The organism is Chitinibacter tainanensis DSM 15459 (assembly GCF_000429785.1).
Taxonomy (GTDB): Bacteria; Pseudomonadota; Gammaproteobacteria; order Burkholderiales; family Chitinibacteraceae; genus Chitinibacter; species Chitinibacter tainanensis.
The window spans coordinates 1-57,127 of record NZ_AUCN01000001.1; the positions used below are offsets into that span (position 1 = coordinate 1).

The 57,127-nt window shown below is 57.8% G+C and carries 55 protein-coding genes (1 of these 55 cut by a window edge); 15 read left to right on the forward strand and 40 right to left on the reverse strand.

Features of this window, described 5'->3' with window-relative positions:
- Positions 1-246: 246 nt before the first annotated feature.
- The 9 genes from G482_RS0100010 to G482_RS16660 form a co-directional block, all read right to left on the reverse strand.
- Positions 247-1,758, reverse strand: a complete 1,512-nt coding sequence (locus G482_RS0100010; protein WP_028448292.1) for an ATP-binding protein — start codon at positions 1,756-1,758, stop codon at positions 247-249.
- A gap of 34 nt (positions 1,759-1,792) precedes the next feature.
- On the reverse strand, positions 1,793-2,332 hold the full coding sequence (locus G482_RS0100015) for a heme NO-binding domain-containing protein (protein ID WP_028448293.1): 540 nt from the start codon (positions 2,330-2,332) through the stop codon (positions 1,793-1,795).
- A 21-nt stretch (positions 2,333-2,353) separates the two neighbouring features.
- The gene (locus tag G482_RS0100020) at positions 2,354-3,118 is read right to left on the reverse strand and encodes an HD-GYP domain-containing protein (protein ID WP_028448294.1); all 765 of its coding nucleotides are present in this window, start codon (positions 3,116-3,118) and stop codon (positions 2,354-2,356) included.
- An 18-nt stretch (positions 3,119-3,136) separates the two neighbouring features.
- Entirely contained in the window at positions 3,137-4,873 is a 1,737-nt protein-coding gene (locus G482_RS16655; protein ID WP_084414394.1) for a PAS domain-containing sensor histidine kinase, read from the reverse strand.
- A 35-nt stretch (positions 4,874-4,908) separates the two neighbouring features.
- A complete protein-coding gene (locus tag G482_RS0100030) occupies positions 4,909-5,298 on the reverse strand; it encodes a response regulator transcription factor (RefSeq protein WP_028448295.1) in 390 nt (129 codons plus the stop codon).
- Positions 5,299-5,339: 41 nt separating this feature from the next.
- Entirely contained in the window at positions 5,340-6,404 is a 1,065-nt protein-coding gene (locus G482_RS0100035) for an ATP-binding protein (protein WP_034618488.1), read from the reverse strand.
- A gap of 154 nt (positions 6,405-6,558) precedes the next feature.
- Positions 6,559-7,326 (reverse strand): GNAT family N-acetyltransferase, encoded by a 768-nt coding sequence (locus G482_RS0100040; RefSeq protein ID WP_051258603.1) that lies wholly within the window; start codon positions 7,324-7,326, stop codon positions 6,559-6,561.
- Positions 7,301-7,738, reverse strand: a complete 438-nt coding sequence (locus tag G482_RS0100045) for a rhodanese-like domain-containing protein (protein ID WP_028448298.1) — start codon at positions 7,736-7,738, stop codon at positions 7,301-7,303. The genes G482_RS0100040 and G482_RS0100045 overlap by 26 nt, the downstream gene beginning before the upstream one ends.
- Positions 7,735-8,280: a GNAT family N-acetyltransferase gene (locus tag G482_RS16660; protein ID WP_051258604.1), complete on the reverse strand. Its 546-nt coding sequence runs from the start codon at positions 8,278-8,280 to the stop codon at positions 7,735-7,737. The genes G482_RS0100045 and G482_RS16660 overlap by 4 nt, the downstream gene beginning before the upstream one ends.
- Positions 8,281-8,387: 107 nt before the next feature.
- On the opposite strand from G482_RS16660, the gene pdxR reads away from it, so the two are divergent.
- Both pdxR and G482_RS0100060 read left to right on the forward strand, forming a co-directional pair.
- Entirely contained in the window at positions 8,388-9,836 is a 1,449-nt protein-coding gene (pdxR, locus tag G482_RS0100055) for a MocR-like pyridoxine biosynthesis transcription factor PdxR (protein ID WP_028448299.1), read from the forward strand.
- A gap of 120 nt (positions 9,837-9,956) precedes the next feature.
- Positions 9,957-11,417, forward strand: a complete 1,461-nt coding sequence (locus G482_RS0100060) for an alanine/glycine:cation symporter family protein (protein WP_028448300.1) — start codon at positions 9,957-9,959, stop codon at positions 11,415-11,417.
- Positions 11,418-11,481: 64 nt separating this feature from the next.
- Here the strand turns inward: G482_RS0100060 and G482_RS16665 are convergent, their stop codons facing one another.
- Together G482_RS16665 and G482_RS20205 are read right to left on the reverse strand one after the other, a co-directional pair.
- A complete protein-coding gene (locus tag G482_RS16665) occupies positions 11,482-12,264 on the reverse strand; it encodes a substrate-binding periplasmic protein (RefSeq protein WP_034618489.1) in 783 nt (260 codons plus the stop codon).
- A 163-nt stretch (positions 12,265-12,427) separates the two neighbouring features.
- Complete coding sequence (locus G482_RS20205) at positions 12,428-14,008, reverse strand: carbohydrate-binding protein (RefSeq protein WP_051258605.1); 1,581 nt, start codon at positions 14,006-14,008, stop codon at positions 12,428-12,430.
- Positions 14,009-14,140: 132 nt separating this feature from the next.
- Here G482_RS20205 and G482_RS0100080 point away from each other — a divergent pair, with 132 nt between their 5' ends.
- Positions 14,141-15,079 carry a helix-turn-helix transcriptional regulator gene (locus tag G482_RS0100080; RefSeq protein ID WP_028448301.1) on the forward strand — a complete coding sequence of 313 codons (939 nt, stop codon included), beginning with the start codon at positions 14,141-14,143 and terminating at the stop codon, positions 15,077-15,079.
- Here the strand turns inward: G482_RS0100080 and G482_RS16680 are convergent, their stop codons facing one another.
- The 3 genes from G482_RS16680 to eco all read right to left on the reverse strand — a co-directional run bounded on the left by G482_RS16680 (position 15,080) and on the right by eco (position 17,710).
- Positions 15,080-16,573 (reverse strand): sensor domain-containing diguanylate cyclase, encoded by a 1,494-nt coding sequence (locus G482_RS16680; protein WP_051258618.1) that lies wholly within the window; start codon positions 16,571-16,573, stop codon positions 15,080-15,082. It lies immediately after the preceding gene.
- Between the two features lie 103 nt (positions 16,574-16,676).
- Positions 16,677-17,036 (reverse strand): DUF2750 domain-containing protein, encoded by a 360-nt coding sequence (locus G482_RS0100090; RefSeq protein ID WP_028448302.1) that lies wholly within the window; start codon positions 17,034-17,036, stop codon positions 16,677-16,679.
- Between the two features lie 200 nt (positions 17,037-17,236).
- Positions 17,237-17,710 carry a serine protease inhibitor ecotin gene (gene eco, locus G482_RS0100095; RefSeq protein WP_028448303.1) on the reverse strand — a complete coding sequence of 158 codons (474 nt, stop codon included), beginning with the start codon at positions 17,708-17,710 and terminating at the stop codon, positions 17,237-17,239.
- Positions 17,711-17,941: 231 nt separating this feature from the next.
- Here eco and G482_RS20880 point away from each other — a divergent pair, with 231 nt between their 5' ends.
- The 3 genes from G482_RS20880 (at position 17,942) to G482_RS0100110 (ending at position 23,149) form a co-directional block, all read left to right on the forward strand.
- Entirely contained in the window at positions 17,942-20,350 is a 2,409-nt protein-coding gene (locus G482_RS20880; protein WP_051258607.1) for a methyl-accepting chemotaxis protein, read from the forward strand.
- 303 nt (positions 20,351-20,653) lie between these two features.
- Positions 20,654-22,690 carry a S8 family serine peptidase gene (locus G482_RS20770; RefSeq protein ID WP_051258608.1) on the forward strand — a complete coding sequence of 679 codons (2,037 nt, stop codon included), beginning with the start codon at positions 20,654-20,656 and terminating at the stop codon, positions 22,688-22,690.
- Between the two features lie 90 nt (positions 22,691-22,780).
- On the forward strand, positions 22,781-23,149 hold the full coding sequence (locus G482_RS0100110; protein WP_034618490.1) for a hypothetical protein: 369 nt from the start codon (positions 22,781-22,783) through the stop codon (positions 23,147-23,149).
- A gap of 59 nt (positions 23,150-23,208) precedes the next feature.
- Here G482_RS0100110 and G482_RS16695 read toward each other — a convergent pair whose 3' ends face one another.
- From G482_RS16695 to G482_RS19300, 5 genes are all read right to left on the reverse strand, one after another.
- Positions 23,209-24,153 carry a DMT family transporter gene (locus G482_RS16695; protein WP_084414400.1) on the reverse strand — a complete coding sequence of 315 codons (945 nt, stop codon included), beginning with the start codon at positions 24,151-24,153 and terminating at the stop codon, positions 23,209-23,211.
- A 98-nt stretch (positions 24,154-24,251) separates the two neighbouring features.
- Positions 24,252-25,157, reverse strand: coding sequence for an HD-GYP domain-containing protein (locus tag G482_RS0100120; RefSeq protein WP_084414401.1), 906 nt, complete (start codon positions 25,155-25,157; stop codon positions 24,252-24,254).
- 42 nt (positions 25,158-25,199) lie between these two features.
- A complete protein-coding gene (locus tag G482_RS0100125) occupies positions 25,200-26,150 on the reverse strand; it encodes a M14 family metallopeptidase (RefSeq protein ID WP_028448306.1) in 951 nt (316 codons plus the stop codon).
- Positions 26,151-26,365: 215 nt separating this feature from the next.
- Positions 26,366-27,193, reverse strand: coding sequence for an undecaprenyl-diphosphate phosphatase (locus G482_RS0100130; RefSeq protein ID WP_028448307.1), 828 nt, complete (start codon positions 27,191-27,193; stop codon positions 26,366-26,368).
- A gap of 305 nt (positions 27,194-27,498) precedes the next feature.
- Positions 27,499-27,933: a DciA family protein gene (locus G482_RS19300; protein WP_051258609.1), complete on the reverse strand. Its 435-nt coding sequence runs from the start codon at positions 27,931-27,933 to the stop codon at positions 27,499-27,501.
- Between the two features lie 12 nt (positions 27,934-27,945).
- Between G482_RS19300 and G482_RS0100140 the strand changes: the two genes are divergently transcribed.
- Together G482_RS0100140 and secA are read left to right on the forward strand one after the other, a co-directional pair.
- Positions 27,946-28,836, forward strand: coding sequence for a M23 family metallopeptidase (locus G482_RS0100140; RefSeq protein ID WP_028448308.1), 891 nt, complete (start codon positions 27,946-27,948; stop codon positions 28,834-28,836).
- Between the two features lie 111 nt (positions 28,837-28,947).
- Positions 28,948-31,689 (forward strand): preprotein translocase subunit SecA, encoded by a 2,742-nt coding sequence (gene secA, locus G482_RS0100145; protein WP_028448309.1) that lies wholly within the window; start codon positions 28,948-28,950, stop codon positions 31,687-31,689.
- Positions 31,690-31,963: 274 nt separating this feature from the next.
- Here the strand turns inward: secA and G482_RS0100150 are convergent, their stop codons facing one another.
- Both G482_RS0100150 and G482_RS0100155 read right to left on the reverse strand, forming a co-directional pair.
- The gene (locus G482_RS0100150) at positions 31,964-32,905 is read right to left on the reverse strand and encodes a TraB/GumN family protein (RefSeq protein WP_028448310.1); all 942 of its coding nucleotides are present in this window, start codon (positions 32,903-32,905) and stop codon (positions 31,964-31,966) included.
- Positions 32,896-33,834, reverse strand: coding sequence for a methylenetetrahydrofolate reductase (locus tag G482_RS0100155; RefSeq protein WP_034618491.1), 939 nt, complete (start codon positions 33,832-33,834; stop codon positions 32,896-32,898). Before G482_RS0100155 ends, G482_RS0100150 begins: the two co-directional genes overlap by 10 nt.
- A 277-nt stretch (positions 33,835-34,111) precedes the next feature.
- Between G482_RS0100155 and G482_RS0100160 the strand changes: the two genes are divergently transcribed.
- A complete protein-coding gene (locus G482_RS0100160; protein ID WP_034618492.1) occupies positions 34,112-34,858 on the forward strand; it encodes a basic amino acid ABC transporter substrate-binding protein in 747 nt (248 codons plus the stop codon).
- A gap of 49 nt (positions 34,859-34,907) precedes the next feature.
- Here the strand turns inward: G482_RS0100160 and G482_RS0100165 are convergent, their stop codons facing one another.
- A complete protein-coding gene (locus tag G482_RS0100165) occupies positions 34,908-35,246 on the reverse strand; it encodes an antibiotic biosynthesis monooxygenase family protein (protein ID WP_028448313.1) in 339 nt (112 codons plus the stop codon).
- Positions 35,247-35,558: 312 nt separating this feature from the next.
- On the opposite strand from G482_RS0100165, the gene G482_RS0100170 reads away from it, so the two are divergent.
- Positions 35,559-36,770 (forward strand): MFS transporter, encoded by a 1,212-nt coding sequence (locus tag G482_RS0100170; RefSeq protein ID WP_028448314.1) that lies wholly within the window; start codon positions 35,559-35,561, stop codon positions 36,768-36,770.
- A 67-nt stretch (positions 36,771-36,837) separates the two neighbouring features.
- On the opposite strand, the gene G482_RS16705 is transcribed toward G482_RS0100170, so the two are convergent.
- Complete coding sequence (locus G482_RS16705; RefSeq protein WP_156905311.1) at positions 36,838-38,916, reverse strand: DEAD/DEAH box helicase; 2,079 nt, start codon at positions 38,914-38,916, stop codon at positions 36,838-36,840.
- Between the two features lie 183 nt (positions 38,917-39,099).
- On the reverse strand, positions 39,100-39,681 hold the full coding sequence (locus G482_RS0100180) for an NADPH-dependent FMN reductase (protein ID WP_051258619.1): 582 nt from the start codon (positions 39,679-39,681) through the stop codon (positions 39,100-39,102).
- Positions 39,682-39,746: 65 nt separating this feature from the next.
- Between G482_RS0100180 and G482_RS0100185 the strand changes: the two genes are divergently transcribed.
- Together G482_RS0100185 and G482_RS0100190 are read left to right on the forward strand one after the other, a co-directional pair.
- Positions 39,747-40,310, forward strand: coding sequence for a YaeQ family protein (locus tag G482_RS0100185; RefSeq protein WP_028448316.1), 564 nt, complete (start codon positions 39,747-39,749; stop codon positions 40,308-40,310).
- 72 nt (positions 40,311-40,382) lie between these two features.
- The gene (locus G482_RS0100190; protein WP_028448317.1) at positions 40,383-40,784 is read left to right on the forward strand and encodes an FKBP-type peptidyl-prolyl cis-trans isomerase; all 402 of its coding nucleotides are present in this window, start codon (positions 40,383-40,385) and stop codon (positions 40,782-40,784) included.
- 39 nt (positions 40,785-40,823) lie between these two features.
- On the opposite strand, the gene G482_RS0100195 is transcribed toward G482_RS0100190, so the two are convergent.
- On the reverse strand, positions 40,824-41,975 hold the full coding sequence (locus G482_RS0100195; protein ID WP_028448318.1) for a glycerate kinase: 1,152 nt from the start codon (positions 41,973-41,975) through the stop codon (positions 40,824-40,826).
- Between the two features lie 123 nt (positions 41,976-42,098).
- Positions 42,099-42,512, reverse strand: a complete 414-nt coding sequence (locus G482_RS0100200) for a carbohydrate-binding protein (protein ID WP_028448319.1) — start codon at positions 42,510-42,512, stop codon at positions 42,099-42,101.
- Positions 42,513-42,733: 221 nt separating this feature from the next.
- Between G482_RS0100200 and G482_RS16710 the strand changes: the two genes are divergently transcribed.
- Entirely contained in the window at positions 42,734-44,071 is a 1,338-nt protein-coding gene (locus tag G482_RS16710; RefSeq protein ID WP_169721040.1) for an HD-GYP domain-containing protein, read from the forward strand.
- 40 nt (positions 44,072-44,111) lie between these two features.
- Here G482_RS16710 and G482_RS0100210 read toward each other — a convergent pair whose 3' ends face one another.
- From G482_RS0100210 to glnK, 3 genes are all read right to left on the reverse strand, one after another.
- On the reverse strand, positions 44,112-45,716 hold the full coding sequence (locus G482_RS0100210) for a methyl-accepting chemotaxis protein (protein WP_028448320.1): 1,605 nt from the start codon (positions 45,714-45,716) through the stop codon (positions 44,112-44,114).
- Between the two features lie 126 nt (positions 45,717-45,842).
- Positions 45,843-47,363 (reverse strand): ammonium transporter, encoded by a 1,521-nt coding sequence (amt, locus tag G482_RS0100215; RefSeq protein WP_211227540.1) that lies wholly within the window; start codon positions 47,361-47,363, stop codon positions 45,843-45,845.
- 24 nt (positions 47,364-47,387) lie between these two features.
- Positions 47,388-47,726: a P-II family nitrogen regulator gene (gene glnK, locus G482_RS0100220; protein ID WP_028448322.1), complete on the reverse strand. Its 339-nt coding sequence runs from the start codon at positions 47,724-47,726 to the stop codon at positions 47,388-47,390.
- 245 nt (positions 47,727-47,971) lie between these two features.
- Between glnK and G482_RS0100225 the strand changes: the two genes are divergently transcribed.
- Together G482_RS0100225 and G482_RS0100230 are read left to right on the forward strand one after the other, a co-directional pair.
- Positions 47,972-48,232 carry an accessory factor UbiK family protein gene (locus G482_RS0100225; RefSeq protein ID WP_028448323.1) on the forward strand — a complete coding sequence of 87 codons (261 nt, stop codon included), beginning with the start codon at positions 47,972-47,974 and terminating at the stop codon, positions 48,230-48,232.
- A gap of 99 nt (positions 48,233-48,331) precedes the next feature.
- On the forward strand, positions 48,332-48,811 hold the full coding sequence (locus G482_RS0100230) for a GNAT family N-acetyltransferase (RefSeq protein WP_028448324.1): 480 nt from the start codon (positions 48,332-48,334) through the stop codon (positions 48,809-48,811).
- Between the two features lie 136 nt (positions 48,812-48,947).
- Here the strand turns inward: G482_RS0100230 and G482_RS0100235 are convergent, their stop codons facing one another.
- The 11 genes from G482_RS0100235 to G482_RS0100285 all read right to left on the reverse strand — a co-directional run.
- Complete coding sequence (locus tag G482_RS0100235) at positions 48,948-49,376, reverse strand: F0F1 ATP synthase subunit epsilon (RefSeq protein WP_028448325.1); 429 nt, start codon at positions 49,374-49,376, stop codon at positions 48,948-48,950.
- 11 nt (positions 49,377-49,387) lie between these two features.
- Positions 49,388-50,767 carry a F0F1 ATP synthase subunit beta gene (atpD, locus tag G482_RS0100240; protein ID WP_028448326.1) on the reverse strand — a complete coding sequence of 460 codons (1,380 nt, stop codon included), beginning with the start codon at positions 50,765-50,767 and terminating at the stop codon, positions 49,388-49,390.
- Positions 50,768-50,802: 35 nt separating this feature from the next.
- A complete protein-coding gene (atpG, locus tag G482_RS0100245) occupies positions 50,803-51,681 on the reverse strand; it encodes a F0F1 ATP synthase subunit gamma (RefSeq protein ID WP_028448327.1) in 879 nt (292 codons plus the stop codon).
- A 28-nt stretch (positions 51,682-51,709) separates the two neighbouring features.
- Entirely contained in the window at positions 51,710-53,251 is a 1,542-nt protein-coding gene (atpA, locus tag G482_RS0100250) for a F0F1 ATP synthase subunit alpha (protein ID WP_028448328.1), read from the reverse strand.
- Between the two features lie 8 nt (positions 53,252-53,259).
- A complete protein-coding gene (locus tag G482_RS0100255) occupies positions 53,260-53,796 on the reverse strand; it encodes a F0F1 ATP synthase subunit delta (protein ID WP_028448329.1) in 537 nt (178 codons plus the stop codon).
- A gap of 7 nt (positions 53,797-53,803) precedes the next feature.
- Positions 53,804-54,274, reverse strand: coding sequence for a F0F1 ATP synthase subunit B (locus tag G482_RS0100260; protein ID WP_028448330.1), 471 nt, complete (start codon positions 54,272-54,274; stop codon positions 53,804-53,806).
- Between the two features lie 33 nt (positions 54,275-54,307).
- Positions 54,308-54,592, reverse strand: a complete 285-nt coding sequence (gene atpE / locus G482_RS0100265; protein WP_028448331.1) for a F0F1 ATP synthase subunit C — start codon at positions 54,590-54,592, stop codon at positions 54,308-54,310.
- 97 nt (positions 54,593-54,689) lie between these two features.
- Entirely contained in the window at positions 54,690-55,487 is a 798-nt protein-coding gene (gene atpB, locus G482_RS0100270; RefSeq protein WP_028448332.1) for a F0F1 ATP synthase subunit A, read from the reverse strand.
- Between the two features lie 3 nt (positions 55,488-55,490).
- Complete coding sequence (locus G482_RS0100275) at positions 55,491-55,862, reverse strand: ATP synthase subunit I (protein WP_034618493.1); 372 nt, start codon at positions 55,860-55,862, stop codon at positions 55,491-55,493.
- A 200-nt stretch (positions 55,863-56,062) separates the two neighbouring features.
- Positions 56,063-56,908 (reverse strand): ParB/RepB/Spo0J family partition protein, encoded by an 846-nt coding sequence (locus tag G482_RS0100280; RefSeq protein ID WP_028448334.1) that lies wholly within the window; start codon positions 56,906-56,908, stop codon positions 56,063-56,065.
- Between the two features lie 78 nt (positions 56,909-56,986).
- On the reverse strand, positions 56,987-57,127 hold the end of the coding sequence (locus tag G482_RS0100285) for a ParA family protein (protein ID WP_028448335.1). The gene runs 645 nt beyond the window's last position; only the last 141 of its 786 coding nucleotides appear in the window; its start codon lies beyond the right edge, outside the window; its stop codon occupies positions 56,987-56,989.

Consider the following 57,127-nt stretch of genomic DNA (forward strand, 5'->3'; position numbering starts at 1 on the left):
CAGAGAGGCCGAACTATACCCACCCATCGAAAACACGTCAACACCAATCCAACGAAAAAGCGCCCACAAGTCGATAAGCGATTGATTTGCAAAGAACCAAACATCAAAGAAAATCGCGCCAAACCAAGAAGAGCTATCAAACCCCACGCCCAGCAACATCGCAGCACCAGCGCAAAAGCAGCCGAAACCCAGCCTAGAAACACCACAGCCCGCTGACGCGGGCTGTGGTTGCTCTAGAAGTGAACTTTAGTAGCAGTGTTCGGTGGGGCAAGCGCTCACCGCCGAACTACTTTGTGGCAGCCAGATACTCACCGTCACCCCTGCGGCGGGGCGACTATCTAGGGCAATGTCACCCGCATGCAGCCGGACAATATCTTTACTCATGGCCAGCCCCAGCCCTGTACCCGGTTGATGACCAGAATGATCGGCGCGATAGAAACGCTCGAAGGCATGCTCGAGCTGCTCCGGCTTCATGCCGATGCCGTGGTCACGAATACTCAGTAATACTCCGGCGGCGTCACCCCGCATTTGCGGCCGCAGCTGTAGATCAACTTGCTTGTGTTCGGGGCTAAATTTGATGACATTACTAAATAGGCTAGAAAACAGTTTCAGCATGACATGCCGATCTACCTGGACCAAACATTGCTCAACCTGATAGTCACGCGTCACCAGAAAATCATCAGCCCCAGCAAAGCTAGAGCTAACCGCCATTTCGAGTAGCTCCCGCAAATCATGGTTAGCGAGTTTAAGCTTGTCGCGGGTCAGCTCATCCAGCTTACTCAGGCTGAGCAAATCTTCGATCAATTCGGTCATATTGACCGACTGCCGATTGATGGTGGCCAACATATCTTGCTGCATAGCTGCGGGCACGGGGCGACTTACCAATAACTCGGAAAACCCCCGAATACTCGCGAGCGGCGTGCGCAATTCATGCGCGGCCATGGTTAGGAATTCGGTTTTTAGCCGATTGGCTTCAACCTCGGCAGTGATATCCCGCAAATACAGCACCACCCCACCCTCTTCATCGGCCGTGGCGCCTTGCAACTCGATCACCCGGCGATAAGGCACATTAAAAGACAGGTGCAGCGGCAAATGGGTATCGAGCATTTGCGCCAGCGAGGGACAAGCTGGCACCTGAGCGGTTTGTAACCAGACTTCAAAATCACGCCGTTGCAAATGATCAAGCTGCTCGGTCGAAAGCCCCAGCAAGCGCTGAAAGCTTGGGTTAGCATAATTCAGCACCCCATCGGCGCCAAAGTAGGCCAAACCATCTGGGCTTAAGCGCATCACGGTATCGAGCTGCTTGGATTTATTACGCAAACGACTGGCGAGTCGATTGGCATCGGCCAAGGACATTTGGTTGGTTCGGTGCATCAGCAGCATATCGCCACTGGCATCGTGGAAAGCAAAATCCCCCATCCCCAGGCCCGCCGCCTGCATTTCCTCGCTTGAGGTGAGTACTGGCGAAAGTAAGAGTAATAAGCCTTCTGCCCGGACCAGAATGTTGCCACGTAAGCGTAACGCTCCCTGCTGACGCGCTTGCACAACCAAGGCAACATCATGCTGAGCGGCTAATTCCTGCACAGTTGCCACTTTGGGGCGCACGATCGCAAAGCAATCTTCAAAGTATTGCCCCGCAGCCAAGCTCGGAAAAGCCTTGCAGAGCGATACCCCAGCCTTGTATATCTGACCCTCTGGATTAAGCGCCAGATAAAAAGGGAAAGCTTGCGCCAATTCAGCTTCAGTAAGGTGAATCATGCCCGTCTCCGCGTAACCCGCGTTTGGCTCAGCTTCAAGCTTCCTGAATCCGAAAAACTCCAGCAAACCCTGCCCGGCTTGGTAATTGCTCAATCGCGATAGGCTGGTCAAATCGCTTAGCCAGCCCTTTGACCAAGCCCACCACCATCGGTGCTAACCCTTCCCGCTGCGACTGATAAAGCAATACATAGCGGCCCGGCCCTTCATCTTCGACTGAAAATACCGGCGCAACCATTTGGGCAAAGACAGTTTCGATGCGGCTGTGCATCTGGTCTAGATTGCCCAGAAATTCGCGCAGACTAGTCCCCGCTGTTTGCAGCAAATCGGCATAGCCCTCTTCGGCGGTATACATAATCCAATATTCGCCAAATGCTTCCAGCACCTGCTCGGGGCTCATGCCCATTTCTTGCGATACGGCACCGACCAGCTTGTAAGTCATTTGATCGGGGTAGGCACTGATCGCCACAAAGCCATCATCAGCAATACCGGCCTGCTTGCAGACGCGTGCCCAGCCGGTCGGGCCCAAATGTTGTTCCACCAACTGCTCGACTGCGCGGTTCACCAATCCATACATGATGTGCTCCTCCAAATTTGTTTAGAGCCCAACCAGCTGCAACCAGAGGTGCGCAGGATCGGGAATACAACGTTCAGGGCATTGCGAGGCCAAGCACAGCTCACGCGCATGAATCAACTGTGTGAGATGTTCAGCCACATACTGCACCAGGCGTGGGCTATGCCCGCTAAAGACCGCCGCCACCGGTTGTAATTGGGCGGGGCCTTGGCCCTGAGTGAGCAAATCATCCAGCTGCAGCACCAGCGCGGTCATCTGCGCTGCTTCGTGCACCGGCTCACCCTCGGCCGTATGCTGAATACCTTGCGCTAAGAGCGCCATTTGCAAAACAATCAGCTCACTCATTTGCACTTCGGGCACCGAGCTGGCGGCCAGCAAAAAGGGCACGGCCTGTTGCACGGCCCCATCGCCCGTGCGCAAAATCGCCGCCAGCATGGCCGCACGACACAACTGCTCACAGGATTTGCGATCAAGCCCGGCAAAGTGCGCGAGCAATCCGGCCAGCACACCAATACGATAGCCACGACGTTGCTCAAACGGCTGCAACTCTTCGGCCAGCGTGGCCCAGCGCAGTAACACATCGATCTGCCCGGCATGCATCTGCTGCATCATTTCTTCGCGCTGGCGCAGCGCCACCTGCATATCGGACATCACTTTATACAGCTGGGCATAAGCCATGCTTTCGCGGTCACTCGGCGGCGGAGCACTCGACCAACGTGATATCGGATCGGGCAAGGCCTCAGTGACTTCGATTTCTTCTTCAATCTGCCAATCAAATTGGTAATCCATGCTTACCTCCTCGCTGGGCTAGATAGGCAACAAGGGGAGCCACAATGAGACGGTTGTCCCCTGCCCCCACGTGCTATGGAGTTTGATTTCGCCGGAATGCAGCTCGATGATCTCTTTCACCAGCGACATCCCTAGCCCAGTACCGGGGATAGACCCGGAATCATCGGCTCGGTAAAACCGTTCAAACACGCGCGCCAATTGCTCTTCGGTCATGCCAATACCCTGATCCGCCACATGTAGTGCCACCCAACCTGCACGGCTGAAATCAAAACTGAGGGTAATTTCGCCGCCTTGCGGGGAATACTTCAGCGCATTAGACAGGACATTCAACAGCGCCTGCTGAAGCTTGGCGACATCGGCATTGACCATGGCCTTGGGTAGCTCGGCCGGTAGAATTTTGGCGCTGTAATCATTTTGATTAATAGCTTTGACACTGTCTTGCAGCACTTCAGCCAGATCAAGCGGCTGCAGATGAATATCTTTGCCGCCACGTGCTTCGATGCGAGCCAGATCCAATAGCTCGTTCAATAGCCCAGTCATCCGGCGGGATTGCCGCAAAATCGTATCCAGGATATCGCGCACAGTTTCTGGCGGAAAATCACGCAAGCGCAGCAACTCGGCAAAGCCCATGATCGATGCCATGGGTGTACGCAGCTCATGCGCGGCGGTAGAAAGAAACTCGCTTTTGATCATCTCCACCTGATGCTGCTGGGTAATATCGCGCAACTGCAGTACGGTGGCAGTTGTTTCACTACCGGCATTAAACAGCGTAATTTCCAGATAGCGATTAGGTTTACCTTGCAGTTCGAGCACCGGCAGGTTGTTCAAGAGCATGGGGGCAAAATCAAATTCAAAACCAAAGTCGTCCGGCTTTTGCTGCAACTTTTGTACCCAACGGCATAACTCAAAGCGCGGGGATTTATCGGTTAGCAGCACATTGAGCATGGATTCGGCCTCGGGCAACCCGACCCCGGTGAGATCCCCAATCGTGATATTGACCAGTTTTTCAAATGGCGGATTGGCATAGGTCAGGTTGCCGGAGAGATCAAAGGTGGCAAAACAATCGGGCGTGAGGGTGAAAATCACTTCCTGCCGGAATGCAAAATCCATCATCATTTTTTCGCGGCGTTTCACCTCGGTCACATCCGAAATAATGCCATTCACCCGCACGCCACCATCACCCGGTTCCCGCACCGGGTGGAAATGATTGCAATGCCAGCGCACCTGGCCATCGGGCAACACCACGCGGTATTCCAGCTCAGCCCCTTGGCCGCTAGCAGCCCCATCAAATGCCGCTTTAACTGCTGGGTAATCTTCGGGGTGCACTAATTTGAGCCAGCCCTGCGGGCTGTGCAGCATATCGGGCTGATCCAGCCCCAGCCACTGCCGCGCTAAGGGGCTGAGAAAAATAAACTCATCCATCGCCGCATTGGCCGAATAGAGCAAATACTCTTTCTCGCCCAACACACCGGAAAGCACGTGATCCAGATCAGCCATTTCCTCGTCGCACCAAGCTTGCTGCAACAGCAGATCGGTTTCACTCGAGCGTAAGTGCTGCGCCAAGTCCAGCATGGTTTGCGCCACTAAAGTGCCGGGTTCATCCAGATTGCTGGGCAGGGTGGGTAATGGCGCCTCGGTATTTTTTGCGGCTAGCCAAGCCTGCATTTGCCGCGCCAGCACCGTTAAGGCTTCTGGCGTGGCGAGTGCAGTATGCGCAAGCGGTGTACTGCCGCCTACCGACATGGATCGAGTCATAGTGGACTCCTTGGCCGGCGCAACCGGCAACTCAATCAAGCGCCCGCGGCGGCGCGCTCTTGCAATAGTTTCTCGATGGTATCGATCAACTCTAAGGGGCTAAACGGCTTGGTCAGGTAGCCATCTGCGCCAGCTTGGCGGCCAGCCTCGAAATCAGATTGCTGCCCCCGCGCAGTTAGCATAATGATGGGGATATGGCGTAATTCCGGGTCGGATTTAATCCGGGCACAAGCCTGCAAGCCGTCGATCTCACCGGGCATCATCACATCCATCAAGATCAACGATGGCCGCACAGCCTGCGCCATTTTGACCCCGAGCAAGCCATGATCCGCTTCATGCACTTCGTAATTCCCAAACTGCATGGTCATATTAATCAGCTTGCGAATATCGCTTTGATCTTCCACTACCAGAATTGAGGTTTTCATCATGCACCTCTGCACTTGGTTAATCGGCTATTTCACTATAGCTACGGGGTTTTCATCCGCCGCGCCATCAGCTGACTAATGTCATGGGCGTAACGCTCGATCTGCGCGGCATTCACCTCGGCTTCTTTGCGTGGCGCACCAGTCGGCAGCTCTAGGGTGATGCCGCCGCTTTCTTCATCCAGCCGCACATGCCCGCCATAGCGTTGCACCACCGCCTTCGCCAGCGCCAAGCCCAGCCCCAAACCAGCGGGGCGCGCCGCCGAGCCGGCTTGGGTGCCATGAAAAGGCATAAATACGCGGTCACGCATATGTGCCGGCACTGGACGGCCGCTACTCGAAAACACCAGCGTGGCGAATTCGCCGTATTGCCGCGCTTTGATCAGAATTTCGCCGCCTTCAACACTGCGTGCCAACATGTCTTCCAGCACCGAGGTCACGGTTTCTTGCAACCAAGTTTGGCTGCCATACACTGGTGGCAATTCGGTGTGATCCAGCCCGCTTAAAGCAAAATTAACTTTGCGCCCAGCGGCTTGCTGGCGAGTTTGCTCCAGCGCCGTTTTGACCAGATCGGGCAGCATCACCCGCTCGATCGCCCCCAATGGCTCACCGGCATGCAGTTGCGCCAGGCCCGTAATCTGTTTCAGGCATTGCCGTACTTCGGTAAATAAATCCAGTGCTTGCTGATGCAGGGCGGCATCGGGGCTAGCGCTGGCTTGCGCCAGCGTGTCGAGCAAGGCTTTGGTGGGCGTGATGCAGCCGTCGTACACCAAAGTAAGGAGATTATCGACGGTGGACTGATAAAAATGCTGGGCCGCCACATCGCGCAATAGCAGCACCAAATCATCCCCCACCGGGCTGCGCAGCAAGGTAGCGGCCAGGCTTTCCTGCCCCGGCACTTCCAGCTGAAACTGGCTGGGCAATTCGATATAGCCGGCGCGCACGCCGGTGAGCTGCTTGCCGACGGCATCCTGCTGCAAAATTTGCCCCATCAGCAAACCCAGCATGCGCTTGGCGGCTGGGTTGGCAAAGCGGGCTTTGCCTTCCGGAGATAAAATCAGCACACCATCGCTCAAGCTATTAAATAGCAAGCTCATTCCGGTATTCATGATTCACCTCCCGCGTGCTGGGGCCTTGGTTTGAATCTATATCAGCATTTACTTATAAACAAAGCCATCCGGCCAACACGTAAGGTTTAGCTGACAAGCGGTTTGACTGCCGCCAAAGCGGCACTACGCCGGCGGCGGTCATTCTGATTGCTAGCTAATCGGCTGCCATTGCGCAATGGCTTTCTATCGCCACCAGCTCGGCCAAGCGCATTTTTTGCCGACCATCGGTCGTAAAGTTATCGTCAGCCAACCAGCGCTGATACGCGCGCCAACGGGCCGGCCATTCACAATCAATAATCGAAAACCACGCGGTATCGCGGCTGCGGCCTTTGTTCACCGTGGCCTGCCGAAAGGTGCCCTCATACTGAAAGCCCAGCCGCTCGGCAGCGCGACGGGAGGGCTGATTAAGCGCATTGCATTTCCATTCATAGCGCCGATAGCCCAGCGCAAAGGCCTGCTGCATCAGCAACACCATGGCAGCGGTGGCCAGCCGCGTACGCTGCAGGGCCGGCGAAAAATGCAGCCAGCCCACCTCGATCGACCCCGCTTGCGGGTCGATGCGCAAATAGCTGGCCAAGCCCAGCGCCTGCCCGCTGGCCGCAGCGACAATCGCGTAATACTGTGGGTCACGCGCTTGCGCGCGGCGTGTGAGCTCTGCCGTGAATTCGGCCAGCGTGGCATAGGGGCCGGCGCTGAAGTAAGTCCACATAGCGCCGCTATCGGCGCTGAATGCCTGCCACAAATCGGCGGCATGTCGCGCCGCATCCAGCGGCTCTAGCCGGCAGCCCCAGCCGGCCAGTACTTGCCGCGGCGGAAACTGCGCCCCTTGCCAGTTGGGCACCAATGGGCCCAAGGGCTGGCCAAATTCATTGAGATACACCCCAGTAGTATTTAGCTCAACACTCACAGCGGATACCCTCATCAAGCAATACCCCCGGCTCAGTCCCTGTGGCAACGGCATAGCCATCCTGTTGCCACCAATGAATGCCGCCAATCAGCTCTTTCACCTGAAAGCCCAGCTTGGCCATTTTATAGGCGCCCCAAGTCGAGCCATTGCAGCCGATGCCGTCGCAATAGCACACATACACTTTGCTGCGATCCAGCTGCGCCGTACTCGTCGCCGTCATCGTGCGATGCGGAAAGGAGATCGCCCCGGGGATATGCCCAGCCTGATAAATCTCGGCCGAGCGGGTGTCCAGCACCACAATCTCCGGCGCCTTGGCCAGCAAATCGGCGGCAAGATCAGCCGGATCAGTGCGAAACTGCAATTGCGCTGCAAAAAATTCGGCGGCAGCACCCGGGGTGGCCAGACCACTACTCAATACCACACTCATGTTCTTGCTCCTTTCGTGAAATTATCTAAAGCACCGGCCGGCCAGCTCACCCGCCAGGTGGCAATGGTCTGGCCATCCGGCGCGGCCCAGCTGGCGGCTTCCTGCTGGCTCGCCCCCAGACGCAAATAAAACGCAAGTGCCGGGGTATTGGCCTGATTGCAATACAAATAAAGACCTTGTGGGCCATACCCCAGCAGGGCAACTTGCGCTGCCGCATGTTGCAGCAGCTGGCGCCCCACGCCCTGCCCTTGCCAGCCCGCGGCCACATGCAGGTTATCCAGACAATGCCCCCACTGCGGGTGATGGGCCGGATACAGGCAATAAAAGCCCACCAGCGTTGCCCCGGCGCGCACCAGCCACACTTGCTGCCCCGGGCTGGGCGCCGCTAAGCGTTGCTGCCAGACGGCGGCCCGCTCGGCAAGCACAGGCCCAGCCAGAAAATCCGCCGCCAGCTGACCGGCGTAGGTGCGCTGCCAGCTCGCCGCATGCAGCTGGGCAATCTCGGCCGCATCGGCCAGTGTGCCGGCTTGCCAATTCAACATACTGAACTCCCCCATGCAAACCACCCCACGGCGGTACTTACTGCAGACCACTTTACGCGCATAATGGCCTACTGGAACCGACCAATTTTGCGCACAGGAGCAGACCAATGTTCAGCCTTCAAGCCTGGCTTAGCGATGAAACGGCGGCGCGCTTGCCGCGGCATGAGCAAATCAGCCGCGCTTTGCGGGCCGCAATCCTGGCTGGGCATTGGCCGGCGGGCAGCCGCTTACCGGCCACGCGCCAGCTGGCCAGTGAATTGGGCCACGCCCGCAGCACCATCGAGCAAGCCTATGCACAGCTTGAAGCCGAGGGCTATCTGCAGCGGCGGGTGGGTGCGGGTAGTTTTGTGAGCCTGCCGGCCAGCTTGCCGCTCCGGCGCTCACCCAGCCCGCCGGCCGCCGCGCGCCTTTCGCAACGCGGGCAAGCGATTGCCGATACGGGCGCCTGCCGCGAGGCCACGCTGGGGGTCGGTGCAGAAAGCCGCCAATTGTTTAGCGGTCAGCCGGATAGCCAGGCTTTCCCCCACGCGCTGTGGGGCAAAATGCTGCAGCAACGCTGGCGGCAGGATGGCCCCGCGCTGATGCGCTATGGCGACCCGCAAGGCTTGCCGGCTTTGCGCACGGCCATTGCCAGCTATCTGGCGCTGGCGCGCGGGGTGAATTGCCAGCCCGAACAGGTGCTGGTGCTCTCCAGCTCGCAGCAGGCCTTGCTGCTGGCGGGGCAGTTATTGCTGGATGCGGGCGAGCTGGCCTGGCTCGAAGAGCCCGGCTATCTGGGCGCGCGCAATGCCCTGCTCGCCGCCGGCGCGCAGCTGTGCCCAGTGCCGGTGGATGATGAAGGCCTCAATACCAATGGGGAGTACCCCAAGCCAAAGCTCATCTACACAACACCTTCACACCAATACCCCCTAGGTATGGCCATGAGCTTGCCCCGGCGCATGGCATTGCTGGCGCGCGCTCGCGCCGCCGGGGCGTGGATTATCGAAGACGATTACGATGGCGAATTTCAATACGACACCCATAGCCTGCCGGCGCTGCAAAGCCTCGACCCCGATGGGCGGGTGATTTATGTGGGCACGTTTAGCAAGGTGCTGTTTGGCTCCTTGCGGCTGGCGTATATGGTGGTGCCGGCCAATCTGGTCGAGGCCTTTAGCAACGCCCGCACTGCGTTTGACGGGCATAGCAATCAGCTCTTGCAGGCGGTGACGGCCGATTTTATGGCCGGTGGGCATTTCGCCAGCCATTTGCGGCAAATGCGGCTGCTATATCAGCGTCGGCGCGATATTTTGCTCGCCAGTCTGGCCGAGCATTGCCCGGCGTTGTCAGTGCGCCACCACAGCGCCGGGCTGCAATGTGCGGTGTATACCCCGCCCGGCTGCGAAGCGGGCTGGACGGCGCTCGGCCGGGCCCAGGGGCTGCCGTTGCGCCCACTGGCGCAATTTTATGCCGGCCCGCCCGATCGGGAAGGTTGGCTCATGGGGTATGCGGCGCTAAGCAACGAAGAGATTCGCCGCCAGATCGATACCCTAGGGTGTATCTTGCGCCATAGCGCTTAATGGCGCTAACAGCGGGGCTAAGGGTAATTACTGACAGGTTTTTCCTGATGGTGTCATGCTGGCAGCCTGCGACAATCCAGCCGCATATTATTAATAATATTTAATTCGACTGGAGTGGCTATGCAGGATTGGGTGAACACCATCAATGGCTTTGTCTGGAGCCCGGCGCTGATTTATCTGTGCCTGGGCGTGGGCGTGTATTTTTCGATTCGCACCCGCTTTATGCAGGTGCGGCATGTGCGCGAGATGATTCGCCTGATGTTCGATGGCAAAGCCAGCGATGAAGGCGTGTCTTCGTTTCAGGCGCTGACCATGACGCTGTCTGGCCGGGTGGGCATCGGCAATATCGCCGGTGTGGCCACCGCGATTGCCTTTGGCGGCCCAGGCGCGGTGTTCTGGATGTGGATGATGGCGTTTTTGGGCGCTAGCACCTCGTATGTGGAATGTACGCTGGGGCAGATTTACAAAGAGCGCGTGAATGGCCAGCTGCGCGGCGGCCCGGCCTATTACATTGAGCGCGGCTTGGGTATGCGCTGGTATGCGATTGCCTTTGCGCTGGCCACCATTCTGGGTTGCGGCGTATTGCTGCCGGGCATGCAGGCCAACGGTATCGCCAGCGGTTTGGCCAATGGCTTTGGTATTCCGGCCGAAACCACCGCGCTGGGCGTTGTGATTGCGCTAGGGCTGATTGTGTTTGGCGGCGTGAAACGCATCGCCCGCTTTGCCGAAATCATCGTGCCCTTTATGGCGCTGGGCTACATCCTGATGGCCTGCGTGATTATTGCGCTGAACCTCAGCCTGCTGCCCGAAGTGCTGCGCCTGATTGTGAGCTCGGCATTGAGCTTTGATGCTGGCTTTGGTGCGATGATCGGCATGGCCATCATGTGGGGCGTGAAACGCGGCGTGTATTCCAATGAAGCCGGCCAAGGCTCGGGCCCGCATGCGGCGGCCGCAGCCGATGTCAGCCACCCGGCTAAGCAGGGCATCGTGCAGGCCTTTGCCGTGTATGTCGATACGCTGTTTGTCTGCTCGGCCACCGCGTTTATGATTTTGATCACCGGTAAATTCAATGTGGTGAATCCAGCCGGTGGCTTCTTGTTTAGCGGCTTGCCGGGGGTGGAAGCGGGTACCAGCTACACCCAATCGGCAGTCGAGAGCATTTTCCCGGGCTTTGGCGCGATGTTTGTCGGTGTAGCACTGCTGTTTTTCGCCTTCACCACCATCATTGCCTACTACTACGTGGCCGAAACCAATGTAGCCTACCTGCTGCGCGGCCGGGCGGGCAGCGATGTGGCGCTGTTCCTGCTGAAATTCGCGCTGCTGGCCACCACCGTGTATGGCGCCGTGCGTACCTCGGATCTGGCCTGGGGGCTGGGCGATATTGGCGTGGGGCTAATGGCCTGGCTGAATATCATTGCGATTTTGTTATTGCAAAAACCAGCACTGAAAGCCCTGGATGATTACGAAGCGCAGCAGGCCAAAGGCCTGGAGCCCGAGTTTGATCCGCAGGCGCTGGGCATTAGCAATGCTGATTACTGGACCAGCCGCAGCAACGCCAGCGAGCCCGATGTGCGCAAATAAGCGTGCAGCGCTCGCATCAGGTAAAAAACCGCGCCTCGGCGCGGTTTTTTTTGGCGGATCCATGCTAGCGCGCCTGATAGCTCTCCACCAGCTGACGCATCAGGCCTTCTTTCACCAGCTGATTAATACCGGCATTCAGTTCATCCATAAAGCGCGCTTTATACACCGGCGTGAAATAAGCGCTAAACCCCACATGTGCGGTCGGGTCGCCCAGCTGCACGGTTTCAACCAGCTGCAAATGCTGGGTGACTGCCGCCGTAGCCGGGCTGGTTTGCAGGCGATGCAGGGTATAGCGCATCGACAGCGCATCATTGGCATAGCAATCGATGCGCCGCGCCGCCAATTTGAGTAGATTGGCTTCGTTGCTATCGGCTTCGTCGAGGCGAATCTTGCCGTTGCGCGCGGCTGTTTGCAGTGTACGCGCCAGCAAAAAGCCGCGATTCACGCCAATATGCAGACCAAGAAAATCTTCCGGGAAACGGGTGCGCGGCTTTTGCATCACATCGGGATGGCAGGCAATCAGCAGGCTTTCCTGCCAGAGCGGCACCGAATACGGCACCATATAGCCGCGCTCGCTAAATTGATACGGTGGAAACAAGCCCATTTGCTCGCCACGGCGAATCATCTCTAGCCCGCGCTTCCAGGGTACCGGCCGCAGCTCCAGCTCGAAATTGCTCAGCCGGGTGCTCACCTGCTTGAGAAAATCGACGTAAATGCCTTTAAATTCGCCGTTTTCTACATAGGAATACGGTGGATACGCCTCATCACCAAACAGCACCACCCGCTCGCGAGCCTGCGCGGTGAGTAGCCAGAGACACAGTAGCCAGCAGAGCCAAGGTCGCAGCATGCAGCCTCCACGGAGCGGTGCCCCTATTTCTGCACCTAATGCCCCAGTGTAGTAAAGGCCCGCCACGACTGCGGGCCAAGCTTACGAACGGCCTGACGGCTTTAAGCTAGCAAGGTATAGCCCGCAAGGTCATATTAAATAATGCCTAGCAGGCCATACATCCCTAGCGTATGTTTTTCAGGAAGCTCTGCCCATTGCGCCGCAGCTGCTGTACCAGGGCTTCAACGCCGCTTTGATCCAGCTGCTGATCGCGCAGATAGAACACCCAATCCACATCCTGCTGGTACTCACGCCACGCCGTGCTGCGCAACAGGCCGGGGCTGCCATCGGGCATGCTGGCGTTGCTGAGCCAGATTTGCAGCGCCAGATACATCGGGTGATCGGGCTGGGCGATCCCGCTGTAATCCTGCATCAGCTCGCCATCCACGTAAAAGCGGATATAGCCATCGCTCACATTCATCAGCAGCGTATGCCAGCCGCGCAGGCTGCCCGACCGACTGGCCGTGGGGTGATTCAGCGCATCGTAGGCGGCGATTTCGTAAGTGCCGCTCCACATGGTGGGGCCCGCTTTGCCCCAGCCGCCATTGGGCAGGTATTCAAAATCGATCTCGCTATAGGGCTCGGCACCTTCCAGATACTGGGTAATGCCAAAGAAAGCATTCACCACCATATCCCCATCGGGCCCGCTCACCGGCTCATCGCCCAGATACATCCGCGCCGCCCAGGTGCCATTGAGGTAAATCGCCTCCTGTGTGCTGAGCTCGGCTTGCGACACCGTGCCGCTGGTCAGCGTATTGCCATTCACCGTGTCACCACTGGCATTGGTGCGCGCTTTCATCCGCAGTAGCACATTACCCTGATTGGCTGGATCGGGGACAAAGCTGAGATTGTCTGGGCTCCAGCTGCCATTACTAAAGCCGGGGCCACCACCCCAGCTGCGCACTTGCCAGCCATTGCCGCCCAACTGGCTGACGCTGCTGTAGCTGAAATCATCAAACAGCAAGCCTTGGCTTGGAATCGTGGGGGTAGGCGCTGGCGCTGGCGTCGCCGTTGGCGCAGGGCTTGCTGTCGGCGCCGCAGTCGGAACAACGCTCGGGGTTGGCCTTGGGCTAGCGCTCGGCGTCGGCACTGCGGTCGGGGCGATGCTGGGTTTCGCGCTGGGGGTCGCCGTCGGCGTCGAGGTTGGGCTGGCCGTGATCACCGGCGTGGGCGCGGGGGTGCTGTTATTCAAACAGGTGCCCATGTCTTTCCAGGCGCCCCAGGTTTCATAGCTTGGCGCGGTATTAACCCACCATTTGGCCACAAAATTATGCCCCTGATAGCTCACCAGCTGACCAGCCGTATACACCCCGCTTTGCCAGGCCGCAGCGCACTGACCATGCGGCGGCAACATTGGCGTCACCACCGGCGTAGGAGTGGGCGGTGGTGGCAGCGTCAGATTCGGCGTGGGTACGGGGCTGGTGGTTGGCAAGCTAGTCGGCGCGAGCGTGGGAGCACTGCTTGGCGCAGTACTTGGGCTTAGGGTGGTGGTGCTAAGCAAGCGCCAGAGCGTAGGGGTATTGGCGGGCCGCCAGCCGGCACCCACATAGGCGGTGTGGGTTAACAGCGACTGATAGTCTTGCCCACCGTCGCTCACTACCGTGCCGGCCGGGTAGCTTTGGCCTTCCTGCCATTGCGGACTGGCCGCCTGCGCCACGACCGCGAGGCTTAGCAGCGCGGCGGCGCTGATTGTTTGATAATGCATGTCTCACTCCAATTGTTGTTTTTTGTGTGCGCGCCCACAGCGCCATTGCCAGCCGCGACGTTCTGCCGCTTAATCAACAGGCTTACAAGGTGGAGCGCAGCGCCAGCTTAAGCGATTGGCCAGTGCCTGAACATGGCCGAATCTGATCTGCGCTTTGTCCGGATGACACCTGTCATGTCGATGATTTACCAAGAATTATTTGAAATTGGCCCCGAAGCCCAGCAAATGAGCGTGGGCGCCCGCAATTACCATCACCCGCATCTGTCTTTGCTGGCTCAGCATGAGATTTTGTTTATGGGCCTGTCGGAAGCGCGCGGGCTGGTGCATGTCGAGCGCAAAGGCGCGCCCTTTCATGTGCTGATCGTGGGGGTGGAAGGCCAGGGCGAAATCATTGCCGGCGAGCAAACCCTGCCACTGGGGCCCAATCAGCTGGCGATTTTGCCAGCCTATGGTCATAGCGGCTTTCGCCGGGTGAGCGAGCATTGGCGCACGGCCTGGTTTTTGCTCAACGATGCGCCCTGCTGGGATCGCCTGCGCGGTGACACAGTGCGGATTGTCAGTATTCAGCAGGCGCATAGCCTGTTTTACGCCATGTATACGCTCTGCCATGAAGCGCGGCTGGCCGAAGGGCAAGCCAGTGCCACCGCGCTGGAACTGGTGCTGACCTTATTGCAGCGCATGCTGGCCAACGCAGTGAGCGGCGATGCACTGGCCGAGCGGCTGCGCGAGCTGTTCCGGCCGATTCGCTTTGAGCCGGCACGCGCCTGGCGGGTGGATCAGCTGGCGGCGCAATACGGCGTATCAGCGGCGCATTTTCAGCGCCTGTGCCAGAAAAATCTCGGCGCCACCCCACAGCAATTGATCATCGAACAACGCATGCTGCGGGCACAGGAATTACTTAGCACCGGGCGTTACACCGTGAGCGAAGTGGCGCTGCTGATCGGCTATGAAGAAGTGGCGAGTTTTTCGCGCCGCTATCGCGCGCATTTTGGCGGCTCGCCCGGCGAGCTCTTACGCCCATTGCGCCAGCAATGGATACCCGACGGGGTATCGACTGCGACAGCAATTTAATCAATCATTCTCTGGCAATACCCCTGCCACCGTATCAGGTGCGGCGGATTCATCCACCACCACCCGGTTGCGGCCTTGCGCCTTGGCGCGATACAGCGCCTGATCCAGCCGGCTAAAGAAGGCCGCGCGGGTTTCGCGGCGCTCCCAGCGGCATACACCAAGGCTGATGGTGAGGCTTTGCTCGGCCGGCAAGCCCAGCGGCGCGGCGGCCACGCGCTCGCGTAGGCGCTCGGCCCATTGCGCGGCCTGCGCCAGATCGCAATCATCCAGCAGCACGATAAATTCTTCGCCGCCCCAGCGGGCCACCACATCCCCCGCGCGGCCCTGCTCGCGCAGCAACTGCCCCAGTGCCCGCAGCGCGGTATCGCCCACCTGATGGCCATGCTGGTCATTCAGCAGCTTAAAGTGATCCACATCCAGTAACACCCCGCACAAGGGGCGCGGCTGACGTGCGAGTTCCAGCCCTTTTTGTTTCAGCAATACCTCAAAGGCTTGGCGATTATTCACCCGGGTCAGTGCATCGGTGCTGGCCAGTTTTTCCAGCAAGCGCTGGGTGCGGTTAATGCTATACAAGGCCGCCGCAATCACCACGCCGGTTACCAGCGCCGAAATCAGCAAATTGATCAGCAGCATTCGCTGCGCGGGGCGCAAGAGCCGAGTTTCGTTTTGCTCCACCACCAGATACCAGCCCAGCTCGGGGATAAAGCGGCTATTGAGCTGGATCTCTTCACTGCCTTGCCGGTACACCAGCTGCGTGGGCTCGGTATTGCGCGACAATATCTGCTCGGCGATGTCGCTTAAGCCAGCTTGCTGGCGAATCGAGCCGCGATGCTGATCAGCGCGCCCGGTGAGCACCACTTCGCCCTGCTGGTTCAGAAAATAGATCTGCCGGCCAAAACGCAGCTCATACGATTTAAGCAGCTTGGCCATGCTATCGAGGGTAATGCCCACGCCGGTAATGCCGATAAAGCGCCCGGCGTAATCATTCACCCGATAATTAATAAAAATGGTGAGTTTGTTGCGATTGGCGTAATCGGTATCGACATTGATTTCGTAATCGGCCTTGAGCTGGCGCGCGCGGAAAAACCACGCATCACGCGGATCAGTTTCCGCCACGGTTTTGAGTAGACCTTGGTGGTGATAGTAATGCCGGCTGTGCTCGGAAATCAGAAAGCTGGTGACGGTTTGATTGCGCAGGCGCACTTCGGCCAAATAGCGCTCGATACGGCTGGTGTCTTGTTCGCCGGCGATAATCCAGTCGCGCAAAAAGGTGTCATGCGCCATTTGCGCCGAGATAAACACCGGGCGCAGCATGTCTTTCTGGATTTCCGAATAAATCGTGTCGCCCGTCAGCGGCAGCGCGTTATTCACGATGCTGCGGTGAATTTCCTGCCGTGATACCCAGTAGCTAGCGAGTGAGGTGGTGACAAAGCCTGCCACCAGCACCAGCGTCACCAGTGCGAGCAAGCGCCCGCGTTCCCGAAACAGATTCACGCCTGACTTTTCCATTCAGCTTGGATAATGGCGCATTATCCACGCTGAGCGTGGCGAGCCCCAAGCCGCACCCAAGGGCGCGGCACGGAAAAACCACAAGCGCTTATTGCGCCTGCGCCGCCGCGTTCACGCGGGCCTCTAATTCGCTCGCCGGGATATCCTCGCCCACCGGCTGGCTGGCCGACCAATTCACGCCGGCCAATACGCCGTCTTGCGTCAGCGCTGGCACCCACTGCGCGCAAAATTGCGCCCAATCCACGGCCACCGGGGCAAAGCCCGCAAAGGCCGCTACCGCGGCAATTTCCTCTTCTGCGCGCTCGGCACTGGCCCAAAAGGGCATGCTGCGATAGCCGGCTGTGGTCATCGGGGCGGGAAAACCCACCTCGTCTTTAATACTCCACAGCTGCTGTTGCTGGGCCACAGTGGTAAAAAAGGCCTGATTATCCGGGGCAGTTTGGCTCATGGCGCGCACTCTGAAGCGATCAAAACGGCGCAGCCTACAGGGTTTGGCCGGCTTTGCAAACCAGTGGGCTATCGTGCTCGCGCAACCTCAGATTACCCCCTGCCCGTATAGTCATGTAGCAATTATTTTTAATTGGATACATGGCAATACCCATAGAAAAAGGCGGCCAAGGCCGCCTTTTCAATCGCGCGCTGCGGGGCTTATTCCTGGCCGGCTACTTGTGCTTTTTCTGGCGCCGCCCAAATCCGGTATTGCAGCTCAACGCCTTCGGGCACATACACCACCAGCGGCAGTTTGGCGTTGTAGCGAATCAGCTGCTCGTTATACACCGGCACAAAGCGCTCGGTTTTGCTGCCTTCTGGGCAGGCCATCAGTGTCGTGGGGCCTGCGCTCACCGGGCCGACAGTCCAATAGTTATACCCCCAGCCCTGTACGGTCTGCTCTTTGATCTTGGCGCGCAGGCTGCGGGTATTGCAATCGGCCGCGATGACTTGGCCGGGGATCAATTGCACCCGATAGAGCTCGGGGTTTTGCATTTCCGGCAGGCGGATCACTTTACGCACATAGCCTTCTTTGGCCGGTGGAAACGGCTGCAAATCGCTCGCGGCCAATGCCGGGGTGATTAAGCCTGCGGCCAATACGCCAGCCAATACTGATTGTGCGGTGAGTTTCATATCCTGCTCCTTGTTCGGGGTGAATAAAGCATGCCTTAAGCATAAATGCGCGCTAGCCGTTGGCACGATGCAAGATTGCACAGCGCAGCGCGGCACAATTACCAAGCCGCCCAGCGCCAGCCATGCCATCTGAATAAAAATTTTTCCTATTCTGGCAAACTTGATCTACACCAAGATTACGATGATTGCATATTGCAAGTCAGGTCTAAATCAACTTTGCACAGGTGTGACATGCAGCTCACGATTAAATCCCGTCTGATCTACACCATTACCTTTCTGGCCGTGCTGCTGCTGGCCATTGGCGGGCTCGGCATTTACCACCTGGGCCAACTTAATCAATCGCTAAAAACCGTGTATGAAGACCGCGTGGTGCCGCTGAAACAGCTTAAACACATTGCTGATTTGTATGCGGTCAACGTGATCGACACCGCCAATAAGGCCAATGCCGGCCTGCTCGATGCCCCCACTGCGCTCAAAGCCCTGGCTGAAGCGCAGCAGCAAATCAGCGAAGAGTGGAAAAGCTATCAAAGCACCACGCTGACCAGTGATGAGAAAAAGCTCTCTACCGAGGCCATTGGGCTATTTGATAAAGCCAATGCCGATATTGATCGCTTGGAGCAATTTTTGCAGCAGCATGTGGGCCCGCTGGCCGGTGAGCTGGGGGATTTTGATGGGCCACTGTATCAAACCATCGACCCGATTGGCGGCAAGATCAATGAGCTGATTGTGCTGCAACTGGATGTGGCCAAGGCCGAATATCTGGGCGCCCAGCAAACCTATGAGCAGGTGCGGCTGCTGTCCTTGATTTTACTGGCTGTGGGCATTGGGCTGGCGATGCTGTCGGGTTATTTATTAATCCGCGCGATTTCCACCCCGCTCTCGCGTGCTGTCGCGGTGGCGCAAGGCATTGCCAAAGGCGAGCTGGATCATCAAATTGTGGTGCACAGCCGCGATGAAACCGGACAGCTGATGCTGGCCATGCAGCAAATGCAGCAATCCATTCAAAGCTTTGTCAAAGCCCAGCAACATATGGCTGCCCAGCATGCCGCCGGTACCATGAGTGCGCGGATGGATGCCGCCCAATACCCGGGCACTTTTGGCACCATGGCGCAGGAAGTGAACACGCTGGTGAGCGAGCATATTCAGGTCATCCAGCAAACCATTGCCGTAATTGGCGAATACTCGCAGGGCAATTTCAGCCGTGATATGCCGGCCTTGCCCGGTGAAAAAGCCCAGATCACCGCAGCCATTACCGAAGTGAAACGCGCCTTGCTGGCGATTAGCGGCGATATTCAGCGGCTGGCCGAAGCCGGCGCCAAGGGCGATTTCAGCCAGCGCTGCAATGCCGAGCAATATCAATACATGTTCCGCAGCATGCTGGAAAACCTCAATCAGCTGATCATCACCTGCGACGTCGGCTTTAACGACATCCTGCGGGTGAGCGAAGCGCTGGGGCGCGGCGATCTGAGTCAAACCATTACGCAGGATTATCCGGGCCTGTTTGGGCGGGCACAGCAAGGGGTGAACGGTACCGTCACTACCCTGCGTAGCCTGATCGGCGAAGTGAACGAGCTAGTCAGCGCCGCCGCCAATCAGGGTGATTTCAGCCAGCGGCTGGAGCTGGCCAATAAACAGGGCTTCTCGCTCGAGCTAGCCGAGCAGCTCAATCAGCTCTCCAGCGTCACCGACAATGGCCTGCGCGATGTAATGCGCGTGTCCAGCGCCCTGGCCAAAGGCGATCTCACCCAGATGATTACCCACAGCTATCCGGGCCTATTTGGTGAAACCAGCACCGCGGTGAACACCACGGTGAGTAATCTGCAGCAGTTGGTGGGTGAAATTCAGCTCTCGGGCCTAACCATTCAGCGGGCGGTTGGGGAAATCGTGCAGGGCAATACCGATCTATCACGCCGCACCGAAACCCAAGCCGCCAATCTGGAAGAAACCGCCGCCAGCACCGAAGAGCTGACCGGCACGGTGCGGCAAAATGCCGATCACGCCAAAGAAGCCAATAACCTTGCCCGCGAATCGGTGCGCATCGCCAAAGAAGGCGGCCAGAGTGTGCGCCAGGTGGTGGACACCATGCAGGCGATTCAAGATGCATCGCGCAAAATTGTCGACATCATTGGGGTGATTGATGGCATTGCCTTCCAGACCAATATCTTGGCGCTAAATGCCGCAGTTGAAGCCGCCCGCGCCGGCGAGCAAGGCCGTGGTTTTGCCGTGGTGGCCTCGGAAGTGCGCAATCTGGCTCAACGCTCCGCTGTCGCGGCCAAAGAGATCAAAGAGCTGATCAGCAATTCGGTGCATCAGGTCGAGCATGGCAGCCAGCAAGTGCAGCAAGCCGGCCACACCATGGGGCAGGTGGAGGCCAGTATTGACCGGGTGAGCACGCTGATTGGCGAAATTGCCGCCGCCTCCAGCGAGCAAAGCGCCGGCATTGCGCAGGTGAATCAGGCCGTCACCCAGATGGATGAAGTCACCCAGCAAAATGCCGCGCTGGTCGAAGAAGCCGCGGCCGCGGCCGAATCGCTGGCCGAGCAGGCGCATGTTTTGGCTGAAGCGGTCGGTACTTTCAAGCTCAAAGCCGACACCCTGCTGAGCAAAAATCCCGCCCCACTGGCGGCCCTGCCCGCCTAAACGCGGCAACCGCCGGTTGTGACACACATGTTGCAATTACCCACGCCGCCCACTTGGGTGGCGTGGGCTTTACCCTGCCGCGTATAAGCTGCAAAGCTTTGATCTGCAATGGCTTTGCGCACATACCCCCGTGTGAACTAGGCTGCTTTGTGATTCATGCAGCAAATCGCCCCGCATTAGGGATTTCCGCAGGTCTTATCCCATCCGCATATCCCCTATCCTCCTTGTGTCTTGCCGAACGAAAACACAAAACCGGCGCAAAACGGTCGGGCAAGACTTAACCAAATAGGATGGAGATCCCTCATGCAAATCAAAACTTGCCACGCGCTGGTCGCGTGCGCGCTGGCCTCGCTCGGCCTCACGGCCCAGGCCGACACTGTTGACCGGATTGTGGTCAAACTCAAACCCTCGCCGATGATGCGCAGCCTGAGCGCCAGCGATGTCAGCGATACGCTAAATCAAGCCACGCAGGGCAAAGGCCGGCATGCCTTTACCATGGCCGACGGCGAATCGCATGTGATTCAGCTGCCTAAGGGCCTGAGCGATGCCGAGCTGAAAGCCTATCTGCAAAAACTGCAGGCCAGTGGCGAGTTTGCCGCTGTTGAGGCGGATATCCGCATGTATCCACAAGGCGTGGTGCAGCCCAATGACAGCCTGTGGAGCTCGATGTGGGATTTCCTCGCCCCAGTACCGGGTCGCAGCTATGGCGCGAACTTTCTCGGCGCCTGGGAATTTGGTAGCGGCCAGAATGTCGTGGTGGGCGTGATTGATACCGGCGCGGTGCCGCACCCTGATTTGGGCACTTTAAGCCCGTTGGCGGGCAATTATGTGTCGGACGGCTATACCTTCGTGACCGACTGCTATCGCGCCGGCACCTGCGACTGGACCAGCGGCAGCCGCACCATCAAACCATTTGCCGGCGCACTGGATCAGGGCGACTGGTGCACCAGCAGCGATGTCAGCAATCAGATTTGCCAGCGCACCAGCAATAGCTCTTTCCACGGCTCACACGTGGCCGGCACCATTGCCGCGCTGGGCTACAACAATGTGGGCGTGATCGGTGGCGCCTACAACGCGCGCATTCTGCCAGTTCGCGCGCTGGGTAAAGGCGGCGGCTCGGCGATTGATATTGCCGATGCCATCCGCTGGGCCGCCGGCGTGCACCCTAGCATCCCTAACCCGAATCCGGCCAAAGTGATCAATATGAGTCTGGGTGGTAGCTCCAGCTCTTGTCCAAGCTACTATCAGTCGGCGATTAATGACGCGGTGAATGCCGGGGCGATTATCGTGGTGGCGGCCGGCAATGAAAGCCGCGATGCCTCGCAAGCAACCCCCGCCAACTGCGCCAATGTCATCACCGTGGCCGCCACCGGCCAGTCGGGCGAAAAAGCCAGCTATTCCAACTTTGGTAGCAAAGTAACACTGGCTGCCCCGGGCGGGAATGGCAGCATCCGCATCACCTCCACGGTAAACAAGAGCGCCAGCCGCGTTGATCTGTCGGCCAATGGCGCCGGCTACACCGGCATGAATGGCACTTCGATGGCCACGCCGCACGTTGCGGCGGCGGTTGCGCTGATGCTGGGGGCAAATCCCAAGCTGAAATACAACGACGTGGTGAGCTTGCTGCGCCAGTCGGCGACGGCATTCCCAAGTAGCGGTGGCTGCACCACCAGCAACTGCGGCGCGGGGATTTTGAATGCGGAAGCGGCGATCCGCCTGGCCAAGCAATCGGCGGGTGACAACACCGAGCCAAATCCAACGCCCACGCCAGTGATCACACCAACCCCGGCACCGGTCATCACGCCGACGCCAGCGCCAGTGATTACCCCGACCCCCGCGCCAATCGTAACCCCAACACCAAAACCGACTACCCCACCAAGCGCCGGCTGCTACAGCGCTTGGGCGGAAGGTAAAACCTATCAAGTGGGTGATTGGGTGACCTTTGATGGCCGCAACTATCGGGCGCTGAATACGCATGTGGCCTATGTGGGCGCCAACTGGACGCCGAAAGCCACGCCAACCCTGTGGCAAGATGGCGGCGCCTGCAGCGGTAGCAGCACACCTGCGCCCGTGGTCACGCCCAAACCGAGCACTGCGCCGGTCATCACCCCAACGCCAGCCCCGGTGACAACGCCACAGCCGAGCGCTGCACCCAGTACCGCGCCGACCGCCGCCCCAGCCTGCCCGGCTTGGGTTAGCAGCAGCGTGTACACTGCCGGCCAGTGTGTGAGCTTTAATGGCAAAACCTACACAGCCAAATGGTGGACCACCGGCGAGCAGCCAGGGGCTTCACAATGGGGCCCATGGGCGGCTCAGACTGCAGCCAGCAGCAAGCGTTAAGTCGCGCCCCCAGTCAGCCTCTGCGCTGACTGGGGCTGACTAACCAAATTTGCGGCGATCACCGGGGGTATACTCGGCAAAGGAGCATATATGAAGCGTTTTAGCCTAATACTCTGCGGGGTATCATTGGGTATAGCCAGTGCACTGGGTGGCTGCAGCACGCAGGCGGCCAGCCCCAGCAGCCAACAAGTGGCCGCCAACGGGCCGAAGCTGATTATTCAGTTACGCTCGACGCCCAGCGATGCCAGCGCGGCGCAAGCCGCACTGGCGGCCTTGGCGCAGCGCCTGCAGCTGAGCTGGCAGTTCGAGCGCGAGCTGGGTGGTGGTTTTTGGGTGGTGCAACTGCCGCAGCCGCTGAGCCAAGACGCACTCAAGGCCCAATTGGCTCGTATTGGCGCCGACCCGGCCGTGCAGAGTGCAGAAGCCGATCAGCTGCTGCAAACCCAGCCAGCCCCGTAATTAGATCAACAACCCCAAAACCGCCAACACTGGCGGTTTTTTTCTATCCTGCGGTGGGCTTAGGCGTTACGCCCTGCTTCGGGCTGCAGCGTAGCGGTATCTCGCGCTGATTCGGGTGCAGCAAGCTCAACCGTCGCCACTCGGGGTATTGGCTTGGCCGTAGCAATGAGCAAGGCCGAGATCAAGATACCCACCCCACCCAGTAGTTGCCAGCCGCTGAGTTGGTCGCCGAGCAACGCCGCTGCCAGCAGCACACTCACCACCGGTTCAAGCGTCGAGAGCATCGAGGCTTCACTGGCTGGCAAGCGCTCCAGCCCGGCCAAAAAAGCCAAAATGGCACCCACCGTCGAAACCAGCGCAATCGCCAGCAGCGCCAGCCAGCCGCTGTGGCTACCTGGCCAGACGGGAGTTTGCCAAGCGCTGGTCAGCCACAACGCCAGCGCCGCGGCACTCATCACCACCGTCGCAGCCGGCATCGCACCGGCCTGCGGGGTGAGCCGGCTACCGGCCAGAATGTAGCCAGTGTAAATCGCCGCCGCTAACAGCCCGAGCAGCACACCCAGCCATTGCCCACCGGCCGGGCCAATGGTGAGGATCAGGCTAACCGCAGCCAGCGCTAGCGCCAGCAATTTGCGCCCGCCCAGCCGCTCGCCACCCCAGATGACCGCCACCAGCGTGACCAGCACCGGATAGGCATACAGCAATAAAGCCGCCAGTGCGGCCGAGCCATACTGCAAAGCGGAAAAATAACTATAGGCCTGCCCCACATAGCCCAGCGCCCCCATGGCGGCCAAGCCCAGCAAGACCTTGCCACGCGGCCAGCGCCCGCCGCGCCAGAACATCACCGCAATCATCACGGCGGCCGCCAGCGTAAAGCGCACCAGCAATAAGCCTTGGGTGTTCACCCCGCTTTGGTAGGCCCAGCTGCCAAAGATCGGCATCCAGCCAAACGCGATCGCCGAGAAAACCACCAGCCACTGGCCAGCGCGTCGGGAAGCCTGCATGACAGCTACATCCGGAAAGCAAAAAACACAGTGTGCCGGAAAGCCCAGCGGCGCGGCAAGCTAGGCGCGCACACCGGCTGGTATGCTGGTGTGATACTTCAGGCGAGGGTGGTCAGCACGTTTTCCCATTGGCGCACCAGCTGCTCGATGTGCACCGTATCGGCCTGGAGCGCGAGCGCCTCGGCGCTGGCTGTGCGGCCAGTGGCTTGCGCGATCAGATGCCCTTGCGGGGCAGCTTGCCATTGATATTCGCCCTGACAATGCGGGCAGGCCAGATAATCCCCGGCCACCGAACTATGAAACTGCACCAAGGTGGGCCCGCACATCTGGCATTGCCCCAGCGGGATACCTGCACTGGAATGCCCGACAATATGCGCCAGCTCGCCCGCCTGCCCCAGCGTCAGCAGCGCCGTGCCGCATTGCCGATCAAACTGTTGCCCCAGGGCGGCTTCGATAATATTCAGCGCGCGCTCAATCGGCATCCCCGCCCGATAAGGGCGCGAGCTGGTCATGGCATCAAAGGCATCGCACACGCCGATGATGCGCGCATCCAGGGAGATCTGCTCGCCCTGCAAGCCGGCCGGGTAACCGCGACCATCTGGCGTTTCGTGATGTTCCAGCACCCCTTTAAGCACCAGCGGCGCAAACGGATGTTGCGCCAGCAGCCGCGCGCCCAGCGCCGGGTGGGTTTTGATGACCGCGTATTCGTCGTCGGTGAGTTTGTCGGGCTTACGCAAGATGGCATCGGGCACGCCAATTTTGCCCAGATCATGCAAAAAGCCGGCCATAGCAATGCGATTTACCTCCACCGCATCCAGCCCCAGCACTCTGGCCAGCTGGGCCGAGAGCATGGCCACGCGCCACAAATGCCCGCCGGTGTAGGCATCGCGCGCCTCCACCACCCAGGCCGAAGCCAGCAGGCTGGCGAGCAAGGCGCGCTGCTGCGCCTCCCATTGCTCGCGCAGGCGGCTGAGTTCGGCTTTGGTTTTTCCTAGAAACAGCATGGCCTTTCTCCGCTTGAGCTGTTTCCTTGGTATAGCTGGTTTTCAGGCCGGTGGCGCGTGCCGCGCCAAGAGATAGTCAATGCCCGCGGTGAGCGTGGCCACTTGCGCGGCATTGCACTGCGCTGGCGTGGCGCTGGGGCTGTCGGGGTAGACTTCGGTGGTGGTTACCAGCGCCGCCGCTGTCATCCCGCCACACAGCCCGAGCTCGCGCTTAGCGTAATTGATCACGCCATGCTGCTGCAGTGGCTCGCCAATCAGGCAGCCCTGCGCGTCGGGCAAGGCAATGTGGGTCACCTGGCTCACAGCGGCAATCAATGCGCGCTGAAACTCAGGCGCTGGGCGCTCGTTATCGCCGACCAGATAAAAGCCATCCGGAATCGCATGCCAATCAAAGGCTACGCCATCGCGGGCGGCTTTGGCCGGGCCAAATTCACTATTGTCGGTGTCGGTGGTTTCGTGCAAATCGATATGCAGCGCCACCTGCGGCGCATGAGCGGCCACACAGGCCAGCACCGCCGCGGCTTCTTGCGCCGGGCTATCGGCATAAAAATGCCGGTTAGGGTCGAGCGTGAGCGGATTCCAGCGATTGATGGTTTCAAAGCCCCACGGGCTGATACAGGGCAAGACCAAGAGATTCACATGCTCGGCATAGCGGGCAAAATCGTGCGCAATAAATTGCAAGGCACCGAGCACGCCACTGGTTTCGTAGCCGTGTACGCCCCCGGTAATCAGCACCGTCGGGCGCTCGGGCAGCCACACACGGCTTTTTACCGCCAGCAAAGGATAGCTCGCCAAACCCAGCGCGCAGTAATCGAGCCGGCCGTATTCAATCAGCTCCGCTGCGGCAGGCAGCGTCTGGCGCAACGGCTTGAGCACCAGATCGGCATAGCAGCGCTGGCGTTGCTGACGGGCCAGCCAAGCGGCTTTTTCCGCTGCGCCCCAGGCCTGGCCGGAACGGCCAATCGGGTAGATGGTGCGATGGGGAGCAGACATCAGAAGCAACCTCGGCAGACAACGCAGAAGGCCTCACTATACACCGCCCACCTTGGCCTCGGGATCAGGGGAATCGGTCACGGCTGAGGCGCCCAGTACTTGCCACACGCCTCAATCTGGTCGGCCTATAAAAAACAAAACCGCAGCTATTGCTGCGGTTTTTAATGGGTATCGCCCTGCGAGCATTACCTCGAAAGACTTACAGGCAGATACCCTTAGCCGGCATTCCAGTTCACCAAGCCGAAATGCCAGGTCGCCAGCACAATCAGGCCGAACACAATGCGATACCACGCAAACACCACGAAGGTATGCGTAGACACAAAGCGAATCAGCGCGCGAATGGCGATAAAGGCAAAAATAAACGAGGAAATAAAGCCCACCGCAAACACCGCAATATCGGCGCTATCGAGCACATGGCGGTGTTTATACAAGCTATACAGCGAAGCCGCGCCCAAGGTCGGAATGCCCAAAAAGAACGAAAACTCGGTCGCCGCTTTGCGCGACAGGCCGAGGAACATCCCGCCAATGATGGTCGCGCCAGAGCGGCTCGTACCGGGAATCAGCGCCAGACATTGGCAGAAACCGACCTTGATTGCGTCTTTCAGCGTCAGCTCGTCTACCGTCTCAACCCGCACGGTGTGCTGGCGTTTTTCCGCCCATAGAATAATAAAGCCACCGACGATAAAAGCCACCGACACCGCCACCGGGTTAAACAGCACCGCCTTGATGTGCTCGGAAAACAGCTTGCCCAAGATCGCCGCTGGAATAAACGCCACAATCACGCCCAGCAGCAAGGTGCGGCCCGGGCCGGGCTGGCCGGCGCTGGCAATACTGCTGCCGATTTTGCGCCGGTATTCCCACACCACCGCCAGCATCGCGCCCAGCTGGATAAAAATCTCGTACACATCGCGCTTTTCCTTGGTCAGGAAATTGAGCAGATCGCCAGTCAGAATCAAATGGCCAGTCGAGGAAATCGGCAGGAATTCGGTGATACCTTCCACCAAACCCATAATCAGGGAATGAAACAGCAGAATCGGATCCATAGCGGGGCGCAGGCAAGCAGTTGAAAAGGTGCGCGATTATAGGCTTAAGCGCACTGTAATGGGCAAGTATCGCCGCGGCGGATGACGGCCTGATGATGTGGCGCGGTGTGAATATTTACACCCGCCCTTGGGAACCGCCCCAGGTGGCCCCACTCTCAGAAGGGTGTGCAATGCACGAGTGCATTATGCTCATCTCCTCCCTGTTGACCGGGCGCCCGTTACCCAACCGGCGCCCGTTTTTTTGCCCTCGGCAATCCGCGCCAGCGCGGGGTATCTTCCGCGCGTATCGGCTAGGCCAGCGTGGCTTAGCAGCGATGATGGCGCAGCAAATTACTTAGTGCCTGCTTTAAATCCGGATCACTCACCTCTTCAGCCAGCGCCGAAAACGCTGCCTTGGCCGGCTCGGTCATGCGTAAAGTCTTGGTTTGCATCGGATTTCCCTGCTGCAGGGCAACTTGCACCTTGGCGCGGATTGCGGTAGCGTGCACTCCAGCCCGATCCAATGCCGCGAGAATATCCGGCTCGGACTGGCGCAAACGCGCCGCCGCGGCACTGCCGGGCACGGCCACCAGCAAGGTGGAACCCGACCAAGCCACGCCCTGACACACCCGTGCTACTTCCGGGCTCAGGGCCGAGCGGACAATCTGCAGCAGCTGTTGATACTGATCGAGCTGACGCACCAGCCGTTTAAGCTGGAAATCGCCTTCCATCAGTTGCGAAACGTGGACCTGTTTATTCATACAAGGATTCCAATGAATATCATTGTGGTGTCACCCCGACTCAATCAAGCCATCTCGCTGGGCCCGCGCGAACTGAGCGCGATTGGCTTAATGCTGACCGTGCTGATTGGGGCTGCGGCCTTTGGTTTGGGCATGCTGTTTGCCCCCAATCGGGTCGAGCCCCTGCTGCGCATGATGCCCGGCCAGCACGCCCGGCAAAACGAAATCGATGCCCTCGCGGTACAAGTCGGGCAATTGCAAGCCAAATTGGCGCGGCTGGATAGCTTGGCCAATCAAGTGGGCGACAAAACCGGCATCGATATTAAACCGTTTTTAAGTCAGCAGGCAGCGCCACAGGGCGGACTGGCTCAGCCCGGCCAGCATTTTGCCGTCTCGGGCCTGCGTGAAATCCTGCAACAAACCGATGCCAAAATGGCCGCGATGATTGATCAGCTGACGCTGGCCGAAGCAGTCTTGATGACGCCCGACGCGAGCTATCTACCGCGGCATGCGCCATTGGCAATTGCCCCGCAATCATCGAGCTTTGGCTGGCGGATCGACCCCTTCAAAGGCACGCAGGTTTTCCACGAAGGGATTGATTATCAGGGCGATAGTGGCACCCCGATTGTGGCCGCTGCCACAGGCAAAGTGGTGTATGCGGCTTACCACCCGCAGTATGGTAATATGGTCGAGCTTGATCATGGCAAAGATTTAACCAGCCGTTACGCCCATGCCAGCCAGCTACTGGTCAAGGAAGGCGAAACGGTCAAAGTCGGCCAGAAGATTGCGTTACTGGGCAGCACTGGTCGCTCTACCGGCCCCCACCTGCATTTCGAGATCCGCTACCGCGGCATCGCGCAAAATCCACTACGTTTTCTTGATGGCGGACAAGCAAACCTAGCCGCGGCAAGCAGCAAGCCTTGAAAAAAGGTAGGGTGGAGTCCATTTAGGCCCAATGCCCCTGTTCCGGCTAAGGGCTTTTGAACTAATTGATAAAAATTTGAGCCTCGCCGAGGCCGTCACGTTGGTAGCACTATGATTGCAACTCTGCTGAAAAAAGTATTTGGAAGCCGTAATGACCGTTTGTTGAAACAATACGGTGCCATCGTCAAGCAGATTAATGCGCTCGAACCGCAAATCGCTGCCTTATCCGACGAGCAATTGCGAGGCAAAACCCAAGAATTCAAAGACCGGCTGGCCAAGGGCGAAACCCTCGACCAAATCCTGCCGGAAGCCTTTGCCGTCTGTCGCGAAGGCGGCAAACGCGCACTGGGCATGCGTCATTTCGATGTGCAGCTGATCGGTGGTTTGGTACACCATCAGGGCAAGATTTCCGAAATGCGTACCGGTGAAGGTAAAACGCTGGTAGCCACGCTGGCGGCCTACCTGAATGCCCTGACCGGTAAAGGCGTGCACGTGATTACCGTGAATGACTATCTGGCGCAACGCGATGCGGCGCAGATGGGCAAGCTGTATAACTTCCTGGGCCTGAGCTGCGGGGTGAACCTCGGCCAGATGGCTCATCAGGATAAAAAAGCCGCCTACGAATGCGATATCACCTACGGTACCAATAACGAATTCGGCTTTGACTACCTGCGCGACAATATGGTGTTCAGCGTGGAAGAGCGCGTACAGCGCGGCCTGAATTTCGCCGTAGTCGACGAGGTGGATTCGATTCTGATCGATGAAGCGCGTACTCCGCTGATTATCTCTGGCCCTGCCGATGACAACACCGAGTTGTATAAGGCCATGAACAACGTGCCAGCCCGCCTGATCAAGCAGGAAACCGAAGAAGGCGAAGGCGATTACTGGGTGGATGAAAAAGCCCACTCGGTGATGCTGTCGGAAGCGGGCCACGAGCATGTGGAGCAAATCCTGACCGAAATGGGCCTGCTGCCTGCTGGCGATAGCCTGTATGCGCCAGCGCATATCAGCCTGATTCACCATCTGAACGCCGCCCTGCGCGCCCATGCGCTGTTCGTGAAAGATCAGCACTATGTGGTAATGGATGGCGAAGTGATCATCGTGGATGAACACACTGGCCGTCTGATGTCGGGCCGCCGCTGGTCAGAAGGCCTGCATCAGGCCGTCGAAGCCAAGGAAGGCGTGGATATCCAGCAAGAAAACCAAACGCTGGCCACCATCACGCTGCAAAACTATTTCCGGATGTACAACAAGCTGGCCGGTATGACCGGTACAGCTGATACCGAAGCCTACGAATTCCAGCAGATTTATGGCTTGGAAACCGTGATCATCCCGACCAATCGACCGATGATCCGACAAGACCGCCAAGATCAGGTATTCAAAACTGCGGCGGAAAAATACAAAGCCATCATCACCGACATCAAGGGTTGCGTTGAGCGTGGCCAACCGACGCTGGTCGGCACCACCTCGATCGAGCAATCCGAAATCCTGTCGAACATCCTGAAACAGGAAGGCATTGCGCACAACGTCCTGAACGCCAAGCACCACGCCAAAGAAGCGCAAATCGTGGCGCAAGCCGGTAGCGCGGGTCAGGTAACGATTGCCACCAATATGGCCGGCCGTGGTACCGATATTGTGCTGGGCGGCAGTATCGAAGCGCAGCTCAAACAAATCGAAGCCGACGAAACACTGGACGACGCAGCCAAAGCCGCTCAAGTGGCCGCGCTGAAAGCCGACTGGCAAGTTAAACACGATGCCGTCCTGGCCGCTGGCGGTCTGCATATCATTGGTACCGAGCGCCACGAATCTCGCCGGATCGACAACCAGCTGCGTGGCCGTTCTGGCCGTCAGGGTGACCCGGGCTCAAGCCGTTTCTATCTGTCGCTGGAAGACCCGCTGCTGCGTATTTTCGCCGGCGATCGCGTGGCCTTCGTGATGGACAAGCTGAAAATGCCAGAAGGCGAGCCAATCGAAGCCGGCATGGTGTCGCGCGCCATCGAATCAGCCCAACGCAAAGTGGAAGGCCGCAACTTCGACATGCGTAAACAGCTGCTGGAATACGATGATGTCGCCAACGAGCAGCGCAAGGCCATCTACAGCCAGCGTAACAAAATTCTGGAAAGCACCGAAGTCACCGACACCATCGCCGCGATGCGCACCGGTTACTTTGGCGAGCTGTTTGATACCTATCTGCCACCCGATTCAATGGAAGAGCAGTGGGATGCCGAAGGTTTGGAGCGCGCGCTGAACGAGCTGCAAGTCAGCGCCGCGGTGCGCGAGTGGGTGGCCAACGAGAAATCTCTGTCGATCGAAGACATGCGCCAGCGTGTAATCGACGCGGCCAAAGCCAGCTACGACGCGAAAGTGGAACAAGCCGGCGAGCCGAATTTCCGCAATTTCGAACGCTCAGTGCTGCTCTCGCACGTGGACCAATACTGGCGCGAACACCTGTCGGCGCTGGATCATCTGCGTCAGGGTATCCATCTGCGCGGCTACGCGCAGAAAAACCCGAAACAGGAATACAAACGCGAAGCCTTCGAGCTGTTTGCCGCTCTGCTGGATCAGATCAAACGCAATGTGCTGCAAGTGATCATGACCGTACAAGTACGCAGCGCCGAAGATGCGGCCGCCGTCGAACAGCACGCCGTACCTGCCGAAGCGCTGCAGTTCTCGCACGAAGAGCTGGAAGCCGTGTTGGCCAGTGGCGACGAAGAGCAGATTCGCGCCGCGCTGATGGCCGCCATGCAGCAAGAAGGTGGCCCACGCATTCAGTTCAGTGGCGTAAGCCGCAACGACCCATGCCCATGCGGCTCGGGCAAGAAATACAAACACTGCCACGGTCAGCTGAACTAAGCCGCCACGCAGCCAATAAAAAAGCACCCCGCGGGGTGCTTTTTTATTGCGGTTTCATCGCATAGCTCAGGGATAGATCAAGCAACTAGACCTAAAGCCGTGGCCAGCTCTAGGCCAGCCCATGGCCGCCGCTGCATATCTGCACAAGCCGCCAGCCACGTTGCTACCCGAAACGACCATCGCGCCCACGATGATTTTTCAACCGCAAATACTCAGACCGGGTATCTAGCCACAAAGCTCATTCATAAATAGCTTTCCAGCTATACCCCATTCATCACTTACTGGTCGCGGGCAAATTCACCGGCTCGACCTTATAGCCCAGCTGACGTAGTAGATTCGGCAAGCCATGTTCACCGACCAGATGCAGGCTACCCACCGCGATAAAGTTGGCCTGCCCCTCGCGCAACAGCGCATCAATGCGCTGCGCCATGCGTGGATTGCGCTCATCCAGTAAGCGCACCATCGCCGCGCGATCTTCGGCGGTATTTTCACATTCACACCAGCTGCGGTATTGGCTCATGGTTGCCCAGTCCCGGCGATTCCATACGTCAACCAACTTGAGCATTTGCTGGCGGCCATGGCCATTTTCCAGCATGGTCAGCGCCTGTTCGTGCTGGGCCAGGCTAAGCTCGCCATTGTCTTTCAGCGCAGCCAGCTGCTCGGCAACGGTTTCCAGCCCTTTGACCGGAAGCTGCCGCTGTTTGGCCAGCTGCAGCAAGACGTTTTCGGTGCCATAGCTACCTTCCACTCCGGCCAGCTGCGCATCCAGCAGCGTTAAGGTCACCATCAGGAAATTGATGTCCAGCTGTTCCAGTAAGGCATTGGGCAAACACAGCCGGGCGAGCTGCGCCTGATAGCGCGCTTTCACGGCCGCGGGCACATTGGCTTTGCCCTGCATGCCGGCCAGCAATTGCTGCGAGACACTGGCGTCATCCAGATCCAGCTCCAGCACCAGCTGGCGGCTAGCCTGCAAAGCACTGCGCACTTGCGGCCCCAGCGCGCTCCCTTCCACGCGGTTGGCATGGATGGTGCCATACAGATAAGACTGGGTTTTTCCGTGACTAATGCGCCAGAGAAAACCGCGCTCGCTACCCACCTTGGCCAGCTGCGCCGCTGTGAGCGGAGTTGGTATCGGATTGGGGCACACTGCCGCCTGCGCCGTTGCCGCGAGGCCGCAAACGGCGAGCAGCGCCACCGCCAGCTGCTTTAGGCGCATGTGGCCTCCTGCGCAGCAAACATCGCCGCAATATCGCGCACCAGCTGCAGCGAGGCTTCGATTTCGTCTTTACGAATCGCCACGCTTTCTACATTACATCCAATGGGTATCTGCTTGGCAGCCGCATACTGCAATAGCTCGGCGAAGATACTCCGGCACACCGCCAGTGAATCCGCCAGAATATCGCCCGAATGACGCAGATCGTTTTCCAGCCATTGCGGAATGCTGATCCCCAGCCATTTCATAAATTCCAGCGTTTTGGCCGAGCCGCACGGGGTAATGGTAAAAATAATCGGCACCATCGGCGTGCCGCTGGCCTGACAGGCGTAGTAGTAATCCGAGAGGAAATTCTTGGCCGCCTCGACGTTATACACACACTGGGTCACAAAAAACGAGCAGCCTTCGGCCACTTTATGCGCCACGCGCAGATGCTCATCCTGCTTCACCAAATGCCGCTCAGGAATCGCCACCCCACCCACCAGCAAGCGCGGGTTCACTTCCCGGCGCAAGGCATAGGCCTGATTCACCGTCAGCGCCACCGCCTGCTCACGCGAAGCCGCGCCAACAAACACCGACACCCCTTCGCCCAGCGCCTGCAAATCGGCGCCAAACTGCGCCGGCGCATATTTACCCACACAGCGGTAATTGATCTTGGGTATCGGCAAAGCCGCCAGATAATCGCGGCTGTAGGTTAGCGGATCGAGCGTCGCCAAAAACGGAAACGGCCGCGCCACATCGGTACGCTCGGCTTCATCCTGAATGTCATACAGCACCAGCCCATCAATCGGCAGCGGCGCAATGCGCTCTACTTGCAAGGCGGCGATTTCAGCAATTTTCTCCGTCGGATGATTGACCTTGGGCGGCGTAATACCGTACAGCAGAATCCCAGCCTGACGCTGGGCAATTTTGGTGTGCAATGGTGTGGGCATGAACAGGCTCGCAATCGTTTGCGCGATTTTACCCAGTTTTAGGCCCTGCGGGGCTGAGAAACCGTGCCCTAGCTATTTGAAAAAGCGCAGAAATCTACCCCTGATTGGCCCGTTTACTCGCCCAATCGTACCCACCCCTGTGCCGGTATAAGCCAATCTGGCCCAGCGCCACCGCTTCCCGCTAGCTTTGTATTGGCTTAGGTAGGGCTTTCTCGCATTGCTGCACTGGTGTGAAGCGCTGAGAATGAGCTTTTTAACGCATGGCAGAAGGTGAAAAATGCAAATCCGCACTCTCTTTTCGACCCTGGCGCTGGCCATGGGCCTGTCTTTGGCACCGGCACACGCTGAGCGTGTCTACACCGTGGGGACAGACGCCACATTTGCGCCATTTGAATCGTTGAGCCAGAACCGCGAAGTGGTTGGTTTTGATGCGGATCTGATCAAAGCCATTGCGCAAAAAGCCGGCTTAAAAATCAAAATCATCAACACCCCATGGGAAGGCCTGTTTGCCGGCCTGAATAATGGTGAGCGCGATATCGTGATCGCCGCCGTCACCATCACACCCGAGCGCAAAGCCAGCATGGATTTCAGCGAGCCATATTTTGAAGCCAAACAGCTGATCATCGTGCGCGATGGCAGCAAAGTGACCAAACTGGCCGATCTGAAAGGCAAAAAAGTCGGCGTACAAACCGGCACCACCGGCGACACCGTGGCGCAAAAAGCCTTTGGTAAAACCAGCCCGGATATCCGCCGCTATGAAAACATTGTGCTGGCCATGACCGAGCTGCGCGCTGGCGGTATCGAGGCCGTGGTGGCCGACAATGGCGTGGTGAATAACTATCTGGTGAACAACAAAAACAGCAAGCTCAAAACCATCGATGACAGCAGCTTTGCAAAAGAGTACTACGGCATTGCGGTGAAAAAAGGCAATAAAGCCCTGCTGGATCAGCTGAACAAAGGCCTGGCCGCCACCAAGGCCGATGGCACTTTCCAGAAAATCTCGCAGCAATATTTCGGCCACTAAGCCAGCGCGAGCACTCGCACCCAGCCCGGCCTAGCGCCGGGCTTTTTGTTTAGCCGGCCGCCGCCGGATTGGGTAAGGTCAGCCCGCCACTGAGCGCGCCATCGCCATAGGTGCGCAGCACTTGCGCAATGATGACCTGATAACCGCCTAGCCACGTTTGATAGCGCTGCTTGGCGGCCAAATGCTGCGGATGCGCCATCAATTCGCGCAGGCCCGCTTCGCTGGCCCAGTAATACACATTGGCAATTCGCCCGGTTTTCGGGTCTTCCCAGCTTTCTTCGCCCAGATAGCCCTGGCTGGCTTTGGCGGCGGCAGCGATCTGCGCATCCAGCGCTTCAAACTCGGCATCGTATTGCTTGGGCGTGAAAATAAAGGTGGCGGAATACATCGCGGGCGCTCGCAAAGGGTGAGTCAATGTCCTTGTCATTTTACCCTGCCCCGCCCCATCCGCTCGCGGCACTGCCAGCCCGCGCCAAGATAGCCGCTTATACCGCCCCAGGGTATCGAGCTATCAGCATTATTAAAAATAGCATTCCAGCCAATACCTATAACCAGCCTACCGATGCAGCCAATCGTAATTTAGGAAAGGTTTGCCTGACAGTTGGTTACACGTCATTCCGTTGTCATTTTGATAGCATGAATTGGCCATCGTTACTTATCCGGTGCCGGTGGCGACATCCCACTCTCACAAGGAGGCTTCATGTCATGGCTCAACCGCATTGCCGCGCCGTTTCGCGGCCTACCCCGCAGCGTGTACATTCAAGCCACCGCCACCCTGATCAACAATATGGGTGGCATGGCCAAGCTGTTTTTGCCGCTGTATTTTCGTGAACATTTCAATCTTTCCTATGCCCACATTGGCTGGCTGATGGGGGTGTATGGGCTGGGCCTGCTGGGCGGCTCTTACCTCGGTGGCCTCTTGAGCGATCGCTACGATTCGCGCCGGATTGCCAAGCTGATGTTGCTGGCCAGCGGGGTGCTGACCCTGCTGCTGGCGGCGCCATTGCCGATCTGGGCCTATGTACCGCTGCTGCTGGCGGTCGGCACCAGCGATGGTGCGTTTCGCCCGGCCAATATGCGCCTGGTGCTTGAGCCCGTTCGCCCCGAGCAACGTGCGGTGGCGCAAGGCGTGTATCGGATCGCCTTTAATCTGGGCGTATCGGCGGCCGGCATCAGCGGCGGCTTGCTGGCCGCGCTGGGCTATCACTATGTGTTTGTGGCACAGGGCATCGCCGCCTTGCTCGCCTGTGGCTGGCTGCAATGGGCGTGGCGCGAGATGCCGTACCTCAACAGTGGGCTAGCGAACAGTAAGGCCAGCTCGCCCGACATGGCCACCGGCTCGCCCTGGCAAGATCGGGCGTTCTTGCTGTTTGTGGCCGGGCAGCTGGTGATCCTGACCGTGTTTGACCAGATGTATGGGACGCTGGGGCTGTTTTTGCGCGAGCATTATCGGCTCTCGCCCAGCTGGCTGGGCTATCTGTTTACCCTGAATGGCCTGATGGTGGTGACGCTGCAAGTGGCGATTGCCAACCGGGTGAGCCACTGGGGCTTGCTGCGCTCATCCATGCTGGGTGTGCTGTGCATGGGCGGCTCGTTTACCTTGCTCAATGCCGGGCAACACGCGGGCTGGGCCATCGCGATGATGGTGGTGCTGACCTTGGGCGAGCTGCTGATCTCGCCGACCTGGACCACGATCATCATGCAGCACACCGAACAGCGTCAGCGCGGTCGCTATCTGGGGATTTATTCTGCCGTGTGGTCTGGGCGCACGCTGTATGCCCCCACCGTGGGTGCCTTCAGCTATGCCATTTGGGGCGCCAGCGTAACTTGGTGGCTGTGCGGGCTGCTGGCGCTGATTACCTGTGCGCTGCATCGGCCGGCCCTGCGGCAGATGTTAGCCCCAGCCAATTAGATACCCCCACCCCGTAAAACAACAAAGGCCAATCAATGATTGGCCTTTGTCTTGATACCCCTAGGGGTTATTCTTCATCGCGCGGTTTGGTGCCGCTGCCCCCCAGCAAAGCGGGCGTGGGCCGGCTGCTGCGGCGCGCGGGTTGGCCTTGCTGGCCTTCACCATGCGGAGTGTGATGCTTGGGCTTGCGGTGATCGCTGCGATTGGCGTCGCGCGGGCCACGGCGCTGGCCATTGCCGGCGCCCTGACCGCCCCCATTCCCACCTTGGCCACGACCACCGCCACGGTTTTGGCGCTCTTCATTATCGTAATAGCCACCTTGCCGCGGAATCGGCGGGAACCCCCCGAGCGGATCATAGCTATTCGGATTGGCGCGGCGCTGGCCGCCACCGCCGCGGCGACCGCCTTGGGTCAGCTCGAACGGCAGCGCATTAGCGTTGGATACCGGCTGGCGCTCATCGTAGTTCGTCCGGTTGCCACCGCGCTGGCCACCTTGGCCACCCTGACCGCCTTGCGATTTTGGCTGGCTGCGGCGCTCATCACGACGGTCATCCCGGCGCTCGCCCCGACGCTCATCGCGACGTTGGCCTTCACCTTGGCGTGGCGGACGTTGTTCACCAGTTCTGGCTTGCGCGGCGGCTGGGCGGGCTTCGCCTTGGCCTTCACGCGCACCACCACGACCACGGCGGCGATTACGTTTGCGCTGTTGTTCGTCTTCGCTACCCGCAGCGGCAGGCGCGCCTTCACCCGTAGCAGCAGGTTTGGCTGCTGGGCGACGGCGGCGCTGTTGCTGCTCGCGCTCGGCTTCGGCTTTCTTTTGCGCCGCGATTTTCGCGACTTCGTCCGGATCCATACCGGCATCAAGCATGGCTTGTTGCTCGGCTTTCAGCGCTTCGGCATTGGCTTTATTCCAGCCTTTGGGCGGGCGTGAATTCTGATTACGCTGTGGGCGCTCGCGGCCCAGACCACCGCGTACAATCGGCTCGGGTTTCACGCTCAGATCAGCTTCATAACCGGGCACGGTAAATTGCTCGATTGGCTGCTTGATCAGTTTTTCGATGTTTTTCAGGTACTCGAGCTCATCCACGCACACCAGCGACAGGGCTTCACCGGTGCAGCCGGCTCGGCCGGTGCGGCCGATGCGATGCACATAGTCTTCGGGGACGTTCGGTAGCTCCAGATTCACCACATGCGGCAGCTCTTCGATATCCAGCCCGCGGGCGGCGATATCGGTGGCCACCAGCACTTGCAGCTCGCCGGTTTTAAACTGGGCCAGGGCCGCCGTGCGGGCGTTTTGGCTCTTATTGCCATGAATCGCCAGCGCGGTAATGCCTTCTTTCTGCAATTTTTCGGCCACGCGGTTACAGGCGTGTTTGGTGCGCATAAACACCAGCACCTGATGCCAGTTGCCTTCTTTAATCAGCTGCGTGAGCAGCTGCTGTTTTTTATCGCGATCCACCAGATGTACCCGCTGGGTCACCAGCGCATTGGCGGTATTCGGGCGGGCCACTTCGACCAGCGCCGGGCTATTGAGCAGGCCATCGGCCAGTTTTTTGATCTCGTCGCTAAAAGTAGCCGAGAACAGCAGATTTTGCCGCTGTGCAGGCAAGAGCTTCAGGATTTTCTTGATGTCATTGATAAAGCCCATGTCCAGCATGCGGTCGGCTTCATCCAGCACCAAGATTTCCACCTCGGCCAGCGTCAGCTCACCCTGTTTGGCCAGATCAAGCAAGCGGCCCGGCGTGGCCACCAGAATATCCACGGGCGCTTCTTGCAGGCGTTTGATTTGCGGATTCACCCGCACGCCGCCAAACATCACCATGGATTTAAACGGCAGGTATTTGCCATAGGCTTGTACCGATTCTTCCACCTGCGCTGCCAGCTCGCGGGTTGGGGTAAGGATCAGCACCCGGGGCGCGGCCAGCGCACTGGTGGCGCTGTCGCTGAGCAGGCGTTGCAAAATCGGCAAGGTAAAGCCGGCGGTTTTGCCGGTGCCGGTTTGCGCCGCCGCCAGCAAATCGCCGCCTTGCAGCACTTGCGGGATCGCCTGCGCCTGAATCGGCGTAGGTTGGGTATAACCGGTATCAGCGAGCGCACGCAACAGCGGCTCGGCCAAGCCAAGCTTGGCAAAAGTCAGATCAGACATTGGAGTATTCCTGCTGCGGCCTATCGCGAGCGCGATACCAATCCAGGGCAGGGTTTGGGTAATTAGGAGTTTGGGCCGGGGAGCTCGTGGCTCACGCGCCGGCGCGCCGATTGGTTAGGCGCCAAGGAACTGAATACTACCGGTTTTTCTTTAAATTACAACCTCTACGCCGCTTAATGGCATTTAGCCACCACAAACTGGTGCAAGAATGCGCTGCGGTAACAGCGCCTGCTGCAAGGCGCTCAGGGCCTGCTGAATACCGGCGCGGCACGCCGGATCCGCGGCAATGGCCTCGGCGCAGCTCAAATCGCCCACCACCGGAATCGTGAGCGAGGCTGGCGCGATCCAGTCTACCGACATCAGCTGCAAAGTTTCTTGCAGTGCCTCGTAGGCGTGCCGCGCCCGTGGGGCGGCGTTGAGCAAAGCCAGTGGTTTATGCACCAACACATCGGTACCCACCAGCCAATCCAGTGCATTCTTCAGCACGCCACTCACCCCGTGGGCGTATTCGGGGCTGGCCACCAGCACGGCATCCACCGCGCGCAGCTCAGCCAGCCAACGCTGCAGCACCGGAAACTGCTCGGGTGCCAGATCGGGATTGAACGGCGGCACTAAGGCGAGCGCGGTAAACGGAGTGAGCGTCATACCGGCTGGCGCCAGCTGCGCACAGGCCTGCAACAGCGCCGTATTGCGTGATTGTGCGCGCAAACTTCCGGAAATCGTCATGATCTGCATGCCCTGCCCCCGCTCGAAACCAGCCAGCATCATCGCATGCCGTGTGTAGGGCGGCAATTCAGGTACACTGCCGTCTTTCGCGATGAGGGATCACCATGGCGCTGAAAGCCACGATTTTTAAAGCCGAGCTCAATATCACCGATCTGGATCGCAACTACTACGCGACCCATGCCCTGACCGTGGCGCGCCATCCTTCTGAAACCGACGAGCGGATGATGTTGCGCTTGCTGGCCTTTGCGCAGCAAGCCAGCGAGACGCTGGAATTTACCCGCGGCCTGTGCGCCGATGATGAGCCCGATCTGTGGCAGAAAAATCTGGTCGACGAGATTGAATGCTGGATCGAGCTGGGCCTACCCGATGAAAAGCGTATCAAAAAAGCCTGCAATCGCGCCGCCAGCGTGTGGATTTATGCTTATGGTGGCCCGCGGGCGGTGGATTTATGGCTCGATGGCGTGCGCGGTCAACTCAGCCGCTTTCCGCAGTTGAATATTGTGAGCGTGGATGGCCCCGAGCTCAGTGCGCTGGGCGCGCTGGCCGAGCGCGGCATGCAACTGCAGATCACCATCCAGGATGGGCAGCTGTGGATCTCCAGCGCGCAGGGCGATCTGGCGATTACTCCCCGCGCCTTGTGGCGCGATGGCCAAGCGGTGATGAGCTAATACCCACCCAATGTATCAACCCTAAAGCTAATTAATATATTGATTACCAGCACATACCCCCAGGAGTCGAAAATGAAAGCCCTGTGTAGCCTCTTGCTCGCCACCCTCGCCTTCAGCGCGCAGGCCGCCGACGCCGCCAAACCCTTCAAAACCGAATCGGGCATCGAAATCACCATGCTCAAAGAGGGCAAAGGTGCGCAGCCCAAGGCGCTAGATACCGTTACCGTGCACTATCGCGGCATGTTTCCAGACGGTAAGGAATTTGATAGCTCGTATAAACGCGGCCAGCCGGCGAGTTTTCCGCTCTCGGGCGTGATTCGCTGCTGGACCGAAGCCGTGCAACAGATCAAGGTGGGCGGCAAAGCGCGCCTGGTGTGCCCGCCCAATCTGGCCTATGGCAGCCGCGGCGCCGGCAATGTGATTCCGCCGAATGCCACGCTGGTGTTTGAAGTGGAATTGCTGGCGATCGAATAAGGCTAGTCTGCAGGGTATAGGCTGAAAGCGATTAAGTAATCAGTCTTTCAGCCACATACCCAGGCGCAGTAACCGCGCCACCTGCTGCGCGGTACGGGTGAGATTGGCTTCGGCCTGCAGCAAGACCTCGTCGCGGCTAGCCAGCGCCGGAATGCAGTCAAATGCCGCCAAGATCCCCGCCGCCTCCAGCTCGCGCGGGCTGGCTTGCAATGCACCCACAATCGCCAGCACCGGCACCCCCGCCTGCTGCGCCAGTTGAGCCACGCCAAACGGTGCTTTGCCGGCCAGCGTTTGCGCATCCAGACAGCCCTCGCCGGTAATCACCAGCGCCGCGCCTTGCAAGGCCTGCGTGAGCTGCACCGCCTCCAACACGATATCAATGCCGCGCCGCAGCCGGCAATTAAATAAAAACGCCAGCGCCGCCGCGCCAATACCTCCGGCCGCACCGCCGCCGGGTAAGGTTTCCACATCTTTGCCCAATTGCCGGCGAATCACATGGGCAAATTGGTGCAAGGCCTCATCCAGCTGCACCACCTGCGCCGGGCTTGCGCCTTTTTGCGGCCCAAACACCGCCGAGGCGCCACGCGGGCCGGTGAGCGGGTTTTCCACATCGCAGGCCAGCTCAAACTCGCATTCCAGCAGGCGGGCATCCAGGCCGCTCAGATCAATCTGCGCCAGCCGGGCCAGCGCCGCGCCACCGGGCGGCAAGGGCTGGCCGTCGAGCCCCAGCAATTGCGCCCCCAGTGCCCGCAGCATACCGCTGCCGCCATCATTGGTGGCCGAGCCACCCAAGGCCAGAATAAAGCGGCGGATGCCCTGATCCAGCGCTGCACGGATCAGATCGCCCACGCCCTCGCTGCTGGTGAGTAGCGGATTGCGCTCATGTGGCGCCAGCAGCGCCAAACCACAGGCGGTGGCGATTTCGATCACCGCCGTTTGCCCGTCGCCCAATACGCCCCAATGCGCCAGCACCGGCTGGCCCAATGGCCCGCGCACCTGTGCTTGCTCCAGCCGGCCACCACAGGCTTCCAATAACGTGGTCAGCGTGCCCTCGCCGCCATCGGCCAGCGGGAGCTGCACCAACTGTGCCTGTGGCAACTCGGTGCGCAGCGCCGCCGCGATCATCGCCGCCACCTGCGGGGCGCTGAGGGTTTCTTTAAACGAATCGGGGGCAATAATAATTTTGGGCATGCAGACAACAAAAAATAAGGCGCCGCCGGCATTCGCCATGGCGGCGCACAATCAGATTAGGCACGGGTATAGCCCGCAAGCCTTTTCAAAATAAAGCCTAGCGAGCCATACCCAAAAGAATGATTAGCGCGGTTGCGGGTAAGGGCGCTCAACCGCTTCCCACAGGCTAGGCGCTTTCTCTGGCGTCCAGCCTGCGCCCCGCTCGGCTTTATGACTTTGCAGACAGCGATAAGTGCGGCCGCGATAGCTAATCAATTGCCCGCGCGCATACGACACCCCTTCCCGCCAGCTGCCGCGATCACCCCACTGGCCATCACCATGGGCCTCCACTTTGCGCCATAAAGCGGGCGCGGCTTCGGGATTCCAGTTGGCGCCTTTCACCGCATCGTGGGCTTGTTGGACTTCATACAGTTGGCCGTGATACATCACTCGCTCGCCCAGCTGATAGGCGCGACCTTCACGCCAGGGCCCAGCCGCCCAAGCGGCGCTAATGGTCAGACACAGGCTCAAAGCCAGAATACGACAAGTACGGTGCATGAGGTTCTCCTTGGCGGTGGCCGACAGTATCGCCGAAAGCGCGGCAAACCCGCATGACAAAGCGCACAAGCGAGGGGTGAAAAGTACCCAAGCCACCCCAGCAAGTTTGACGCGCATCAGGCGCAGGCGCGAAAAGCCCGCGCCAAGGCGGCGAATGTTGTCTACAACCGAGAAACACCTCTGCCGGCTAGGCCTATTGTATGTACAACCGCAATGTGACGATGGACAGCATCTCAACCTTCCGCATCCGGCTTTTTGACATGATCTGCGCGCTCTCAACCGCGCTAGATTTACTCGACCCGGCGCTAGGCTCGCACCAGAAGCGCACCTGTCTGATTGCCTCGCAATTGGCACGCAGCCTGCAGCTGAGCGATTCCGACTATCAGGAAGTCTTTGGTGCGGCGATTTTCCACGATATAGGCGCGATTGGCCTGCAAAACCGTTTATCCATGCTGGACTTTGAAGAGGTCGATCCGCACACCCATGCCACACTGGGGGCTTTGCTGCTGGAACGCTTTCCGGCCTTCCGGCGCTATGCACCGCTGGTGCGCTGCCACCATGTGCAGTGGCAACATGGCGCGGGCACGCAGCATGCCGGCCAAGCAGTGCCAACCTACAGCCATCTGATCTATCTGGCCGATCGCATTGAAGTGCTGGCGCAAGGGCAAGACAACATCCTTGGCGCCGTGCCGCAGATCGTGGCACAGATTCAGGCGGTGCGCGGCAGCAAATTTCACCCACAGCTGGTGGACGAGTTTGTCCAGCTCGCCCAGCATGAGAGCTTCTGGCTGGATATCTTCTCGCGCAATCTGGATCGCATCCTGATGGATGCGGCGCCGTTCGATAATATCGAGCTGGATCTGCAGCAGATGCTGCAATTTGCCCAGTTTTTTGCGCTGGTGATCGATTCGCGTAGCCATTTCACCGCCACGCACTCGGCCGGGGTGGCCATCACGGCCGAAATCATCGCCCAGCAAATCGGGATGACGGCGCAGGAATGCACCAAAATGCGCATTGCCGGCTATTTGCATGATTTGGGCAAGCTGGCCGTGCCCAGCGAGTACATCGAGCGCGATGGCAAGCTCGACCAGACCGAGATGGCGCGCGTGCGCTCACACAGCTACATCACGCTGGATATTCTGGGCAATATCAAAGGGCTGGAAGACGTGGCGCAATGGGCGTCTAGCCATCATGAACGGCTTGATGGCAGCGGCTACCCCTACCATCGCACCGCCAACGAATTACCGCTGGGTTCGCGGATCATGGCCGTGGCCGATGTGTATACCGCCCTCACCGAAAATCGCCCCTATCGGGCCGGCCTCGCCCCGAATGCCGTATTGCAGATGCTGGATGAGCTAGCGCAAGACGGCAAACTCGACCCGGTGGTGATCGGCGTTTTGCATCAGCATCTGGCCACGGTCGAAGCCGCCCGCATCGCGGCACAAGAACAAGAGAGCCTGGATCTCGCCGAATTCTGGCAAGTGGCCTCCCGCGAGTGTGGCGTATCGAAAACTGCCACCCCGAAAAGCAATGGGGTATGCTCTAAAACCATTATTTAACAATGGCTTTAGAGCAATACCCCAAGCAAAAACTAAACCATCACAGCTTAAACCGGCTCACCGCCTGTTTCAGTTCGGCTGCTTGGCTACCCAGCTCACGGGTTTGGCTGGCGGCGGCATCAAAGGTGCGCAGATTATCCTGCGCGCCCCGTTCAATTGTGCTGACCAGCTCAGCCACGCGTTCGCTTTGTTCGCTTTGCATGGCCATCACTTGCAGCAATTCATCCACGGCCTGCACCACCTGCTGGCTGCTATCAACGATGCGGCCCATGGTGTCTTCGGCCTGCTGGGTTTGCTGTAGGCCCTGATCAGCCAGGCTCACATTCTGATTCATGCCCGAGACCACCAAACCGGTTTTATCCCGGATACTGGCAATTGCCGTGACGATGTCTTGGGTGGCCTGGGTGGTGCGCTCGGCCAGTTTGCGCACTTCATCGGCCACCACCGCAAAACCACGCCCTTGCTCGCCGGCGCGGGCGGCCTCAATGGCGGCATTGAGGGCCAACAGATTCGTTTGGTCGGCAATTTCACGAATGCTGATCACCAACCCGGAAATGGCCGCCGTTTGATTGCCCAGATCCTGCACTTCATCGGCCGCGATATTAATGCTATCAGCCAGCGTGCGAATACTGCCGGCAACGGTTTGGATGCTATGAATGCCCTCGCCGGCTTGCGAGCCGGCCGCACGGGCAAGTTCAATCGCCATTTCCGTGCTGCTGGTCATTTGCTGCAGACCCTGATTGGTGCTGGCCACGCTTTCCTGAATCCCGGAGACCGAGGCATTCATCGTATGCACGCGGGCGCGTAAATCATGCACCCGGGCATCTTGTCCGGTGGCGGAAACCGACACCTGATCGGACACTTGCCGAATGGCCTGCACCACCTGCCCCAGTTCACGCTGCATTTGCGCCACTCCGCCGAGCACCGAATCGGTGCGGCGGGCATGAATAGTCTGGCTCAGATCACCTGCGCCAATCTTGGCCACCAATTCCCGCAAGGCCAATGGCTCGATTTCCAGCGGCTGATAAATCCGCCGCGCCACCAGGGCCAGCATGCCGCAGACAAACAAGGCCACCAGCACATTGAGCACCAATAGATTCCGGGTGGCCTCGGCCACTGCCGCTTCTTGCTCGCTTTGGGCCGCAGCAAAGGCGGCTTGGACACGCTGATCTTCGGTATCAACCAGAGTCGCGAGCTGCTCACCGGTTTGGTCAATCAAATCATCAATCGCAGCAAATGCCGCTTCATCGGCGCGGGCAGCAATAATCCGGGGCAAATCGCTCGCCACCCCTTGCTGCAATTTGCTAAACAGGGAGAGCATCTGTTCTCGCGTGGCCGCAGCTTCGATTTGTTCGATGGCCTGGCGAATGCTTTGGCTGAGGGCTTCGGTTTCTTTTATCCGCTCAGGCTGCACCTGGCCTTCGTCTTTATCGACGATATTATCCATCGCGACGAGGGTAATCTGGGTGACATCGGTACGCAGCCGGCCTAGCGCATTGCTTTGTTTAGCCAGCACGCTGGCGCGCGCAATTTTTTCCGAAACCAGCTTTTGACTGGCCCAGGCATTAATCGCCAAGGCGAGCAAGCCGGCAATCAAGGTGGCGGCCAAAATCAGCAGCCAGTGGCGAATCGGCAAATTTTTCATAACTACCAAGCCTCGATTAAGTTTCACCTACAGTCTAGTCAAGATAGTCGCAAAAAAAAGCCCGCGACATCCTTCGATGCGCGGGCTTATCAAAGTGCCTGAACAGCACACAGGAACAAACTCGAATTACATGTTGTAGGCTTTCTCGCCGTGGCTGGTTACATCCAGACCTTCGCGTTCTTCGTCTTCTTTCACGCGCAGACCGATAGTCATATCAACCAGCTTGTAAGCAATGGCCGCAACAACACCGGACCACGCCAGCGTAATACCCACACCAATGGCTTGGATTTTCACTTGCGTGGCAATGCTGTAGCCGCTGGCCACGCTGTTGCTCACATAGTCCCACACACCAGTGCCGCCCAGATCAGGGCTCGCGAAGACACCGGTCAGGATAGCGCCCAAGATACCGCACACGCCATGCACGCCAAACACGTCCAGCGAATCATCCGCGCCCAGCAGACGTTTCAGACCATGTACGCCCCACAGACCAGCCACACCCGCCAGCAGACCCATGATCAGACCACCGCCCACGCCTACATAGCCAGCAGCAGGCGTAATCACCACCAGACCAGCAACCGCGCCTGAGGCAGCACCCAGCAATGATGGCTTACCTTTCAGAATCCACTCGGCAATCAACCAGCTCAGCGCTGCAGCAGCAGGCGCCACCCAAGTATTGATGAAGGCCAGCGCAGCGACGCCATTGGCTTCCAGTGCCGAACCGGCATTGAAACCAAACCAGCCAAACCACAGCAGTGAAGCACCAATCATGGTCATAGTCAGACTATGTGGGGTCATCGGATCACGACCGTAGCCCACCCGTTTACCCACAAAGTACGCGCCCACCAGGCCAGCAACCGCGGCATTGATGTGCACCACTGTACCGCCGGCGAAATCCAGCGCGCCGTCTTGGAACAGATAACCGGCAGTCGCAGTCGCAGCCGCAGCAGCTTCAGCCGACGTATAGGCATCTGGGCCGGCCCAGTACCACACCATGTGCGCCATTGGCAGATAGCTGAAGGTAAACCAGATCACGCAGAACACCAGCACGGCCGAGAATTTGATGCGCTCAGCAAACGAGCCCACGATCAGCGCGCAAGTAATGGCGGCAAAGGCACCTTGGAAGGCGATATAGATCATCTCGGAGATACCAATGCCTTTATTCCAGGTGGCGGCAATCGAATCAGGCGTTACGCCTTTGAGCAGCACCTTTGACAGCGAGCCAAAGAATGCATTGCCTTCGGTAAAGGCCACGCTGTAGCCGTAAACCACCCACAGCACCGAAATCAGGCTGAAGACGGTGAATACTTGCATCAGCACCGACAGCATGTTTTTGCTGCGCACCAAGCCACCGTAGAACAGCGCCAAACCTGGAATCGACATCAGAATCACCAAGGCAGTGGCGACAAACAACCAGGTGTTATCGCCTTTATTAATGGTGATGGTTGGGGCTGCTGCAGCTGGGGCCGAAGCCACCACCGAAGCTGCGGCGGGTGCACTCGCCACGCTTGAGGCTGCATCAGCGCTCACTTCACTCGCCACCGCAGTGACTGCAGAAGCCTGCACGGCACTGGCGGCTTCTTCGGCCATCGCAGGTACCGCGAAAAACATGGCGCCGATCAGCGCCAAGCTACCAAGTAATTTTTTCATTATGCGCTCTCCAGTCGGTTCGAATTAGATGGCAGCTTCGCCGGTTTCGCTGGTACGAATCCGCACGATGTGGGCCAAGTCGAAGACAAAAATCTTGCCGTCACCGATCTTGCCGGTGTGGGCGGCTTTTTCGATCGCTTCGATGGCTTGCTCCAGCAAGTCATCGCTGATGGCGATTTCAATTTTTACTTTGGGCAGAAAATCAACCACGTACTCGGCACCGCGGTACAACTCGGTATGGCCTTTTTGCCGGCCGAAACCTTTTACCTCGGTGACCGTCAAACCTTGTACGCCGATTTCTGACAGGGCTTCGCGCACTTCATCGAGCTTGAAGGGCTTGATAATCGCAGTGACGAACTTCATGGTTAACTCCTGATACGAAACGATCAATGGGTGGACGGGCCACTATCAGCAGGAAGCGTGCCAACTTCAAAAGTGGCGTATTTTCAGACCTTTACAGCTTAGTCGATGGATGATTGCACAATTTTGAACCAGCCTAGATCGACCCCAGCCCGTGCGTGCACTTTTTTTGTGCATGCTGCGCGCATTGCTTTATAGGGCGATCTGCTACACTCATGGATGAACCCGCCTTTACTAGGAGCATGATCATGCTGAAAGAAAAATTCTTTGATGAAATTGCCAGCAAACTCTCAGATGCCGTGGCCAATAGCCCTGCCAAAGACATGGAGAAAAACGTTCGCGCCATGATGGGCAGTGCGTTTAATAAGCTGGATCTGGTAACCCGCGAAGAATTCGAAATCCAGCAGGAAGTTTTGGCACGCACGCGCGAAACGGTGGTGCAACTCGAAGCCCGTGTCGCCGCACTGGAAGCGCGCCTCGAGCTCAATAACCCGCAAGATGGCATTTAAGCCCACCGGCTTTACAACAGCCTGACCGACAAACCGAGCCTTGCGCTCGGTTTTTTTGTACCATCGTAAACTCAACTACAACAACAATCGTGCGTACCAATGACCATCAGCATTACCAAGGCTGGCATCCTCGATCTGGATGACCTCGCCCCGCTCTATCAGGCCTATCGGCAGTTTTATATCGATCACGCCATTCCTTATGCCCACTGCAGTACCGACTTTGAGCAAACTCGCGCTTTTATCGCTGAGCGGCTTGCTCACGGCGATTCGCGCCTGTATCTGGCCCGCAACCAAGCCGGTGAGGCCGTGGCTTTTGCGCAGGTGTACACCAGTTTCTCATCGATGTTTCTTTGCCGCAGCTGGGTATTGAATGATCTGTATGTCGCGCCAAGCCAGCGTGGACAAAAGCTGGGCGAAACCTTGCTCGCGCATGTGGAAAAAGAAGCACTGGCGATTGGGGTGGCGATTTTGACGATGGAAACATCACCGGAAAACGTTCAGGCGCACCGCCTGTATCAGAAGATGGGCTATGAGCGCGAAATGGGCCATTTGCATTTCGTGCGCAAATTGGGAATTTAATACCACCCAAGTATGTCCCGCTAAGTATTATCTGGATTGACCTATAGGGCAATACCCTGAAAAAAATCCAAATAAGAGACGTAAAAAAACCAGCCCGTAGGCTGGTTTTTTTGTCCAGAACATCGTCCAGCGATGATCAGTGGCCGCGCCGTTTGATCTTGTCGATAACTGCCAGTTTGGCAACCGCTTCGACCAGTTCGGCCTGCGCCATGGCAAAATCCATCGACGAAGCATGATTTTTCAATGCTTCTTCGGCCTTGCGCTTTGCTTCCTGCGCTTTGGCTTCATCGATGTCTGCACCACGAATCGCAGTATCGGCCAATACCGTTACCCCATCCGGCTGAACTTCGAGCATGCCACCTGAAACAAACAGGATGACATCATCTTCGTTCGAGTTCGCGATCTTGATCCGGATCGCGCCCGGGCGGATGCGGGTCAGCAGCGGCGCGTGCCGCGGCAAGATACCGATCTCACCTCGTTCGGCAGGCGCAGAGATAAACTCGGCGGTGCCTGAGTAGATCAGCTCTTCGGCGCTAACTACGTCCACATGCATGGTCATGGCCATAGCTTAACCCCTTATTGCATGGACTTGGCTTTTTCGACCGCTTCCTCGATGCCGCCAACCATGTAGAAGGCTTGCTCTGGGAGGTGATCGTAATCGCCGTTCAGGATGCCCTTGAAGCCCTTCAGGGTTTCTTTGAGCGGAACGTATTTGCCTGGAGAGCCAGTGAATACCTCGGCCACGTGGAATGGCTGAGACAGGAAACGCTGGATCTTACGCGCACGCGATACGGTCAGTTTGTCTTCTGGAGACAGCTCGTCCATACCCAGAATCGCGATGATGTCTTGCAGTTCTTTGTATTTCTGCAGCGTAGATTGTACGCCGCGAGCTACGTAGTAGTGCTCTTCACCAACGATTTGTGGGTCCAGCTGACGTGAAGTTGAGTCCAGTGGATCTACCGCAGGGTAGATACCCAGAGACGCAATATCACGGCTCAATACAACAGTCGCATCCAAGTGAGCGAATGTGGTAGCTGGAGATGGGTCAGTCAAGTCATCCGCAGGTACGTATACGGCCTGGATTGAAGTGATCGAACCAGTTTTGGTCGAAGTAATCCGCTCTTGCAGTGCACCCATCTCTTCGGCCAGGGTAGGCTGATAACCTACGGCTGAAGGCATACGACCCAGCAGGGCTGATACTTCAGTACCGGCCAGGGTGTAACGGTAGATGTTGTCGACGAAGAACAGGATGTCACGGCCTTCATCACGGAATTGTTCCGCGATGGTCAGACCAGTCAGCGCTACGCGCAGACGGTTGCCTGGAGGCTCGTTCATCTGACCATAAACCATCGCCACTTTATCAAGAACGTTAGAGTCCTTCATTTCGTGGTAGAAGTCGTTACCCTCACGAGTACGCTCACCTACACCAGCAAACACAGACAAACCGCTGTGTGCTTTCGCGATGTTGTTGATCAGTTCCATCATGTTTACGGTTTTGCCTACACCGGCACCACCGAACAGACCAACCTTACCACCTTTCGCAAACGGGCATACCAGGTCAATTACCTTGATACCGGTTTCCAACAGGTCGATGGTTTGGTTCAACTCATCAAATTTTGGAGCAGCTTGGTGAATAGCGCGAGTTGCCTCGGCGTTCACAGGACCTGCTTCATCGATTGGGTTACCCAATACGTCCATAATACGACCCAGAGTCGCTTTACCTACAGGCACAGAAATAGCTGCGCCGGTATTAGCAACTTGCAGGCCACGTTTAAGACCATCGGTACTACCCATGGCGATCGCACGCACTACGCCGTCACCGAGCTGTTGCTGGACTTCCAGCGTCAGATCGATATCGACCAGTTTGAGCGCGTCATACACCTTGGGCAGGTTGTCGCGTGGAAATTGCACGTCAACAACTGGTCCAATGATTTGTACGATTTTACCTTGGCTCATCGTTTTTCCTAATCCAGTTAATCCGTCAGGGCCCATTAAACTGCAGCGGCACCAGATACGATTTCCGAAAGCTCTTTCGTAATCGCAGCTTGACGCGTTTTGTTATACAGCAGTTGCAGGGAGCCGATTACCTTGTCGGCATTGTCGGTTGCGGCCTTCATTGCCACCATCCGAGCTGCTTGTTCCGATGCCATGTTTTCCGCTACGGCTTGGTAAACCAATGCCTCGATGTAACGGTTCATCAATTCATCGATCACAGTCTTCGCATCCGGCTCATACAGGTATTCCCAGTTATGAGTGCGGGCCGGTTTTTGTGCCGGCTCGAATGCATCGCTCGACAATGGCAGCAACTGCTCGGCAACTGGCTCTTGTTTCATCGTATTGATGAAGCGGGTGTAAACGAGGTGCACTTCGTCTACTTCGCCAGCTACGTAGGCATCGATCATCACTTTGATCGGGCCAATCAGCTGTTCCAGATGTGGGGTATCACCCAAACCGGTGACATGCGAAATCACTTTCGCGCCATTCCGGTTCATGAAGCCCAGACCCTTATTACCGATTGCAGTTACAACCGTCTCAATGCCATTCTGGTGACGATCTTTCATGTTATTGAAAGCCAGACGCAGGGAGTTGGTGTTCAAGCCACCACACAGACCTTTGTCCGAAGTCACCACAATCAGGCCAACCCGTTTGACGGTGTCGCGCTTTTGGAGATATGGGTGTGCATAGTCAACCAGCGCAGCGCTCAGGTGAGCAGCCACATTACGGATTTTTTCACCGTAAGGGCGGGCCGCTTTCATGCGATCCTGAGCTTTGCGCATTTTCGACGTAGCTACCATTTCCATGGCGCGGGTGATCTTCTGCGTGTTTTTTACGCTTTTGATCTTGGTACGAATCTCTTTACCGCCTGCCATGATCTGATCCTTTTATTGACGTCTCAAATCAGTACGCAGCGCTAGCCTTGAAGGAATCCGCAGCTTTCAGTACAGCAGCTTCGTCGTCAGATGACAGTTCACCTTTCTCGTCGATGCGGGCCAGTACGTCGGCGTGGTTTGCCTTGAGGTGGCTGAGGAACGCGGCTTCAAATGCCAGTGCGCGGTTAACAGCGATGTCTGCATAAACACCTTTGTTAATCAGCAGCAGGGTTACACCCAGCTCGCTCACTTTCATTGGGCTGTATTGAGCTTGTTTCATCAGCTCAGTTACCAGCTTACCGTTTTCCAGCTGTTTACGAGTTGCTTCGTCCAGATCAGAGGCAAACTGAGCAAATGCAGCCAGCTCGCGATATTGCGCGAGAGCCAGACGTACACCACCACCCAGTTTCTTGATGATCTTGGTTTGCGCTGCACCACCTACACGCGATACAGAAATACCGGCATTCATCGCAGGACGGATACCCGCGTTGAACAAGTCAGTTTCCAAGAAGATCTGACCGTCGGTAATCGAAATCACGTTGGTTGGTACGAATGCAGACACGTCACCGGCTTGCGTTTCAATGATCGGCAGCGCAGTCAGTGAACCTGTTTGGCCTTTCACTTCGCCGTTAGTCAGTTTTTCAACTTCTTCAGCGTTGATACGGGCCGCACGTTCCAGCAGACGTGAGTGCAGATAGAATACGTCACCAGGGTAAGCTTCACGACCTGGAGGACGACGCAGCAGCAGGGAGATCTGACGATAAGCCACGGCTTGTTTCGACAGATCATCGTAAACGATCAGCGCGTCTTCGCCACGATCGCGGAAGAACTCACCCATAGTACAACCTGAGTAAGCAGCGATGTATTGCAGAGCAGCTGATTCAGAAGCAGACGCGGCCACCACGATCGTGTGGGCCAGAGCGCCGTGCTCTTCCAGTTTACGCACCACGTTGGCGATCGAAGAGGCTTTTTGGCCAATCGCAACGTAGATACAAGTTACGCCAGTGCCTTTCTGGTTGATGATCGCATCCAGAGCAACGGCAGTTTTACCGGTCTGACGGTCACCAATGATCAGCTCACGCTGACCACGACCAATCGGCACCATGGTGTCGATTGATTTGATACCGGTTTGCATTGGTTGAGCAACTGACTGACGTGCAATTACGCCAGGAGCAATTTTCTCGATTGGTGCAAATTTGTCGGTACCCAGAGGGCCTTTACCATCGATTGGCTGACCCAGCGCATTCACTACGCGGCCTACCAATTCGCGGCCAACTGGAACTTCCAGAATACGGCCGGTACATTTCACTTCGTCGCCTTCGACGATGTGTTTGTAGTCACCCAGAATTACGGCACCTACTGAGTCACGCTCCAAGTTGAGCGCCAGACCGTAGGTATTGCCAGGGAATTCCAGCATCTCGCCCTGCATAACTTCTGACAGGCCGTGCACGCGCACGATACCATCAGTTACCGACACAACAGTACCAGTGGTGCTGGACTGTGCGCCTTGAGGCAGATTCTGGATCCGAGCTTTAATCAGTTCACTGATTTCGGACGGATTAAGTTGCATGATTTCTCCTAACTCTTCAGGCTCGTTGCAAGTGCGGTCAATTTGCCACGAACAGAGGCATCGATAACCAGATCACCAATGGTCACCTTCACACCACCGATCAAATCGGGGTTGACGCTAACATCGGCCGTAACCTTGCGTTTGAGTTGCTGAGTGAGCGTAGCCGTCAGTTCGGCCAGTTGGGCATCAGTCACAGCAAAAGCAGACTCGATATGTGCTTGCGCCACACCTTCATCTGCAGCTTTGAGCTCTTCGAAGAGAGCAGCTACCGCCGGCAGAGTGGTAAAGCGGCGATTTTCGAGTACTGTTGCCAGGAAGTTGTTAACCTCAGCGCTTGCCTCACCGCCCAGAAGCCCCGTGAGGAGCTCCTGAACCTGTGCCGCAGAACACTTCGGATTAGCCACTACTGCAAGGGCATCGTCGTTACTCGCGATGGACGCAAGCTTGGCGAGAATGTCCGACCATTGAGCAAGCGTGTTGCTCTCTTTGGCCAAGCGGAAAACCGCTTCAGCGTAGGGTCTAGCGACTGTGATAAGTTCTGCCATGACTGTCTTACAATTCCGCTTTGATAGATGACAGCATGTCAGCATGCTTAGCAGCGTCTACTTCACGCTGCAGAATCTTCTCAGCGCCGGCAACGGCCAGAGTGGCCACTTGCTGACGGAGCGATTCTTTGGCTTGCTGGATTTGCTGTTCGATTTCACCTTGAGCGCCGGCCAACAGGCGTTCGCCTTCGGCCTTAGCATTGCTCTTAGCTTCTTCGACAAGTTGTGCAGCGCGTTTTTCTGCCTGAGCGATGATCTCTGCGGCCTGCTGTTTAGCTTCGCGCAGTTTATCTGCTGATTTTTTCTCAGCATTTTCGAGATCTTGCTTGGCGCGGTCCGCCGCGGCCAGGCCGTCGGCGATACGCTTCGCACGCTCATCCATCATCTTGGTCAGCGGAGGCCAAACAAACTTCATCGTGAACCAGATCAGGATCGCGAATGTGATCATCTGACCTATGAGAGATGCATTAAATTCCACGCTGAAAGTCCTCCTTAAAGGCTGATCAAATGATTAGTGAGCAGCAGCAGTCAGGGCAGCAAGGAATGGGTTGTTGAAGGTGTACAGCATAGCAACACCAACGCCGATCATAGAGATCGCGTCCAACAGACCAGCGATGATGAACAGTTTAGTTTGCAGAACTGGGATCATTTCTGGTTGACGAGCAGAAGACTCGAGGAATTTACCACCGAGGATTGCGAAACCGAGTGCAGTGCCGATCGCAGCCAGACCGATGATGATCGCAGCAGCGATAACAGTCATGCCTTGTACGGAAGCAATTACTTCAGGTGCAGCCATTTTGATACTCCTAAGGTTTAAATCAAAAGTTACTAGGTTGGGTAAATCTTTGTCCGACACCGTGCACCCAACCGACACACGTCACCGGACGAAAATCTTAGTGGTCTTCTACAGCCAAGCTCAGGTACACGATGGTCAGCATCATGAAGACGAAGGCTTGCAGCGTTACAACCAGAATGTGGAAGATCGCCCATGGCGCGCCCAGCACCCAGTTGATCCACCATGGCAGCAGCGCGATCAAGATGAAGATCAACTCACCGGCGTACATGTTACCGAACAGACGCAGTGCCAGAGAGATTGGCTTAGCGGCCAGCTCGATCAATTGGAACGCGAAGTTAACTGGCATCAGGATGATGGTCATTACCAAGCCTTCGGCGTGGAATGGGGCAGTGAACAGCTCTTTGATCCAGCCAAACAGGCCTTTAGCCGAAATCGAGAAACCGATGATCAGCAGCATCACAGTCAGTGACATTGCGAAAGTCTGGTTCACGTCAGCGGTAGGTACGACACGCAGATAAACGTGATGAGGATCCATGCCAAAGAAAGTGTGGCCGATCCATTGAGCGATGGTAGGCAGCAGATCAACTGGCAAGAAGTCCATGCTGTTCATCAGGAACACCCAGCAGAAAATGGTCAGGCTCAGTGGGCCGATCACTTTCGATTTGGCGTGGAAGGCATCCTTGATCTGGGTGTCGACCATTTCGACAATCAGTTCAACGAAGTTTTGCAGGCGACCTGGCACGCCAGAAGTGGCTTTGTTTGCCACGTAGGCAAACAGGGCGACGAAGGCCAGACCCAGAACCAACGCAATCCAGAAGGTATCCAGATGGACGCCGCTCGCGGATTTGGCAAAGGTCAAATGGTGCTGGATATAACTAGTTGCATCTTGTGCCATGATCTACTTTTTACCGTCAAATTGAATTAAAAGCCCAAACCAGTAAGCACTTGCGGCTGCGAGGTAACCTACGAACACCCACAACCAGGCGGCTTGCTGGTATACAACAAACAACGCTGCAAAACTCAGCAACGTCATAAAAAGCTTGGCCATCTCGGCAGCAAAGTGGCGACGCATCAATTCGGCGGCGGGCGCAAACTTGACGCTGTAGGCGATCAAGGCATACAACAGACTGCCCGCGATGGCGATGATTCCACCTATACCACTTGCAATTGCTTCGTTTTGACCCAAAATCAAGAACAGGCCGAGGGCGAGTACTATCGTAATTGCCACTTTGAGGCGGATCACGCCCCGAATTTGTGCCGTCTTGACCATCATTTCACCGTAAGCGAAACCCCGCGATTATACGGAGTAGATTTGCCCTACGTCAATTTTACACATTGACTTCATGGCATTTATTTTCCCGCTTTGATGCCAGACGGATAAAACAAAAGCCTTTCTTTTTTAACGAGTAATCATCGTTTAAGCCAAGCCGCACCGAGCTCGCCACATTTTGGTGCAAACCGCTGTCGAACTTACAACTGGGCCAATAATGCGGCCAGTTGCGCCTCGTCGAGGTACTCGATGGTGATTTTCCCCTTCCCCTTCGCGCCGGCCTGAATCTGCACTTTGGTGCCTAAACGGGCGCCAAGTTCCGTGGCTTTGCTTTCCCACTCAGCTTTAAGTGCCGGTTTATTCGCCATCGGTGCTTGCACGGGCTCGCTGAGCCATTTTTTCACCAGTGCTTCAACTTCGCGCACAGTGAGGCCCTTGATCACCACATGCCGCGCCGCCTCATGCTGGCGTTCTGCCGGCAGGCCCAGCAGTGCGCGAGCGTGGCCCATATCGAGCTGCCCTTCCAGCAGCAACTCACGCACTGGCTCCACCAAATTTAGCAAGCGCAGTAAATTGGCAATCGCCGGGCGCGATTTGCCCAAGGCGTGCGCGGCGGCTTCCTGAGTCAGACCAAATTCATCCATCAACCGCTGAATACCAATCGCTTCTTCCAGCGGATTGAGATTTTCCCGCTGGATATTTTCAATCAGCGCCATCGCCAGCGCCGCTTCATCGGCGATTTCACGCACCAGCGCTGGAATCTCACTCAGCCCCGCCAGTTGCGAGGCCCGCCAACGCCGTTCACCAGCGATAATTTCATAGCGCTCCGGCGCGATTTCGCGCACCAGCACCGGCTGCATCAAGCCCTGCGCCCGGATCGAATCGGCCAGTTCCAGCAGCGCCGCTTCATTCATCAGCGTGCGGGGCTGGTACTTACCCGGTTGCAATGCCGTAACCGGCAGCGTTTTTAGGGTGTCTTGGGCGGCGGTATCACCCATCAATGCGTCAAGGCCACGGCCTAGGCCTTTGAATTTCTTGCTTGCCATGCTGTTATCCCTGCCCTCCCCGCCTCGGGGTGGGCCACTATTGTCTAGGTTTGCGGAATGGTTGGGGCGCGCCTCACCTTAGATGGCGGGCGCGACTTCGAGGGCGTTATGCCGCGCCAACAGCTCTTCGGCCAGCTGCAAATAGGCTTGCGCGCCTTTGGAAGATTTGTCGTAGGCCAAAATGGGGCGCCCATAGCTTGGCGCTTCGGCCAACCGCAC

Coding starts and splice junctions, on each gene's coding strand:
- G482_RS0100275 (WP_034618493.1), bottom strand. CDS start 55,862: ATGGTCAAGACGGCACAAATTCGGGGCGTGATCCGCCTCAAAGTGGCA.
- G482_RS0100185 (WP_028448316.1), top strand. CDS start 39,747: ATGGCGCTGAAAGCCACGATTTTTAAAGCCGAGCTCAATATCACCGAT.
- G482_RS0100165 (WP_028448313.1), bottom strand. CDS start 35,246: ATGTATTCCGCCACCTTTATTTTCACGCCCAAGCAATACGATGCCGAG.
- G482_RS0100160 (WP_034618492.1), top strand. CDS start 34,112: ATGCAAATCCGCACTCTCTTTTCGACCCTGGCGCTGGCCATGGGCCTG.
- G482_RS0100150 (WP_028448310.1), bottom strand. CDS start 32,905: ATGCGCCTAAAGCAGCTGGCGGTGGCGCTGCTCGCCGTTTGCGGCCTC.
- G482_RS0100195 (WP_028448318.1), bottom strand. CDS start 41,975: ATGCCCAAAATTATTATTGCCCCCGATTCGTTTAAAGAAACCCTCAGC.
- G482_RS16665 (WP_034618489.1), bottom strand. CDS start 12,264: ATGCTGCGACCTTGGCTCTGCTGGCTACTGTGTCTCTGGCTACTCACC.
- G482_RS0100040 (WP_051258603.1), bottom strand. CDS start 7,326: ATGAGGGTATCCGCTGTGAGTGTTGAGCTAAATACTACTGGGGTGTAT.
- G482_RS0100015 (WP_028448293.1), bottom strand. CDS start 2,332: ATGTATGGATTGGTGAACCGCGCAGTCGAGCAGTTGGTGGAACAACAT.
- G482_RS0100080 (WP_028448301.1), top strand. CDS start 14,141: ATGGCCGAATCTGATCTGCGCTTTGTCCGGATGACACCTGTCATGTCG.
- atpA (WP_028448328.1), bottom strand. CDS start 53,251: ATGCAACTTAATCCGTCCGAAATCAGTGAACTGATTAAAGCTCGGATC.
- G482_RS19300 (WP_051258609.1), bottom strand. CDS start 27,933: ATGAATAAACAGGTCCACGTTTCGCAACTGATGGAAGGCGATTTCCAG.
- amt (WP_211227540.1), bottom strand. CDS start 47,363: ATGAAAAAATTACTTGGTAGCTTGGCGCTGATCGGCGCCATGTTTTTC.
- G482_RS0100170 (WP_028448314.1), top strand. CDS start 35,559: ATGTCATGGCTCAACCGCATTGCCGCGCCGTTTCGCGGCCTACCCCGC.
- G482_RS16710 (WP_169721040.1), top strand. CDS start 42,734: ATGGACAGCATCTCAACCTTCCGCATCCGGCTTTTTGACATGATCTGC.
- G482_RS0100045 (WP_028448298.1), bottom strand. CDS start 7,738: ATGAGTGTGGTATTGAGTAGTGGTCTGGCCACCCCGGGTGCTGCCGCC.
- G482_RS16705 (WP_156905311.1), bottom strand. CDS start 38,916: ATGTCTGATCTGACTTTTGCCAAGCTTGGCTTGGCCGAGCCGCTGTTG.
- G482_RS0100225 (WP_028448323.1), top strand. CDS start 47,972: ATGCTGAAAGAAAAATTCTTTGATGAAATTGCCAGCAAACTCTCAGAT.
- G482_RS0100035 (WP_034618488.1), bottom strand. CDS start 6,404: ATGAATACCGGAATGAGCTTGCTATTTAATAGCTTGAGCGATGGTGTG.
- G482_RS0100235 (WP_028448325.1), bottom strand. CDS start 49,376: ATGGCCATGACCATGCATGTGGACGTAGTTAGCGCCGAAGAGCTGATC.
- atpD (WP_028448326.1), bottom strand. CDS start 50,767: ATGAGCCAAGGTAAAATCGTACAAATCATTGGACCAGTTGTTGACGTG.
- G482_RS0100200 (WP_028448319.1), bottom strand. CDS start 42,512: ATGCACCGTACTTGTCGTATTCTGGCTTTGAGCCTGTGTCTGACCATT.
- G482_RS0100140 (WP_028448308.1), top strand. CDS start 27,946: ATGAATATCATTGTGGTGTCACCCCGACTCAATCAAGCCATCTCGCTG.
- G482_RS0100255 (WP_028448329.1), bottom strand. CDS start 53,796: ATGGCAGAACTTATCACAGTCGCTAGACCCTACGCTGAAGCGGTTTTC.
- eco (WP_028448303.1), bottom strand. CDS start 17,710: ATGAAACTCACCGCACAATCAGTATTGGCTGGCGTATTGGCCGCAGGC.
- G482_RS0100110 (WP_034618490.1), top strand. CDS start 22,781: ATGAAGCGTTTTAGCCTAATACTCTGCGGGGTATCATTGGGTATAGCC.
- G482_RS16660 (WP_051258604.1), bottom strand. CDS start 8,280: ATGTTGAATTGGCAAGCCGGCACACTGGCCGATGCGGCCGAGATTGCC.
- G482_RS16655 (WP_084414394.1), bottom strand. CDS start 4,873: ATGACTCGATCCATGTCGGTAGGCGGCAGTACACCGCTTGCGCATACT.
- G482_RS0100030 (WP_028448295.1), bottom strand. CDS start 5,298: ATGAAAACCTCAATTCTGGTAGTGGAAGATCAAAGCGATATTCGCAAG.
- atpG (WP_028448327.1), bottom strand. CDS start 51,681: ATGGCAGGCGGTAAAGAGATTCGTACCAAGATCAAAAGCGTAAAAAAC.
- G482_RS0100020 (WP_028448294.1), bottom strand. CDS start 3,118: ATGGATTACCAATTTGATTGGCAGATTGAAGAAGAAATCGAAGTCACT.
- G482_RS0100120 (WP_084414401.1), bottom strand. CDS start 25,157: ATGCTGTTTCTAGGAAAAACCAAAGCCGAACTCAGCCGCCTGCGCGAG.
- G482_RS20770 (WP_051258608.1), top strand. CDS start 20,654: ATGCAAATCAAAACTTGCCACGCGCTGGTCGCGTGCGCGCTGGCCTCG.
- pdxR (WP_028448299.1), top strand. CDS start 8,388: ATGTTCAGCCTTCAAGCCTGGCTTAGCGATGAAACGGCGGCGCGCTTG.
- G482_RS0100125 (WP_028448306.1), bottom strand. CDS start 26,150: ATGTCTGCTCCCCATCGCACCATCTACCCGATTGGCCGTTCCGGCCAG.
- G482_RS20205 (WP_051258605.1), bottom strand. CDS start 14,008: ATGCATTATCAAACAATCAGCGCCGCCGCGCTGCTAAGCCTCGCGGTC.
- G482_RS0100130 (WP_028448307.1), bottom strand. CDS start 27,193: ATGGATCCGATTCTGCTGTTTCATTCCCTGATTATGGGTTTGGTGGAA.
- G482_RS0100280 (WP_028448334.1), bottom strand. CDS start 56,908: ATGGCAAGCAAGAAATTCAAAGGCCTAGGCCGTGGCCTTGACGCATTG.
- G482_RS16695 (WP_084414400.1), bottom strand. CDS start 24,153: ATGCAGGCTTCCCGACGCGCTGGCCAGTGGCTGGTGGTTTTCTCGGCG.
- atpB (WP_028448332.1), bottom strand. CDS start 55,487: ATGGCACAAGATGCAACTAGTTATATCCAGCACCATTTGACCTTTGCC.
- G482_RS0100210 (WP_028448320.1), bottom strand. CDS start 45,716: ATGAAAAATTTGCCGATTCGCCACTGGCTGCTGATTTTGGCCGCCACC.
- G482_RS0100060 (WP_028448300.1), top strand. CDS start 9,957: ATGCAGGATTGGGTGAACACCATCAATGGCTTTGTCTGGAGCCCGGCG.
- atpE (WP_028448331.1), bottom strand. CDS start 54,592: ATGGCTGCACCTGAAGTAATTGCTTCCGTACAAGGCATGACTGTTATC.
- G482_RS0100010 (WP_028448292.1), bottom strand. CDS start 1,758: ATGATTCACCTTACTGAAGCTGAATTGGCGCAAGCTTTCCCTTTTTAT.
- secA (WP_028448309.1), top strand. CDS start 28,948: ATGATTGCAACTCTGCTGAAAAAAGTATTTGGAAGCCGTAATGACCGT.
- G482_RS0100090 (WP_028448302.1), bottom strand. CDS start 17,036: ATGAGCCAAACTGCCCCGGATAATCAGGCCTTTTTTACCACTGTGGCC.
- G482_RS0100155 (WP_034618491.1), bottom strand. CDS start 33,834: ATGCCCACACCATTGCACACCAAAATTGCCCAGCGTCAGGCTGGGATT.
- G482_RS0100190 (WP_028448317.1), top strand. CDS start 40,383: ATGAAAGCCCTGTGTAGCCTCTTGCTCGCCACCCTCGCCTTCAGCGCG.
- glnK (WP_028448322.1), bottom strand. CDS start 47,726: ATGAAGTTCGTCACTGCGATTATCAAGCCCTTCAAGCTCGATGAAGTG.
- G482_RS20880 (WP_051258607.1), top strand. CDS start 17,942: ATGCAGCTCACGATTAAATCCCGTCTGATCTACACCATTACCTTTCTG.
- G482_RS0100230 (WP_028448324.1), top strand. CDS start 48,332: ATGACCATCAGCATTACCAAGGCTGGCATCCTCGATCTGGATGACCTC.
- G482_RS0100180 (WP_051258619.1), bottom strand. CDS start 39,681: ATGCTGGCTGGTTTCGAGCGGGGGCAGGGCATGCAGATCATGACGATT.